At 69.5% G+C, this 57,115-nt stretch carries 47 protein-coding genes, 1 pseudogene and 1 riboswitch (2 of these 49 only partly in view); of the genes and pseudogenes, 14 read left to right on the top strand and 34 right to left on the bottom strand.

Translation table 11 applies throughout. The features are described from left to right. From IEX13_RS01015 to IEX13_RS00975, 9 genes are all read right to left on the bottom strand, one after another. Positions 1-634: the 5' portion of a M61 metallopeptidase family protein gene (locus IEX13_RS01015; RefSeq protein WP_188660154.1), read on the bottom strand. The gene continues 611 nt to the left of window position 1, outside the view; only the first 634 of its 1,245 coding nucleotides appear in the window; the start codon lies at positions 632-634; its stop codon lies off the left edge, out of view. Between the two features lie 37 nt (positions 635-671). Next, the gene (locus IEX13_RS01010; protein WP_188660152.1) at positions 672-1,586 is read right to left on the bottom strand and encodes a TrmH family RNA methyltransferase; all 915 of its coding nucleotides are present in this window, start codon (positions 1,584-1,586) and stop codon (positions 672-674) included. A gap of 47 nt (positions 1,587-1,633) precedes the next feature. Continuing rightward, positions 1,634-4,756 (bottom strand): efflux RND transporter permease subunit, encoded by a 3,123-nt coding sequence (locus tag IEX13_RS01005; protein WP_188660149.1) that lies wholly within the window; start codon positions 4,754-4,756, stop codon positions 1,634-1,636. Next, positions 4,753-5,802: an efflux RND transporter periplasmic adaptor subunit gene (locus tag IEX13_RS01000; protein WP_188660147.1), complete on the bottom strand. Its 1,050-nt coding sequence runs from the start codon at positions 5,800-5,802 to the stop codon at positions 4,753-4,755. Before IEX13_RS01000 ends, IEX13_RS01005 begins: the two co-directional genes overlap by 4 nt. Before the next feature lie 161 nt (positions 5,803-5,963). Continuing rightward, positions 5,964-6,971 carry a class I fructose-bisphosphate aldolase gene (locus IEX13_RS00995; RefSeq protein ID WP_188660144.1) on the bottom strand — a complete coding sequence of 336 codons (1,008 nt, stop codon included), beginning with the start codon at positions 6,969-6,971 and terminating at the stop codon, positions 5,964-5,966. Positions 6,972-7,026: 55 nt separating this feature from the next. Continuing rightward, entirely contained in the window at positions 7,027-8,493 is a 1,467-nt protein-coding gene (pyk, locus tag IEX13_RS00990) for a pyruvate kinase (protein WP_188660140.1), read from the bottom strand. Next, positions 8,490-10,733, bottom strand: a complete 2,244-nt coding sequence (locus tag IEX13_RS00985; RefSeq protein ID WP_188660137.1) for a tetratricopeptide repeat protein — start codon at positions 10,731-10,733, stop codon at positions 8,490-8,492. The genes pyk and IEX13_RS00985 overlap by 4 nt, the downstream gene beginning before the upstream one ends. Next, on the bottom strand, positions 10,733-12,766 hold the full coding sequence (locus IEX13_RS00980; protein ID WP_188660136.1) for a DUF3857 domain-containing transglutaminase family protein: 2,034 nt from the start codon (positions 12,764-12,766) through the stop codon (positions 10,733-10,735). The genes IEX13_RS00985 and IEX13_RS00980 overlap by 1 nt, the downstream gene beginning before the upstream one ends. Before the next feature lie 46 nt (positions 12,767-12,812). Next, entirely contained in the window at positions 12,813-13,988 is a 1,176-nt protein-coding gene (locus IEX13_RS00975; protein WP_188660132.1) for a phosphoglycerate kinase, read from the bottom strand. A gap of 90 nt (positions 13,989-14,078) precedes the next feature. Here IEX13_RS00975 and IEX13_RS00970 point away from each other — a divergent pair, with 90 nt between their 5' ends. Both IEX13_RS00970 and IEX13_RS00965 read left to right on the top strand, forming a co-directional pair. After that, positions 14,079-14,636, top strand: a complete 558-nt coding sequence (locus IEX13_RS00970; protein ID WP_188660129.1) for a GNAT family N-acetyltransferase — start codon at positions 14,079-14,081, stop codon at positions 14,634-14,636. Further along, on the top strand, positions 14,633-15,604 hold the full coding sequence (locus tag IEX13_RS00965) for an L-threonylcarbamoyladenylate synthase (protein ID WP_188660126.1): 972 nt from the start codon (positions 14,633-14,635) through the stop codon (positions 15,602-15,604). The genes IEX13_RS00970 and IEX13_RS00965 overlap by 4 nt, the downstream gene beginning before the upstream one ends. A 68-nt stretch (positions 15,605-15,672) precedes the next feature. Here the strand turns inward: IEX13_RS00965 and gap are convergent, their stop codons facing one another. Next, the gene (gene gap, locus IEX13_RS00960) at positions 15,673-16,686 is read right to left on the bottom strand and encodes a type I glyceraldehyde-3-phosphate dehydrogenase (RefSeq protein ID WP_188660123.1); all 1,014 of its coding nucleotides are present in this window, start codon (positions 16,684-16,686) and stop codon (positions 15,673-15,675) included. Between the two features lie 186 nt (positions 16,687-16,872). Between gap and IEX13_RS00955 the strand changes: the two genes are divergently transcribed. Together IEX13_RS00955 and IEX13_RS00950 are read left to right on the top strand one after the other, a co-directional pair. Beyond that, on the top strand, positions 16,873-17,493 hold the full coding sequence (locus tag IEX13_RS00955) for an OmpW/AlkL family protein (RefSeq protein ID WP_188660121.1): 621 nt from the start codon (positions 16,873-16,875) through the stop codon (positions 17,491-17,493). Positions 17,494-17,540: 47 nt separating this feature from the next. Then, positions 17,541-18,356 carry a S1/P1 nuclease gene (locus IEX13_RS00950; RefSeq protein ID WP_188660117.1) on the top strand — a complete coding sequence of 272 codons (816 nt, stop codon included), beginning with the start codon at positions 17,541-17,543 and terminating at the stop codon, positions 18,354-18,356. A 4-nt stretch (positions 18,357-18,360) separates the two neighbouring features. On the opposite strand, the gene IEX13_RS00945 is transcribed toward IEX13_RS00950, so the two are convergent. Further along, on the bottom strand, positions 18,361-20,115 hold the full coding sequence (locus tag IEX13_RS00945; RefSeq protein ID WP_188660113.1) for a TonB family protein: 1,755 nt from the start codon (positions 20,113-20,115) through the stop codon (positions 18,361-18,363). Beyond that, positions 20,105-20,473 carry a BlaI/MecI/CopY family transcriptional regulator gene (locus IEX13_RS00940; protein ID WP_188662929.1) on the bottom strand — a complete coding sequence of 123 codons (369 nt, stop codon included), beginning with the start codon at positions 20,471-20,473 and terminating at the stop codon, positions 20,105-20,107. Before IEX13_RS00940 ends, IEX13_RS00945 begins: the two co-directional genes overlap by 11 nt. A 107-nt stretch (positions 20,474-20,580) precedes the next feature. On the opposite strand from IEX13_RS00940, the gene IEX13_RS00935 reads away from it, so the two are divergent. Beyond that, a complete protein-coding gene (locus IEX13_RS00935) occupies positions 20,581-22,566 on the top strand; it encodes an acetyl-CoA hydrolase/transferase C-terminal domain-containing protein (RefSeq protein ID WP_188660110.1) in 1,986 nt (661 codons plus the stop codon). A gap of 29 nt (positions 22,567-22,595) precedes the next feature. After that, positions 22,596-23,462, top strand: a complete 867-nt coding sequence (locus IEX13_RS00930; RefSeq protein ID WP_188660107.1) for an MBL fold metallo-hydrolase — start codon at positions 22,596-22,598, stop codon at positions 23,460-23,462. Between the two features lie 10 nt (positions 23,463-23,472). Here the strand turns inward: IEX13_RS00930 and trxC are convergent, their stop codons facing one another. The 5 genes from trxC to IEX13_RS00905 are packed head-to-tail and all read right to left on the bottom strand — an operon-like array spanning position 23,473 to position 29,726. After that, complete coding sequence (gene trxC, locus IEX13_RS00925) at positions 23,473-23,913, bottom strand: thioredoxin TrxC (RefSeq protein WP_188660104.1); 441 nt, start codon at positions 23,911-23,913, stop codon at positions 23,473-23,475. Further along, complete coding sequence (locus IEX13_RS00920) at positions 23,910-27,146, bottom strand: efflux RND transporter permease subunit (RefSeq protein ID WP_188660101.1); 3,237 nt, start codon at positions 27,144-27,146, stop codon at positions 23,910-23,912. The genes trxC and IEX13_RS00920 overlap by 4 nt, the downstream gene beginning before the upstream one ends. Beyond that, positions 27,139-28,212, bottom strand: a complete 1,074-nt coding sequence (locus IEX13_RS00915) for an efflux RND transporter periplasmic adaptor subunit (RefSeq protein WP_188660099.1) — start codon at positions 28,210-28,212, stop codon at positions 27,139-27,141. The genes IEX13_RS00920 and IEX13_RS00915 overlap by 8 nt, the downstream gene beginning before the upstream one ends. 8 nt (positions 28,213-28,220) lie before the next feature. Then, complete coding sequence (locus tag IEX13_RS00910; protein WP_188660095.1) at positions 28,221-28,424, bottom strand: YgaP family membrane protein; 204 nt, start codon at positions 28,422-28,424, stop codon at positions 28,221-28,223. A gap of 30 nt (positions 28,425-28,454) precedes the next feature. Continuing rightward, a complete protein-coding gene (locus IEX13_RS00905) occupies positions 28,455-29,726 on the bottom strand; it encodes an NAD(P)/FAD-dependent oxidoreductase (protein WP_188660092.1) in 1,272 nt (423 codons plus the stop codon). Positions 29,727-29,822: 96 nt separating this feature from the next. Here IEX13_RS00905 and IEX13_RS00900 point away from each other — a divergent pair, with 96 nt between their 5' ends. Then, on the top strand, positions 29,823-30,170 hold the full coding sequence (locus IEX13_RS00900; protein WP_229668408.1) for an ArsR/SmtB family transcription factor: 348 nt from the start codon (positions 29,823-29,825) through the stop codon (positions 30,168-30,170). Between the two features lie 26 nt (positions 30,171-30,196). On the opposite strand, the gene tkt is transcribed toward IEX13_RS00900, so the two are convergent. The 8 genes and pseudogenes from tkt to IEX13_RS00860 form a co-directional block, all read right to left on the bottom strand. Continuing rightward, on the bottom strand, positions 30,197-32,200 hold the full coding sequence (gene tkt, locus IEX13_RS00895; RefSeq protein WP_188660089.1) for a transketolase: 2,004 nt from the start codon (positions 32,198-32,200) through the stop codon (positions 30,197-30,199). A 99-nt stretch (positions 32,201-32,299) separates the two neighbouring features. Further along, complete coding sequence (locus tag IEX13_RS00890) at positions 32,300-33,583, bottom strand: dicarboxylate/amino acid:cation symporter (RefSeq protein ID WP_188660087.1); 1,284 nt, start codon at positions 33,581-33,583, stop codon at positions 32,300-32,302. A gap of 50 nt (positions 33,584-33,633) precedes the next feature. After that, positions 33,634-34,815: an EAL domain-containing protein gene (locus tag IEX13_RS00885; RefSeq protein ID WP_188660084.1), complete on the bottom strand. Its 1,182-nt coding sequence runs from the start codon at positions 34,813-34,815 to the stop codon at positions 33,634-33,636. A gap of 72 nt (positions 34,816-34,887) precedes the next feature. Beyond that, entirely contained in the window at positions 34,888-37,041 is a 2,154-nt protein-coding gene (locus tag IEX13_RS00880; RefSeq protein WP_229668407.1) for a type IV pilus secretin PilQ, read from the bottom strand. A gap of 15 nt (positions 37,042-37,056) precedes the next feature. After that, positions 37,057-37,569, bottom strand: coding sequence for a pilus assembly protein PilP (locus IEX13_RS00875; RefSeq protein ID WP_188660081.1), 513 nt, complete (start codon positions 37,567-37,569; stop codon positions 37,057-37,059). Between the two features lie 11 nt (positions 37,570-37,580). Continuing rightward, positions 37,581-38,213 (bottom strand): type IV pilus inner membrane component PilO, encoded by a 633-nt coding sequence (locus tag IEX13_RS00870; protein ID WP_188660078.1) that lies wholly within the window; start codon positions 38,211-38,213, stop codon positions 37,581-37,583. A 2-nt stretch (positions 38,214-38,215) separates the two neighbouring features. After that, positions 38,216-38,809 (bottom strand): annotated as a pseudogene (locus tag IEX13_RS00865) (PilN domain-containing protein); the annotation flags it as partial. Beyond that, positions 38,809-39,867 (bottom strand): pilus assembly protein PilM, encoded by a 1,059-nt coding sequence (locus tag IEX13_RS00860; protein WP_188660072.1) that lies wholly within the window; start codon positions 39,865-39,867, stop codon positions 38,809-38,811. The gene IEX13_RS00860 and the pseudogene IEX13_RS00865, both read right to left, overlap by 1 nt. 245 nt (positions 39,868-40,112) lie before the next feature. Between IEX13_RS00860 and IEX13_RS00855 the strand changes: the two genes are divergently transcribed. After that, positions 40,113-42,578: a penicillin-binding protein 1A gene (locus tag IEX13_RS00855; protein ID WP_188660069.1), complete on the top strand. Its 2,466-nt coding sequence runs from the start codon at positions 40,113-40,115 to the stop codon at positions 42,576-42,578. Then, the gene (locus IEX13_RS00850) at positions 42,553-43,185 is read left to right on the top strand and encodes a hypothetical protein (RefSeq protein WP_188660066.1); all 633 of its coding nucleotides are present in this window, start codon (positions 42,553-42,555) and stop codon (positions 43,183-43,185) included. The genes IEX13_RS00855 and IEX13_RS00850 overlap by 26 nt, the downstream gene beginning before the upstream one ends. Before the next feature lie 53 nt (positions 43,186-43,238). Here IEX13_RS00850 and IEX13_RS00845 read toward each other — a convergent pair whose 3' ends face one another. The 9 genes from IEX13_RS00845 to IEX13_RS00805 all read right to left on the bottom strand — a co-directional run bounded on the left by IEX13_RS00845 (position 43,239) and on the right by IEX13_RS00805 (position 52,844). After that, positions 43,239-44,528, bottom strand: coding sequence for a citrate synthase (locus IEX13_RS00845; RefSeq protein WP_188660062.1), 1,290 nt, complete (start codon positions 44,526-44,528; stop codon positions 43,239-43,241). A 237-nt stretch (positions 44,529-44,765) separates the two neighbouring features. Next, positions 44,766-45,008, bottom strand: a complete 243-nt coding sequence (locus IEX13_RS00840) for a type B 50S ribosomal protein L31 (RefSeq protein WP_188660059.1) — start codon at positions 45,006-45,008, stop codon at positions 44,766-44,768. Between the two features lie 88 nt (positions 45,009-45,096). Then, a complete protein-coding gene (locus IEX13_RS00835; RefSeq protein ID WP_188660056.1) occupies positions 45,097-46,029 on the bottom strand; it encodes a nucleoside hydrolase in 933 nt (310 codons plus the stop codon). Between the two features lie 40 nt (positions 46,030-46,069). After that, a complete protein-coding gene (gene recG / locus IEX13_RS00830) occupies positions 46,070-48,193 on the bottom strand; it encodes an ATP-dependent DNA helicase RecG (RefSeq protein ID WP_188660053.1) in 2,124 nt (707 codons plus the stop codon). A 3-nt stretch (positions 48,194-48,196) separates the two neighbouring features. Continuing rightward, a complete protein-coding gene (locus tag IEX13_RS00825) occupies positions 48,197-48,580 on the bottom strand; it encodes a RidA family protein (RefSeq protein WP_188660050.1) in 384 nt (127 codons plus the stop codon). Positions 48,581-48,647: 67 nt separating this feature from the next. Next, positions 48,648-50,822: a RelA/SpoT family protein gene (locus IEX13_RS00820; protein ID WP_188660046.1), complete on the bottom strand. Its 2,175-nt coding sequence runs from the start codon at positions 50,820-50,822 to the stop codon at positions 48,648-48,650. Between the two features lie 109 nt (positions 50,823-50,931). Further along, positions 50,932-51,234 carry a DNA-directed RNA polymerase subunit omega gene (gene rpoZ, locus IEX13_RS00815; RefSeq protein WP_034225393.1) on the bottom strand — a complete coding sequence of 101 codons (303 nt, stop codon included), beginning with the start codon at positions 51,232-51,234 and terminating at the stop codon, positions 50,932-50,934. Between the two features lie 129 nt (positions 51,235-51,363). Then, the gene (gene gmk / locus IEX13_RS00810; protein ID WP_188660043.1) at positions 51,364-51,984 is read right to left on the bottom strand and encodes a guanylate kinase; all 621 of its coding nucleotides are present in this window, start codon (positions 51,982-51,984) and stop codon (positions 51,364-51,366) included. Next, positions 51,981-52,844 (bottom strand): YicC/YloC family endoribonuclease, encoded by an 864-nt coding sequence (locus tag IEX13_RS00805; RefSeq protein ID WP_188660040.1) that lies wholly within the window; start codon positions 52,842-52,844, stop codon positions 51,981-51,983. The genes gmk and IEX13_RS00805 overlap by 4 nt, the downstream gene beginning before the upstream one ends. Before the next feature lie 68 nt (positions 52,845-52,912). On the opposite strand from IEX13_RS00805, the gene rph reads away from it, so the two are divergent. From rph to IEX13_RS00780, 5 genes are all read left to right on the top strand, one after another. Next, complete coding sequence (gene rph / locus IEX13_RS00800; protein WP_188660037.1) at positions 52,913-53,641, top strand: ribonuclease PH; 729 nt, start codon at positions 52,913-52,915, stop codon at positions 53,639-53,641. Beyond that, entirely contained in the window at positions 53,638-54,231 is a 594-nt protein-coding gene (gene rdgB, locus IEX13_RS00795; RefSeq protein ID WP_188660034.1) for an RdgB/HAM1 family non-canonical purine NTP pyrophosphatase, read from the top strand. The genes rph and rdgB overlap by 4 nt, the downstream gene beginning before the upstream one ends. A gap of 4 nt (positions 54,232-54,235) precedes the next feature. After that, positions 54,236-55,390, top strand: coding sequence for a radical SAM family heme chaperone HemW (hemW, locus tag IEX13_RS00790; RefSeq protein ID WP_229668406.1), 1,155 nt, complete (start codon positions 54,236-54,238; stop codon positions 55,388-55,390). A 46-nt stretch (positions 55,391-55,436) separates the two neighbouring features. Further along, positions 55,437-55,622: a CPXCG motif-containing cysteine-rich protein gene (locus tag IEX13_RS00785; protein ID WP_188660029.1), complete on the top strand. Its 186-nt coding sequence runs from the start codon at positions 55,437-55,439 to the stop codon at positions 55,620-55,622. 13 nt (positions 55,623-55,635) lie between these two features. Beyond that, positions 55,636-55,819, top strand: a riboswitch (cobalamin riboswitch). A 130-nt stretch (positions 55,820-55,949) separates the two neighbouring features. Beyond that, positions 55,950-57,115, top strand: the 5' portion of a protein-coding gene (locus IEX13_RS00780; RefSeq protein WP_188660026.1) for a TonB-dependent receptor domain-containing protein. 649 nt of this gene lie beyond the right edge of the window; the window shows 1,166 of its 1,815 coding nt (coding positions 1-1,166); the start codon lies at positions 55,950-55,952; its stop codon lies off the right edge, out of view.

Here is a 57,115-nt window from a genome sequence, read left to right as displayed (position 1 = left end):
TGGGGCCGGCGACGCTTATCTCGATGTTCTCGAACTGTTCGCGCCGGGTGCCGACATCACCGGCGATGATCCAGCCGGTCGGGCGGTCGAAGCTGCGCTCGGGATTGACCACCACGTAGGACTTGCGGTCGCGGCTGAGCTTGAAGGGGGTGTCCACGTTGGACCAGCCCTTGGGCAGCTGGAAACGAAGGCGGGCGCGTGAATCGGCGCCCTTGGTCGCCAGTACCGTCGCCGGCGGCACCAGGTCGTCGCCGCGCAGGATGACCCAGTCGACGGTCATGCGGGCGTCGTAGCCGTCGTTGCGGCGCTTGTGGTTGACCGTGTGCAGGAAGCGCAGCCGGGCCGGCTCGCCGCGCGGCGGCACCCAGGTCACCAGGTCGCCCTTGCGCGTGACCTCGCCGTCGCCACGCACGTTGGAGTAGCGGTCTTCCGGCATGCGCAGGCGCAGGCGCCGGACTTCGCCGGTGCCCGGGGTAAGCCGGATGCTGACGTCAGCCTGGCCCTTGTCGGGCAGGAAGCGCACCAGGTAGTCCACGCCGTATTCGGTGCGTTCGGCCAGGGCCAGCGCCGGAAGCAACAGCAGGACCAGCGCCAGGCCGCGCAGCAGGTTGGGGTGACGGTTTGAGATGTTCATTCCCCCGATTATGCCGTCGCCGGACTGAATTCCCGGTTCATGCCCGCTGCTGGCGCCACCATTCGGCCAGGAACACGCTGGTCGCCGACGCCACGTTGAGGCTTTCCACCGCGCCGGTTCCCGGGATGGCCAGCCGCAGGGCCGCCGCATCCGCAAGCAAGGGGTCGACGCCGCTTTGTTCGGCGCCCATCACCAGCAGCAGGCGCTGCGGCAGGGCGGCGGCATGCAAGGCTTCCCCGCCGCGGACCACGGTGGCGGCGGCGACGAAGCCCGCCGAGGTGAGCTGGGCCAGGCTGTTGTCTGCGCGTCCCAGCCGCACCAGCGGCACGACTTCGGCGCCACCTTCGGCCACGCGCGCGGCGGCCCCGGACAGCGCCAGCGGGGAATCCTTGGGCAGCAGCAGGCCGGCGACGCCGAAATGCGCCGCCGAGCGCAGGATGGCGCCCAGGTTGTGCGGGTTGCCGACGCCGTCGAGCCACAGCGCCACCTGCGGACCGGGCGGCAGTTCGCGCAGCCAGCCCGACAGCGACAACTCCGGTGCGGGCATGGCGCCGAAGACCACGCCTTCGTGGTGGCTGCTGGCCGCCAGCTTCTGCAGGTCGTCGTCGCCGACCACGGTGTAGCCGATGCGGTGCTTCACGCAATGCGCCAGCACGTCCTTGAGTTTCGGGATGCGAGATTCGAGCAGCCAGACCTTGCGCAGGTCGCCCGGACGGCGGGCGAACATGGCCAGGCAGGCATTGAGGCCGTACAGGCGCTGTTCGCGCGGGCCGCGGGGAGTGGCCGGCTCGGCGGACTCGGGGCGCGGCGCCGGGCGTGGCGCGGACGGGCGCGCGCCCGATGGCGCCGACGGGGTCGCTTCGCGGTCACGCTGGCGTTCGCGCTTGTCGCGCCGCTGGCTCGGCGGGCCGCGGTAGGGACCGCTGCCGCCCGGGGGTCGGTTGTCGTTCATGGCGCCAGTCTAACGGACGGCCCGGGGCAAGGGCCGTCCGGGCGGACTCAGGCGTGGCCGCCGACCGGCGGGGTTTCCCGCTCCAGTTCCTCCAGCCTGCGCGCCACCGCTTCCGGCGAACGCGTGTGCGGAGCCAGCAGGGCGTAGAAGGCCGGCACCACGAACAGCGACAGCAGGGTCGAGAACGCCACGCCCGAGATGATGACGATGCCGATGGTCGCGCGACTGGCCGAACCCGGGCCGCCGAAGGCGACCAGGGGCACGGCGCCCATCATCGTGGCGATCGAGGTCATCAGGATCGGCCGCATGCGCACCGCCGCCGCTTCGACGATGGCCTCGCGCACGGCCAGGCCGTCGTCGCGCAGCTGGTTGGCGAACTCGACGATCAGGATGCCATTCTTGGCCGCCAGGCCGACCAGCATGACGATGCCGATCTGGCTGAACAGGTTCAGCGAGCTGCCGAAGACCCACAGCCCCAGCAGCGCGCCCAGCACCGCCAGCGGCACGGTCAGCATGATCACCACCGGGTGCAGGAAACTTTCGAACTGCGCGGCCAGCACCAGGTAGACCACCAGCAGCGCCATGGCAAAGGTGAAGATGACCGCGCCGCCGGCGCGCTGGTATTCGCGCGATTCGCCCTTGTAGTCGAGCTGGGCGCGTTCGGGCAGCTCTTCGTCGGCGGTCTTGCGCACCCAGTCCAGGGCTTCGCCCAGGGTGTAGCCCGGGGCCAGACCGGCGGACAGGCTGATCGCGCGCAGGCGGTTGAAGCGGTTGAACTCGCCCGGCTCGGCCAGCTCGGTCAGGCTGACCAGGTTCGACAGCGGCACCAGTTCGCCGCTGCGGCTCGAGCGAACGTAAAGATTGTCCAGGTCGGCCGGCGAGGCCCGGTCCTCGCGCCGGGCCTGCAGGATGACGTCGTATTCTTCGCCGTCCTCCACGTAGGTGGTGACCCGGCGCGAACCCATCATGGTTTCCAGCGTGCGGCCGATTTCCTGCACCGACACGCCCAGGTCGGCGGCGCGGGCGCGGTCGATCTCGACGCGCAGCTGCGGCTGGGTTTCCTTGTAGTCCGAATCGGCGCCGTACAGGCCCGGGTTCTGTTCCATGCGCGCCAGCATGCGGTCACGCCACTCGGCCAGTTCCACGTAGTCCGGGCCGCCCAGCACCACCTGCAGCGGCTGACCGCCGCTGCGCACCAGGCCGGTGCGCACCTGGGGACGGGCGACGACGCCGGGCAGTTGGGCCAGTTCACCGCGCACCTGCTCGACCAGCGCGCTGGTTTCAACGTCGCGCTCGTCCCAGGGCTTGAGCAGCACGATCGCGCGGCCGGTGTGCATGGTGCCGCCCGCGCCCCAGCCGCCGGGCACGGCGGTGTTCACGCGGTCGATCGGCTGGCCTTCACCCGTGTACTTGAACAGGATTTCTTCCAGGCCCTGCATCTGTTTAACCGTGTAGTCGTAGCCCGCGCCCTCGGGGCCCGAAACGCTGACGAAAAACGCGCCGCGGTCTTCAGGCGGCGACAGCTCCGCCGGGATCACCTGCACCAGGAAAGCCGAAAGGCCCAGGGTGCCCAGCAGCGCCACCCCGAACAGCAGCGGCTTGCCGACCGTGCGTTCGACCGCGCGCCGGTAGGTCCGGCCCAGGTCGTCCAGGTGGCCCTGGATCCAGCGGTTCAGGCCCCTGGGTTTGGAATGCGGTCGCACCAGCAGCGAGCACATCATCGGCGTCAGCGTCAGCGCCACGAAGGCTGAAATGATCACCGCGCCGGCCAGCGCCACCGACAGTTCGCGGAACAGGCGGCCGGTGTTGCCTTCCATGAAACCGATCGGCAGGAACACCGCCGCCAGCACCGCCGTGGTGGCGATGACGGCGAAGGCCACCTGCTGGGTGCCCCGGCGCGCCGCCACCAGCGGCGGTTCGCCCAGGTCGGCGCGGCGCTGCACGTTTTCCAGCACCACGATGGCGTCGTCCACCACCAGCCCGATGCACAGCACCAGGGCCAGCAGGGTCAGCAGGTTGATCGAGAACCCGAAGGCCCACAGCGCGATGAAGGCCGCCACCAGGCACACCGGCACCGTGACCGCCGGAATGATGGCCGCGCGCACGCTGCCCAGGAACAGGTAGATCACCACCAGCACCAGCGCGATCGCCTCGAACAGCGTCCAATAGACGCGGTTCACCGCGGCGTCGATGAAGATGGTGCTGTCGAAGGCGACGAAGATGTCGGTGCCTTCGGGCAGCGTGTCCTGGATGGCCGGCAGCGCCGCCTTGACCTCGCGGGCCACGTCGAGGCTGTTGGCGGTGGAAGTCTTGATGACGCCCAGGCCGACGTTGGGCTGGCCGTTGCCGCGGAAATAGGCGCGGCGCTCGGACGAGGCGCGCTCGACCCTGGCGACGTCGCCCAGGCGCACCAGGTAGCCGTCCTCGCCCTTGGCCAGGGTGAGCCTGGCGAAGTCCTGGGGCTCTTCGTAGCCGCGCATCACGCGCAGGGTGAAGTCGCGGTCCTGCGATTCGATGCTGCCGGCGGGAAGCTCGACGTTTTCACGGCGCAGCGCGCTTTCGACATCGTTGACGGTCAGGCCGCGCGCGGCCAGCGCCTCGCGGTCGAGCCAGATGCGCATCGAATAACGCTGGCGGCCGCCCACGCGCACCTGGGCGACGCCGTCGATGCTCGACAGCCGGTCGACCACGTAGCGTTCGGCGTAGTCGCTGAGCTCGAGCGTGTCGAGCTTCTCGGAGTTCATGTTCAGCCACAGGATGACGTCGGCGTCGGCCTCGACCTTCTCGATTTCCGGCGGGTCGGCTTCGGGCGGCAGGCGGTCGCCGACCCGGCTGATGGCGTCGCGCACGTCGTTGGCGGCGGCCTCGATGTCGCGGTTGAGCGAAAACTCCAGGGTGACGTCGGCCTCGCCGTTGCGGCTGCGCGACTCGATGGTCTCGATGCCCTCGATGCCCGACACGGCGTCTTCCAGGATCTGGGTGATGCGGGTCTCGACCACCGCCGCCGATGCGCCCGGATAGCCCACCTCCACCGAAACGATCGGCGGGTCGATGTTGGGCAGCTCGCGCAGGGTCAGGCGGGTGAAGGCGATCAGGCCCAGCACCACCAGCAGCAGGCTCATCACGGTCGCGAAGACCGGCCGCCTGATCGAGATGTCGGAAAGGATCATGGCGCCGCGGCCACGTCGGTGATCGCGCTGCCGTTGCGCAGCTTGACGGTGCCGTCAACGACGATGCGGTCGCCGGCCGACAGGCCGTCGAGCACTTCGACCTCGCCGCGGCGGCGCTGGCCAAGCGTCACGTCCACCTGTTCGACGGTGTTGTCCTCGCGGACCCGGAACACGTGGGCCGTGCGCGAGACCTGGATGACGGCGATCTCGGGCACCACCAGCGCCTGCCGTTCGGGCTGGAAGACCTCGACGGTGAGCAGCATGCCCGGCCGCAGCAGGCGGTCGGGGTTGGGCAGGTTGGCGCGCACCGTCACCGCGCGCGAGACCGGGTCCACCCGCGAATCGATCGTGGCCACTTCGCCGGTGAAGTCCTGGCCCGGGTAGGCGACGCTGGTGGCGCGGATCGCCTGTCCCGGCACCAGCGCCGAAAGGAAGGCTTCGGGCACCGAAAAGTCGAGCTTGATCACCGACACGTCGTCGAGGCTGGCGATCGTGGTGCCCGGCGTCACCAGGGTGCCGGGGCTGACCTGGCGGAAACCCAGCACGCCGGCGAAGGGCGCGGTGATGACCCGGTCGGCCAGGCGGGCGCGGGTGGCGTCGAGCCGGGCACGCGTGGCTTCCATGGTGGCGCGCTGGGCGTCGAGCTGGCCGGCGGGGATCAGCTTCTGGGCGGCCAGCTGCTGCTGGCGCTGGAACTGCTGCTGCGCCTCCCGGTAGGAAGCCGCCGCCTCGGCCAGCCCGGCAAGTTCGACGCGGCCCGACAGGTCCACCAGCACATCGCCGGCCTCGACCAGGTCACCGTCCTCGAAGTTCACCCGCACCACGGTTTCGGTCACCTTGGCGGTGACCATCAGCGATTCGTTGGCGCGCGCGGTGCCCAGGGCCTGGATGGTGTCGCGCCAGGGTTTGGCCTGCACCACCATCGTGGTCACGGTGGCCGGCGCCGGGGCGCGCCCGCCCTGCTCCTGCTTGCCGCAGGCGGCCAGCAGGACCAGCAGCGGCAGGGAAACAAAAAGGGTGCGCAGGAAAGAGCGGCCAAACCTCATGGCGGGGCGGTGTCCTTGGGTGAAGGCTGGATTGTACGGTCGCGGCGCCAGCCCCGCGTGCAGGCGGCGCGATGATGCCGGAAACGTAAACGCCGGCACGGGGCCGGCGTTTACACGACATCGGGAGCAGGCGACCCGGAGGTCGCCGCCAGCGGGAAGGATCAGCCCTTCTTCCACTGCCCCATCGCGGCCAGGCCGTTGTCGCGGGCACGGGCGAAGACGGTGTCCTGGGCGGACTTGACGTTGCCGGCCATGTCCTTGGACCACAGCTTGAGCGCGGCCGACTGCATGGCGCGGCCATAGCTGAAGCTCAGCGGCCAGGGCTTGGCGCCCATCTGGTTCATGGCGTTGAGGTGGGCGGTGGCGTGCTCGTCGCTCTGGCCGCCCGACAGGAAGACGATGCCCGGCAGGGTCGCCGGCACCGCCGACTTCAGGCAGCGCAGGGTCAGCTCGGCGACTTCCTCGATGCCGGCCTGTTCCGGGCAGTCCTTGCCCGACACGACCATGCTGGCCTTGAGGATGGTGCCTTCGAGCAGGATGTTGTGCTCGTAAAGCGCGCCGAACAGCGAGCGCAAGGTGACCTCGGTGATTTCGTAGCAGGTGTCGATGTCGTGGTCGCCGTCCATCAGCACCTCGGGCTCGACCATCGGCACGATGCCGGCTTCCTGGCACAGCGCGGCGTAGCGGGCCAGCGCGTGGCAGTTGGCGTCGATGCAGGTGCCCGAGGGCATGTCTTCGCCGATGGTGATGACGGCGCGCCACTTGGCGAAACGCGCACCCAGCCTGCCGTATTCCTTCAGGCGGTCGCGCAGGCCGTCCAGGCCTTCGGTGACCAGTTCGCCCGGGAAGCCGGCCAGCGGCTTGGCACCCATGTCCACCTTGATGCCCGGCAGGATGCCGGCGTCCATCATGACCTTGGTGAAGGGCACGCCGGCCTTGGTGGACTGGCGCAGGGTCTCGTCGTACAGGATGGCGCCGGAGATGTAGTCGCCCAGCTTGGGCGTGGTGAGCAGCATCTCGCGGTAGGCGCGGCGGTTTTCTTCCGTGCACTCGATGCCGACGCCGTCGAAACGCTTCTTGATGGTGGCGGTGGACTCATCGATGGCGATGATGCCCTTGCCCGGGGCCACCATGGCCTGGGCGGTTTCGGCGAGCTGGTCGATACTCATGACAGGAATCCGGGTTGGTGGAAAGCCGCTGATTATACCCGGATTTTGACCGGGCTCAGAGCTCGCCCAGGCCCTCGGCGGCCCCGCCCGGGCCCACCTTGAGCAGGCGCAGTGTATTGGTGGCGCCGTGCAGTTCCATGTGGTCGCCGCTGGTGATGATGACGCGGTCGCCCTCGGCCAGCAGGCCCAGGTCGAACAGGTGCCGCAGGGCGCCCCGGGCGGCCTCGCGGGTGCCCAGGCCGGCGCTGTCGAAGTTGACCGGGAAGACGTCGCGCACCAGGGCCATGCGCCGGCGGGCGCCGTCGTGGCGCGACAGGCCGTAGATCGGCACCTTGGACCGGAATCGGGACAGGAAGCGGGCCGTGCCGCCGGATTCGGTGAGCGCGACGATGGCGCGCACGTCGATGTGTTCGGCCAGGAACATGCTGGCCATGGCGATGGCCTGGTCGGCACGCTGCAGGCCGCGCGGCGCCTTTTCGAAGTCGGTGTCGTGGTCGAACTGGCGTTCGGCGCCCAGGCAGATGCGGGTCATCGCCTCGACGGCCTTCACCGGGTAGCTGCCCGAGGCGGTTTCGGCGCTGAGCATGACCGCATCGGTGCCATCGATGACCGAGTTGGCCACGTCCAGCACTTCGGCCCGGGTGGGGATCGGGTTGTCCACCATGGACTGCAGCATCTGGGTCGCGGTGATGACGGTGCGGTTGAGCTCGAGCGCGGTGCGGATGATCTTCTTCTGCAGGCCGGGCAGCTCGGCATCGCCGATCTCCACGCCCAGGTCGCCGCGCGCCACCATCACCACGTCCGAGGCGCGGGTGATCTCGACCAGGTTGTCGATCGCCTCGGCGCGTTCGATCTTGGCGACCATGAAGGCGTCGGAACCGGCCGCCAGGGCCAGGGCGCGGGCCTCGTCCATGTCGGCGGCCGAGCGGCAGAAGGACACGGCCAGGAAGTCCACGCCCAGCCCGGCGGCGATGGTGATGTGCTGCTTGTCCTGGTCGGTGAGCGCGCCCAGCGACAGGCCACCGCCCAGGCGGTTGAGCCCCTTGCGATCCGACAGCGTGCCGTCGGTGAGCACGCGGGTGCGGATGCGGTCGCCTTCGATCGCCAGCACTTCGACGGCCATCAGGCCGTCGTCGAGCAACAGGGTGTCGCCGGCCGCGACGTCATCGACCAGGCCCAGGTAGCTCACGCCGACCTGGCTGGCGTCACCCGGCGGTGCGTCGGCGCGGCACAGCAGGCTGAATTCATCGCCGGCCACCAGCGACACCTTGCCGCCGGCGAATTTTTCGATGCGGATCTTCGGGCCCTGCAGGTCGGCCAGGATGCCGACCTCGCGGCCTTGTTCCGCCGCTTCCTTGCGCACCGCGGCCACCCGCGCGGCGTGCTGTTCGGGCGTGCCGTGGGAGAAGTTCAGGCGCACCACGTTGACGCCGGCTCGCACCAGGCCGGCAAGCACGCCCGGGGCGTCGGTGGCCGGACCCAGGGTGGCGAGGATCTTGGTGCGGCGAAGCACGGGACTCACGGCGTGTCGCCTTCTTCTTCCAGCTCGAGGTAGGGCTTGCCGGCGCGGAAGTCGGCCAGGCGTCCGCGCATCTCCGCGTTTTCATCGCCGTCCTCGGCCTCGGCGGCGGTCACCGCCTGCTGCTGGAGCGCCACGGCGGCCTCGAAGTTGCCGTTGGCCGCCTCGCAGGCGGCGATGGTGTCCACCTGTCCGGGCGGAAGCGACCCCGGGTCGCCCAGGCGCCGGGCGACGGCCAGGCCTTCGACGGGGTCGCGCAGCGTGTCGTCGGGCGCGGTGCACAGGACCCAGGCGAAATTGTTCAGGCCCCACTCGCCGGGCGCGTCGAGGATCTCGCGCCAAAGCGCCAGCGCCTCGCGCTTGGCTTCCGGGCCGCGCGGGTCCTGGTAGTAGTACCAGGTCGCCAGGATGTCACCGGCATCGGCATGGCCGTCCTTGCGGGCGCGCTGCAGCCAGCGAACGCCCTGGGCGCGATCGAAGCTGCCCAAATCGCCCTCCAGCCAGGCCATGCCCAGTTGCACCTGGGATTCGGTGTCGCCCTTTTCCGCGTCGACCTCGAGCAGGCGCCTGGCTTCGACCGCGTCCTTCTCGACGCCTTCGCCTTTGGCCAGCAAGCCGGCCAGCATGCGCCGCGCGTCGGGGTTGTCGGCTTCGTCCGACTGCTGGCGCAGGATGGACAGCCCCCGCTCCGGGCCGTCGTCCAGTCCTTCGTGGCCTTCGAGATAAAGGCGGCCCAGCTCGGCCGCGGCCATCGTGTCGTTCCACAGGGCCCCTGCGCGGAACCACTCCAGGGCTTCGACCCAGTCTTCGCGGGCCTCGGCGCGGTAGCCCAGCAGGCGCAGCACGTCGTCGTCGCCGCCTTCGCCGGACTGCAGCCACCAGTGTTCGGCTTTCGCCATGTCGGTCGGCAGGCCCCTGCCGTTGGCGTAGCGGTCGCCGAGCAGGGCCTGGGCGTCGGTGTCGCCGGCCTGGGCGGCGCGCTCGAGCCAGGTCACGGCCAGGGCGTCGTCCTCGCCGTAGTGGTGGTGGGTCGCCAGCAGGCCCATGGCGGTCACGCTGCCTTTCGCCGCCGATGCCTCCAGGGCCTGCAGATGCGCCGGCTCAAGCCTCTCCGCGCCGCCCGCGTAGTGGGAGATCGCCGCCAGCACGGCCGGCAACGGGTGGCCGGCGGCCTGCGCCGCGTCCAGCCGCTGCTGCACGGGCGCCGGGATTTCCCAGCTGTCCAGGACACCGGCCCGGATGCGCACGTAGTCCACGACCGCGTGGCCCTGGCCTCCCATCCTGGCATTGGCCTTGTCGAGCAGGGCCATCGCCGCCGTCATGTCCTTCCCGACGCCGAAACCCAGCTCGTAGGCCAGGGCGAGTTTTATCGTCGGCAGTGCGTGACCCTCCTCGACATGCGGCAGCAGCGCGTCCAGGAGACCTTCGGCACACCCCTCGAAAGGTGATGTCCGGCAGGTTTCGAACCAGAACAGGGTGGAATGGAATCCGCCGCGCGCCGCCATCGGGCGCAGCCGTGCCACGCGTTCGGCCGGGTCGGACAAGGCCTTGGCCTCGCGGGTGGTGATGACGTCGTTGGCCGCCAGCGAGTTGCCGTTGGCCAGCATCGTGATCAGGCTGCTCACGTACTGGTCGCGATGGTGGGGATAAACCGGCCGCGAAAGGTCCCGGTCGATCTGGACGACGGTGTCGGCGAAGTCGAAGTCCAGGTGGCGCTCGATGCCGGCCTCCGGATCCCAGGCCACCACGCGGATGCGCAGGAACCGCAGCAGCGGGCGCACGTACATCACTTCGCTGTGCAGCTCCAGGCCCATCGCCTGCAGGATCGTGTAGATGTCCCGGCCGGCGACCACCCGCATCGGCCGCGCCCCCCAGTCCCCCCAGGGCGGCGCCGCGTCGAGCGTGTGCCGGGCGATGCTTCCGAAGCGGGCCAGGTGATGTTCGGCCGCCGCCTCGTCGCCCGTGGCCTGCGCGCACTGGTAAGCCAGGTAGTGGACGGACGCGCTGACGGGCACGGCCGCGACCGCCGCGGCAATGTCGTCCGCCCGGTCGCGGCAGGCCTGCGGCTCGACCTGGCCATGCAGGGGGAAGTCGGTCACCGTTTCGAAATGCGGATAGACCTCGGTGTCCACCGCTTCGGCCAGGAAGCGACGCCATTCGGCGTCCAGGCCGGCGTCTGCGCCGGCGGCCGCGGCAGGCAGGAGCAGCAGGAGCGGAAGCAGCAGGCAGCGCCGGATCGTCATCATTCTTCCTTGTCTTCGAGGGCGCCCCGCAGCAAGGCCTTGAGCCTGCGGTCGCGGTTACTGTCGCGTAGTTCGGTCGGCGCGCCAAGCTGCAGCTTCAGGCCCATGGCCTCGCGCATTTCGCGCAGCCCGCGCACGTACTCGGACGCCTGGCCGGCAGGCACGTGGTCGCTGGCGAGCTGCAGTTCGTGCACCAGGCGGGCGCGGCGATTGTCCAGGTCCAGCTGCCGCGTGTACGACGTCGGGCCACCCTGGATGGCCTTCTTCCCGGGCAGGTTTTCCAGCACCCAGCCCTCCGGCAGGTCCACCAGGATCTCGTGGCGCAGCGTGGCCGGCCGCGGAAGGCCGATGGGCGCGTCGCGCTCGACCCGGTCGGGCAGGGACGTCCCGCTGGTGAGTCCCTCGGCGTAGGCGGCGAGCGTGCGGGTACGGCCGCTGGGCTCAAGCGGGTCCTCGAGGCGGTAGCGCTCGTGCACGACCAGGATGTTCTCCGCCTCGTCTTCGGTCACCGACAACGGGTCGACCACGGTGAGCTCGCCGAAGCGCTTGCGGTGATAGTCGATGGAGTTGCGGGCCACCTGTTCGGGGCGGCGGGCCTGCAGGCTACGGCGCACGTCGTCGGCCCGGTCGCCGCGGTAGGTGGTTTGCACGCGCAGTTCCACGGCCTTGCCGTCCTGGTCGGGCACGAAGTGTTCGACCACGACCACTTCATTGCGCACGCCCTCGGGCGCCTGCACCGGCACCAGCGCGTCGGCGCCGGCCACGACCGGCAGGGCCAGGCCGTAGTCGTGAAGATCGCGGCCGCCGATGTCGCCGCGCTGGCCGGTCAGGGTGGGGTCGAGCCAGTAGGACTTGCCCTCGTGGCGAAGGCGCACGATCACGTGGTTGAAGGCCGAGGCGGCCGGCAGCTCGTCCGCCAGCGCACGGCCCAGCCGGGTCGACACCAGGGCCGGCTCCGCCTCCAGGCCCATCCGCCTGAGCATCTGCACCAGCAGGTAGGTCTTGTCCTTGCAGTCGCCGTAGCGTCGCGCCCAGACCACGTCCGGCGGCTGGGGACGGTGGGTGTTGTCGCCCATCTCGATGCCGAAGTAGCGCACGTCCTCCTGCATCAGCTGCAGCGCGGCCCCGGCGCGCGCCAGCGGCGGCAGCGACTGCCAGGCCGCCAGCCGCTGCTCCAGCTCGGCAGGCAGCGCGGGGCTGTTCGGGTACAGCGGCAGGGCCCATGCCACCACGTCTGCCCAGGACCGTTCCCGGGCAAGCTGCAGGCGCGGGTAGGGATTGAACCAGGACGGGATGTCGCCCGGGTTGAGGACCGCCGGGATGTTGCGGTACTCGAAGGAGACGACCTGCGAGCCGCCGTCGCGCCCACGCTTGAGCGGGCGCGGCTCGCCCCGCCAGCGCAGGGCGACCTCGGCGTCGCGGTCAAACACCGCCCGGCCGGCCCGCACCAGGCTCGGCGCGTTCCAGGCCAGCGTGAATCCTTCCGCCAGGCTGCCCGCCATGACCGGATTGCTGCCTTCCACGGTGTAGGTGACCCGGACCACGTCGCCGACCTGCACGTCCTCGAGCACCAGCAGCGCGGCGATGGTGCCGTCGGCCAGGTCCTGTTCGAAGCGCTTCTCGCGGCGCACCAGGGAAACCTTCGCGGGGTCGAGGCGGTCGAGCCAGCGGCCGTCGCGCCGCAGCGCCACCCGGTGCAGCACCAGGCGCTGGAAGTCCGGGCTGAAGTTCACGTCCAGCCGCGCCGCCTCCCCGACCAGTTCGGTGGACAGCGGCTGGTAGGCCAGGTCTTCGTAAAGGGCGTAGCGGCCGTCGCGCAGGTCGACCTGGTGGTCGACCAGCCAGGTCCGCCAGGGCTCCTCGTCGGGCGCATCGGGCCAGGCCTCCGGCACGTCGCGCGCCTGCACGAATCCGGGGGCCGGCCCGGTATGGAACCGGAATTCACCGCGTTGGTGTTCGGTCGTCCCGGACCCTTGCGTGGACCACGCCGGCGCGGAAGCCAGCAGCAACAGGGCAATCAACAGTGCGCGCATCCACGGCTCCTCAGGGCTTCGAACGGCGGCACCGTGCCCCGCGGGATCAGCCCGCGCGGGCCTTTAGCGCCGCCACCGCCGGCAGCTCCTTGCCCTCGCAGAACTCGAGGAAGGCGCCGCCGCCAGTCGAAATGTAACTGATGCCGGCTTCAACGCCGTACTTGTCCACCGCCGCCAGGGTGTCGCCGCCGCCGGCGATCGAAAAAGCGTCCGAATCGGCGATGGCGTGGGCCAGGACTTCGGTGCCCTTGCCGAAGGCGTCGAACTCGAACACGCCGACCGGGCCGTTCCAGATGACGCTGCCGGCCCTGGCGATCATGGCGGCGTAGCGCGCGGCGGTGTCCGGGCCGATGTCCAGGATCATGTCGTCCGGGCCGACCTCGGCCACCGGCTTCACCGTCGCCGGCGCGTCGGCGGCGAAGGCCGGCGCCACCACCACGTCGGTCGGCACCGGGATGTCGGCGCCGCGGGCCTTGGCATCGGCCATGATCTGGCGCGCGGTGTCGAGCAGGTCGGCTTCGCACAGCGACTTGCCGACCGGGTGGCCCACCGCGGCGATGAAGGTGTTGGCGATGCCGCCACCGACGATCAGCTGGTCCACCTTCGACACCAGGGCGCCGAGCAGTTCGAGCTTGGTGCTGACCTTGGAGCCGGCGACGATCGCCACCAGCGGTCGCGCCGGCGCCAGCAGGGCCTTGGCCAGGGCGTCGAGCTCGGCCATCAGCAGCGGGCCGCCGCAGGCGACCTTGGCGAAGCGGATGGCGCCGTGGGTGGAGGCCTGGGCGCGGTGGGCGGTACCGAAAGCATCCATGACGTAGACGTCGCACAGCGCGGCGTACTTTTTCGACAGCGCTTCGTCGTCGGCCTTCTCGCCGACGTTCATGCGACAGTTTTCCAGCAGCACCAGCTGGCCGGGTTCGACCTGCACGCCGTCGGTCCAGTCCTTCACCAGCGGGACCTCGCGGCCCAGCAGTTCGCCCAGGCGGGCGGCGACCGGGGCCAGCGAATCCTCCTGCGTCCACACGCCTTCCTTCGGGCGGCCCAGGTGCGAGGTGACCATCACCGCAGCGCCCTTCTCCAGCGCCAGCTTCATCGTCGGCAGGGCGGCGGTGATGCGCTGTTCGGAGGTGATGCGGCCGTCCTTGACCGGCACGTTGAGGTCCTCGCGGATCAGCACGCGCTTGCCGGCCAGGTCGAGGTCGGCCATGCGGAGGATGGACATGGGGATGGCTCCGGATACGGGGGAAGCGGCCATTTTCCCCCGCGCCGGCCGGTGCCGGCAAACACCGGGACCGCGTGGGACAATGCCGGCATGGATGATTGCACCGACCTGCCCGTGATCGAAGGCCAGCGGGTCCGCCTGCGGCCGCTGCGCCGCACGGACGCCGCGGCGCTGTTCACACTCTACGCCGACCCCGAAGTCTGCCGCTACTGGAGCTTCGCGCCCTGGACCGACCTGGCCCAGGCCGAGGCCTGGCTGGACGAGCGCATGGGCTGGAAGCCGCCGGCCACCTTCGGCTGGGCGCTGGCGGGCCGCGACGACGATGCGTTCGTGGGTACGGTCAGCCTTTTTTCGCTCAGCGGCCCCAATCGCCGGGCCGAGCTGGGTTATTCGCTGCTGCCGTCCCGGCAGGGCCAGGGCCTGGCGCGCGAGGGCGTGGGCCTGGCGCTGGCCCATGCCTTCGGGCCGCTGGACCTCGAGCGCGTGGAAGCCGACGTGGACCCACGCAACGGGCCGTCCTGGCGCCTGCTCGAACACTTCGGCTTCCACCGCGAGGGCCTGCTGCGCCATCGCTGGCGGGTCGGCGGTGAATTCGCCGATTCCTGGATCTATGGCCTGCTGCGCGACGACTACCGGAGGACGGCATGAACCAGGCCCTGCAAGCCGCGCTGGCCGCCCTGCGCCGGGGCGAAGCCATCGGCCTGCCCACCGAAACCGTGTACGGCCTGGCTGCGGACGCCGGCAACCCCGCGGCCGTGCGCCGCATCTTCGCCCTCAAGGGCAGGCCGGCCGACCATCCGCTGATCGTGCACGTGGGCGGCGTCGAGGCGCTGGATCATTGGGCGAGCGACATTCCCGCGGCGGCCCGGCAGCTGGCCGCGGCCTTCTGGCCCGGCCCGCTGACCCTGGTGCTGCGCAAGCAGGCCCGGGTGCCCGACGAGGTGACCGGCGGCCAGGACACCGTCGGCCTGCGCTGCCCCGACCATCCGGTGGCCCTGGCCCTGCTGCGCGAGTTCGGCGGCGGCCTGGCGGCGCCGTCGGCCAACCGCTTCGGCCACGTCAGCCCGACCACGGCCGCGCATGTGCGCGCCGAGTTCGGCGACGCCGTACCGGAAGTGCTTGACGGTGGCGACTGCACGATCGGCATCGAAAGCACCATTGTCGATTTCACCGGCGAAACGCCGCGCATCCTGCGCCCGGGCATGCTGGGCCGCGACGCCATCGAGGCGGTCATCGGCCCGGTGCATGAAGGCGCGACCGCAGCCAGTCCGCGCGCCTCGGGCATGCTCGAAGCCCACTACGCGCCGCGCACGCCGCTGCTTTTGCTGCCGCGCGCGGCGCTGGCAAGGGAAGCATCCGAGCAACAGGCCCTGGGCAAGGCGGTGCAGGTACTGGCCTTGGGCGAACTGCCCGGCGGTGTCCCCGGCCTGGCGCTGGCGGCCGAGCCGGCGAGCTACGCCCACGACCTCTACGCCGCCCTGCGCGAACTCGACGGCCGCGGCGCCAACCTGCTGCTGGCCGAACGGCCGCCGGAAGGCGACGCCTGGCTGGCCATCCACGACCGCCTGCGCCGCAGCGCCGCCGGCGCCGGCGGCTACGCCGGGGACCCGACATAAAAAATGGGGTCAGAGAACATTGGCGTTTGAAACGCCAATGTTCTCTGACCCCATTTTCTGGTTGCCGGTTACTTGGCGGCCATCAGGGCCAGGGTGGTGTCGAGCATGCGGTTGGAGAAGCCCCACTCGTTGTCGTACCACGAGCACACCTTCACCAGCGTGCCGCCCATGACCTGGGTCAGGGTGCTGTCGTAGACCGAGCTGTGCGGGTTGTGGTTGAAGTCGATCGACACCAGCGGCTTGGTGTTGAAGCCCAGGATGCCCTTGAGCGGACCTTCCGAAGCGGCCTTGAGGACCGAATCGATTTCTTCCTTGCTGGTCTCGCGCGCGGCCACGAACGACAGGTCGACGACCGAGACATTGATGGTCGGCACGCGCATCGAGAAGCCCGTGAGCTTGCCGTTGAGTTCCGGCAGCACCAGGCCGACCGCGGCGGCGGCGCCGGTCTTGGTCGGGATCTGGCTCTGGGTGGCCGAACGGGCGCGGCGCAGGTCCTTGTGGAAGACGTCGGTGAGGACCTGGTCGTTGGTGTAGGCATGGATGGTGGTCATCAGGCCGTGCACCATGCCGATCTTCTCGTGCAGCACCATCGCCAGCGGCGCCAGGCAGTTGGTGGTGCACGAGGCATTGGAAATGACCGTGTCGCTGGCCTTGAGCGCGCCCTCGTTGACGCCGAAGACGATGGTGTTGTCCACGTCCTTGTCGCCCGGGGCCGAAATGATGACCTTCTTGGCGCCGGCGGTGATGTGCGCCGAAGCCTTCGCCTTCGACGTGAACAGGCCGGTGCACTCGAGCACCACGTCCACGCCCAGCTCGCCCCAGGGCAGCTTGGCCGGGTCGCGTTCGGCGCAGACCTTGATGCGGTCGCCGTTGACCACCAGGTCGCCGCCTTCCACCGTCACCGTGCCCGGGAACTTGCCGTGGGCGGTGTCGTACTGGGTCAGGTGGGCATTGGTTTCGGCGTCGCCCAGGTCGTTGATCGCCACGATGGTGATTTCGTTGGTGCGGTTGGCTTCGTACAGCGCCCGCAGGATGTTGCGACCGATGCGGCCGTAGCCGTTGATGGCGACCTTGATGGACATGGTTTCTCCTGGACCGGCCCGGCCGGCGAAAGGTGGGTGTAAACCCCGGATTCTACCAAGCACGGCCGTCCCGGCCCAAACCCGGGGAAAACCCGGCGGCCCGGGCCCTGCTTTGACTTCCCTCAAGGTCCCCGGTGCCCCCGGGGAGGAAACTGGCGCCAGTTGATTCCCCACTGGAGCTAGACCATGCGACTTTCCCACAGCACCCCGATCGCCCTTGCCCTGGCCCTGGCGTTCTCCGCCCCGGCCCTGGCCCAGCAGGCCGGCGACTGGACCGTTTCCGTCGGCGCCCACGTCGTGGCCCCGAAATCCAACAACGGCGCCCTGGCCGGCGGCGCGCTGGCGGCCGACGTCGGCGACGACTGGCGCCCGACCATCACCGCCGAATACTTCTTCAGCCCGAACTGGGGCCTGGAGGTTCTGGCCTCCCTGCCCTTCGAGCACGACATCGAGCTCAACGGCGTCAAGGCCGGCTCGACCAAGCACCTGCCGCCGACCTTCACCCTGCAGTACCACTTCCGGAACGACTCGATCGTCACTCCGTTCGTGGGCGCCGGCGTGAACTACACCCGCTTCTTCGATGAAGAAACCACCGGCCCGCTGGCCGGCACCGACCTGTCGCTGAGGCCTTCCTGGGGCCTGGCCGCGCACGCCGGCGTGGATTTCGCCATCGGCACCGGCAAGTGGCTGCGCGTGGATGCCCGCTACCTGGACATCGACACCACCGTGAAGGTGAACGGCACCCGCGTGGGCACCGTCAACATCGACCCGATGGTTTACGGCGCGGCCTTCGTCTGGGCCTTCTGAAGGCCGTGACGGGCAGATTCATGGCCGCTGGCGTAAAGTCCGCGGCCATGAAGCCGACCCTGATCACCCTCGCGCTGGCGCTGGCGCTGGCCGCGCCCCCTGCCCTGGCCTGGAGCCGGCAGGGCCACCAGCTGGTGGGCGAACTGGCCGAACGCGAACTCTCGCCCGCCGCCCTTGCCCAGGTGCAGGACCTGCTGGCCGACGAGCCGAACCCCAGCCTGGCCGGTGTCTCGACCTGGGCCGACGAAATCCGCGCCGCCGAATCCGAACTCGGCAAGCTCAGCCAGCGCTGGCACTACGTCAACATCCCGGGCGATGACTGCGACTACGACGCCGCCCGCGACTGCCCGGACGGCGAATGCGTGATCGGCGCGATCAATGCCCAGGCCAGCGTGCTGGGCGACGCTTCCCGGCCGCGCCAGGAACGCATCGACGCGCTGAAGTTCCTGGTCCACTTCGTCGGGGATGCACACCAGCCCATGCACGCGGGTTACCCGCACGACCGCGGCGGCAACAGGCACCAGCTCAACTACACCGGCAAGGGTTCTCCCGAAGGCGAAGGCACCAACCTGCACGGCGTCTGGGACTACTGGATCGTGCAGGGCGCCGGCATGGACACCGCGGACTATGCCGACCATCTGCAAACCTTGGCGCTGCCTTCCGATCCCGCCGCCGGCCTCGACAACCCCGCGCAGGCCTGGACCCTGGAGTCCTGCCGGCTGATCAAGGCCGAAAGCCTGTACCCGCCCGGCCGCAGGATCACCGACGCCTACCTCGACCAGCATCGCCCCGTCGCCGAAGCGCGCCTGCGGCTGGCCGGGGCGCGCCTGGCGGCGCTGCTGGAAAAAACGCTGGTGCCCTGATCGTTCAGGCCTCGTCGCCGGCCGGCGCCAGGCCGGACGCCTCGAACCGCACCGGCACCTTCACCCAGCCCGGCACGGCCTTGCCGTCCTTGGTGCTGGGCTGGAACTTCCACTGGGCCGCTGCTTCCAGCGCATTGCGCGTGAACCGGGATGCTTCCGGCACCGTGCTCTCGCCGGCGACATACTGGATTTCACGCGGCTGGCCATCCGTGCCGACGAGCACCTTGAGCATCACCAGCCCACCCTCACCCGCGGCGGCAGCGCCCGCCGGGTAACGCGGCTTCTGCAGCGAGCCGCCCTGGAGCTTCTCGAAGCTCACCTGGTCGCCGGCGACGTGCAGAATCAACCCGGATTCCTCCGCGATCAGCTCCAGGGCGGTGACGGCGGGAATGTCGTCGAACCTGAAACTGATCACTCTGTCCGCGGGCAGGACCTCGGGGTTGGCCAGGCGCAGGCCGGACCCGGCGGCAATTTCAGTCGCGGCGTCCCGGACGGAAACCAGGTCGCCCTGGGTGCTGACGTTCGCCGTCGCGCGGCGGGCCACCTGGAGGTCCATCGCGATCCCCTTGAAACCGGCGCCGGGATCACCTTCGCCGATCCGGATGGCCGCGCCCGTTTCGGGCCTGAACACCAGGACGGGCTGGCCCTGGATGACGCCATCGCGGCTGATATCGGCATTGGCCTGGATCGTGCCGTCGTCCAGCGGCTTCAGGGTCAGGCTGATTTCCCAGGCATGGCCGTCCTGATCGTACGAGAAGGTTCGGGCCTGGCCGGCGCTGACGTTGACGGAATCAACCTTCTCGCCGCGGCCGTCGAAACTGACCTTCAGGGTGACGGCCAGGTCGCCTTCACCGGCCACCGCGGCGCTGGCGATACGCGCGGGCTGGGCGGCCCAGGCGGTCCAGCCGCCACCGGCGGTGAGCAGGGCGACCAGGACGAGGCCGGCGATCCAGCGCTTTTTGCTGGGCAGGGGATGTTTGAGCATGGCGATTCGCTCCTTCAGGGGATGGGACCCGAACCCGTGGCAGCCCACGGGCAAGGGGTGGTCGGCAAGTTCCGACTTGAGCAGGGCGTCGCCGTAGGTGCGGCGGCGATGGGGAAAGCGCGCGAGCACCACGGCATCGCAGGCCAGTTCCTGGTCGTAGCGGAACCGGCGCGCGGCCACGTGCACGATCGGGTTGAACCAGAACACGCAGCCAAGAACGGAGGCCATGGCATTGGCCCACAGGTCGCCGCGGCCCTGGTGCACGCGCTCGTGGCAAAGCACCAGCTGCTGCTGGCCCGGTTCGTAGCGTTGTTCGAAATCCGCGGGCAACACGATTCGGGCCCGCCAGCCGACCACGGCCGGCAGGCCCTGGGATACGTCGCTTTGATACAGGCCGTCCGGGCGCCGTTGCAGCCTGCCCAGGCCGGCAAGGAACCGCCGCTGTTGGCGCAACAGCCGCGCCGCCGCAGCGAGCGTGCCCAGGGCCCACAGCGCCACCAGCCAGGGCCCGGGGTCGAGGCTGTCCCTCGCCACGATGGCCGGGCCAGTCCCCTGCGCGACCGCAATGCTCGTCGTTGGAACGCTCACCACGGGCACGATCGCCGCCGGAATGGCCACGGCCACCAACGCTGCCGGCACCAGCAGCCACGCCGCGTAAACCGCACCCACCCCGAACCAGGCGCGCAACGGGCGGCGCAGCAGCAGGACCAGCGCGATCGCAGCCGTGCCGGCGATCGTGGCCTCGGTCAGCAGCATCAGCAGGTCACGGCTCATCTTCGATGTCCTCCAGCAGCTGGCGCAATTCGGCCAGGTCCTTCTTGCTCAAGCGGCCCCGTTCGGTGAACTGGGCGACCATCGGCGCAACCCGGCCGCCGAACAGCCGGTCGACCAGGCCTTGGCTTTCCTGGGCCAGCCACTGCTCCCGGCTCAATACCGGCGAGTAGAGGAAACGCCGGCCGTCGCGCTCGGCGCTGATCGCGCCCTTCTTGAGCAAGCGGTTGAGCAGGGTTTTCACCGTGGGTTCCTGCCAGCCCTGGCCGGCGGCCACGGCGGCAAACACGTCTTCGGCCGCCAGGGGGCTGGACCGCCACAGGGCCTGCATGACCACGGATTCGGCGTCGCTGATCTGCATTTCGATTACGTCCGTAAACTTTTCCATAGATTACGCCCGTAATCACTACTGTCAAGGGGGGTCGGGCCGGGGTGCGATACTGGCCCCCGCCGCTTTCCGGAACCCCCATGAGCCAACGCCCGAGCGCCCCGCCCGACCCCACCCTGGATGCCGCCGTCGACCACCTGCTCGCCCACGCGGGTGGCCAGCTGGTGCTGGCGGCGCCGCTGGGGCTGGGCAAGCCGCATCGGCTCCTGAACGCGATCACCCGGCGGGTGGCCGCGGATCCCTCGCTGTCCCTGCACCTGCTGACCGCGCTGTCGCTGACGCCGCCCGCGGCGGGCAAGGGCCTGCAGGCGCGTTTCCTGGCGCCCTTCCTGGCGCGGCAGTTCGGTGCCGACTTCCCCGTGCTCGACTATGCGGTGGCCATGCGCCGCGATGCGCTGCCGGCCAATATCCGGGTCGAGGAGTTCTACATGCAGTCGGGCGCGCTGCTCGGCTCGGCCTGCGCCCAGCGCGACTACGTCAGCCTCAACTACACCCACGTCGCCCGCGCCGTGGCGGCGCGCGGCGCCAATGCCCTGGTGCAGAAGGTCGCGCGCGAACCCGGCGGCAGCCGCCTGAGCCTGAGCTGCAATCCCGACCTCACCTTCGACCTGCTCGATGAATGCCTGCGCCTGGGCAAGCCGCGGCCGATGCTGGTGGCCGAAGTGGACCCGAACCTGCCCTGGCTCGACGGCCCCTGCGCGGTGCCCGCGGAATTCTTCGACCTCGTGGTCGAACACCCTTCGCCCGCACCGCGCCTGTTCGCCCTTCCTCGCGAACCGGTCGGCGACGCCGACCACGCCATCGGCCTGTACGCCAGCACCCTGGTGCGCGACGGCGGCACCCTGCAGATCGGCATCGGTTCGCTGGCCGATGCCTTGTGCCATGCGCTGGTGCTGCGCCATACCCGCAATGCCGATTACCTGGTCGCGCTCGAGGCGCTTTCGCCCGGGCTGGCGCAATCGCCGCTGGTGCGCGACGTCGGCGGCACCGCACCCTTCGAAGAAGGCCTGTACGGCGCCAGCGAGATGGTCAACGACGGCTTCCGCGCCCTCGCCCAGGCCGGCGTGCTCAAGCGACGCGTGCTCGACGACGTCGGCGCCATGGCGCGCATCAACCGCGGGCAGGCCACGGCGCACGACCAGGAACGCCTCGCCCGAGACGGCCGCTGGCTCGATGGCGCCTTCTATCTGGGCTCGCACGCGCTCTACGACTGGCTGCGCGACATGCCCGCCGACCAGGCGCGCGGCATCGGCATGACCCGCGTTTCGCACATCAACCAGCTCTACGGCGGCAATGAGGCGCTCGAGCGCGAACAGCGCCGCGACGCGCGCTTCTTCAACACCTGCATGATGATGACGGCCCTGGGCGCGGCGGTGTCCGACGCACTCGAGGACGGCCGCGTGGTGTCGGGCGTCGGCGGGCAGTACAACTTCGTCGCCATGGCGCATGCGCTCGACGACGCGCGTTCGGCCCTGCTGCTGCGCGCACGCCGCGGCCACGGCCGCCACGCCACCGCCAACGTGCGCTGGAACTACGGCCACGTCACCATCCCGCGACACCTGCGCGACATCGTCATCACCGAACACGGCATCGCCGACCTGCGTGGACGCAGCGACGGCGAGTGCGTGCTGGCCATGGCCGCGATCGCCCATGCCGACGACCAGGCACCGCTGCTTGAATCGGCCCGCAAGGTCGGCAAGCTCGACGCCGCATTCGTCCCGCCCGCGGCCTGGGGCGGGAACACCCGCGCCTCCCTGTCGGCGCGGCTGGGACCGCTGAGGCGGGCCGGCGTGCTTCCCGACTACCCGATGGGCAGTGACTTCAGCCCCGAAGAACAGCGGCTCGCGGCCGCCCTGGCCTGGCTTTCTTCACGCACAGGATCCCTCGCAGGCCGGGTGGCACTGATCGTGTCGGCCCTTTTCGGCGCGCGGGCAAACGACGAACCGGCGCTGGCCCGCATGGGCCTGCAGTCTCCCAGGGCACCGGGCGAACACCTGCAGGCGCGCCTGTTGCGGCATGCGCTGGCGAAAACCCGCGTTCATCCGGCGGCGCCCGCGCCGCAATAGACTGGCAGAAATCCCACGGGAGGCGCGCGATGCGCAAAGCCACGGTCAAGCCGCATTACCACGATCAAACCGGCACCTGGAGTTACCTGGTCAGCGACACGGAAACCGGCCGCGCCGCCCTGGTCGACCCGGTGCTCGACTTCGACCCCAAGGCCGGGCGCACCTGCACCACCAGCGCCGAAAAACTGCTGGCCTCGGTGCGCGAAGCCGGCGTGCAGGTGGACTGGATCCTGGAAACCCACGCCCACGCCGACCACCTCAGCGCCGGGCACTGGTTCAAGGAAAAGCTCCCCGGTGCGAAGCTGGCCATCGGCCAGGGCATCCGCACCGTGCAGAAGACCTTCCGCCCCATCTTCAACCTGGGCGACCACTTCCCGGTGGACGGCTCGCAGTTCGACCACCTGTTCGCGGACGACGAAGTATTCTCCATCGGCAAGGTCGGCGCGCGCGTAATTCCCGTGCCGGGGCACACCAACGATTCGGTGGCCTACCTGGTCGGCGACGCGCTGTTCACCGGCGATTCGCTTTTCATGCCCGACGGCGGCACGGCGCGCTGCGATTTCCCCGGCGGCGACGCGGCCACGCTCTACCACTCGATCCACCGGCTGTTTTCCCTGCCCGACGACACCCGCGTCTTCGTCTGCCACGACTACGGCCCCGGCGGCCGCGAGCCGCGCTGCGAAACCACCATCGGCGAACAGAAGCGTTCGAACATCCACGTGCGCATCGGCACCGACGAAGACCAGTTCGTGCGCATGCGCACCGAACGCGACGCCAGCCTGGACATGCCCACGCTGATCCTGCCCTCGGTGCAGGTGAACATCCGCGCCGGCGAACTGCCCGAGCCGGAAGCCAACGGCGTGCGCTACCTCAAGCTGCCGATCGACCAGCTGTAGCCGCGCGCGATCAATCCGCCAGGTGCTGGCGGGTCCAGCGCACGATGTTGTTGGCGTCCATGGCGCCGGACTGGCGGGCCAGTTCGCGGCCATGCCGGAAAAGGACCAGCGTCGGGATGCTGCGGATGCCGTGGCGCTGGGCCAGGGTGGGCGCCACCTGGGTGTCGACCTTGGCCAGGCGCACCTGCGGTTCGAGCTGGGCGGCGGCGCGTTCGAAATGCGGGGCCATCATCTGGCACGGCCCACACCAGGGCGCCCAGAAATCCACCAGCAGCGGCAGTTCGCTGCGTTCGGCATGGTTGGCGAAGTCGTCCACGCCCAGCACCAGCGGATGGCCCGTGAACAGCGGCTGGTGGCAGTGGCCGCAGCCTGGGCCCTCGCCGAGGCGGGACACCGGCACGCGGTTCATGCCGTTGCAGTGCGGGCAGGCCAGGGTGACGGGATGGCTCATGGCGACTCACCCGAGATGTTTGCACGTCGGGCACGCGCGCTGAGCAGCGCGTAGTACAGCAGCGGGATCACCACCAGCGTCAGCACGGTCGAAACCAGGATGCCGAAGATCAGGGCAATGGCCAGGCCGTTGAAGATCGGGTCATCGAGGATGAAGAAGGCGCCGGCCATGGCCGCCAGGCCGGTCAGCGCGATCGGCTGTGCGCGCACCGCGCAGGCCTCGACCACGGCATCGGCCAGGGCGTGGCCTTCGGCGAGGGACTGGTTGATGAAATCCACCAGCAGGATCGAGTTGCGCACGATGATGCCTGCCAGCGCGATCATGCCGATCATGCTGGTGGCGGTGAACTGCGCGCCCAGCAGCGCGTGGCCCGGCATCACGCCGATCACGGTCAGCGGAATCGGCGCCATGATCACCAGCGGCACCAGGTAGTCGCGGAACTGCGCCACCACCAGCAGGTAGATCAGCAGCAGGCCGACCGAATAGGCCAGGCCCATGTCGCGGAAGGTTTCATAGGTGATCTGCCATTCGCCGTCCCACTTGATCGAAAAACCCAGCGAGTCGGTGGGGGCGGACAGGAAACGCTGCTCGACCGGCGTGTCCGCCAGCGGCTTGTCGCCGACCTGCCCGACCAGGTCGAACATGCCGTAGAGCGGGCTGTCGATGCTGCTGGCCTCGTCGCCGGTGACATAAACCACGGGCAGCAGGTCCTTGCGATAGATCACCGGCTCCCAGGGCAGGCGCTGCACCGTCACCAGCTCCGACAGCGGCACCAGGCGGCCATCGCCGGCGCGCACGCGCAGGGTCAGCAGCTGTTCCAGGCTGGCCTGGTCGCCGGCAGGCAGGCGCAGGCGCACCGGCACCGGATACTTCGAGGCGCCGTCGCGCAGGTACGTTGCGTCACGACCGGACACGCCCAGCTGCAGCGCCTGCGCGATGGCCGCCTGGCTGACGCCCAGCCGCGCGGCGCGGTCGCGGTCGACCAGCACCAGTTCGCGTTCGGCCTGGGCCTCGACGGTGCTGTCGACGTCGACGATGCCGTCGGTGGCGATGAAGCGCGCCTGCAGGTCGCGGGCAATGGCGCGGGCGCGGGTGGCGTCGGGGCCGTAGATTTCGGCCACCAGCGGTGCCATCACCGGCGGGCCCGGCGGCACTTCCACCACTTTCACGGAAGCGCCGTAACGCTTGCCGATATCCGCCAGCACCGGCCGCACCGCCAGCGCGATGTCGTGGCTCTGGCGGTCGCGTTCGTGCTTGCCGACCAGGTTCACCTGCAGGTCGCCGACGTTGGCGCCCTCGCGCAGGTAGTACTGGCGCACCAGGCCGTTGAAGTTCACCGGCGCCGAGGTGCCGGCGTAACCCTGGATGTCCAGGACTTCGGGGACTTCGTTCAGCGCCTGCGCCATGTCCAGCAGCAGGGCGTTGGTGCGCTCGAGCGGCGTGCCTTCGGGCAGGTCCACGACCACCTGGAATTCGGACTTGTTGTCGAAGGGCAGCATCTTCAGGACCACCAGCTGCACCACCGCCAGGCCGGCGGCGGCCAGCACCGCCACGCCGATGCCGGCGAACAGCATGCGGCGGCGGCCCCTGCCGCGTTCACTGTGCAGGAAGGGCCGAATGACACGTTCGAACAGCCCGCGCACCCGCTTCGAGAGCGCGGTTTCATGGCCGCCGCCTTCGCTGTGCACGTGGCGCGAGAGCAGCTTGAGCGACAGCCAGGGCGTGACCGTCAGCGCGATCGCCAGCGACAGCAGCATGCCCACCGAGGCGTTGATCGGGATCGGCCGCATGTACGGGCCCATCAGGCCCGAAACAAAGGCCATGGGCAGCAGCGCGGCGATGACGGTGAAGGTGGCCAGGATGGTCGGGCTGCCGACTTCGTCCACCGCCGGCGGGATGGCTTCGAGCAGCGTCTTGCCGCCCAGGCGCATGTGCCGGTGGATGTTCTCGACGATGACGATGGCGTCGTCCACCAGGATGCCGATCGAGAAGATCAGCGCGAACAGCGACACCCGGTTGATGGTGAACCCCATCGCCCAGGACGCGAACAGGGTGAGCGCCAGGGTCAGGATGACCGCGCTGCCGACCACGATGGCCTCGCGCCAGCCCAGCGCGAACAGCACCAGCAGCACCACCGCGCCGGTGGCGAACACCAGCTTCTGGATAAGCTTCATCGCCTTGTCGTTGGCGGTGTAGCCGTAGTCGCGGGTCACGGTGGCGTGGATGCCCTCGGGGATCACCGAGGCTTCCAGGACCTTGAGGCGGTCGGTGACCGCGCGGGTGATGTCCGCGGCGTTGGCGCCGGGCTTCTTGGCAATGGCGATCGTCACCGCCGGGGCGATGACCCCGTCGGGGCGAAGCTTGTCCTGCGGCGCCGTGTACCAGGCGTACTGGCTGGGCAGGTCGGCACCGCGCCGGATGCCGGCGACGTCGGACAGGTACAGCGGCCGGCCGTCGCGCAAGCCGATGACCAGTCCGGCGACCTGCTGGGCGTCGGCCAGGTAGCGGCCCGCGGTCATCGGCAGCACGCCGTCGGCGGTCACCCGGTCGCCGGCCTGGCTGACCACGTTGGCGGCCGAGAGTGCGCCGGCCAGGTCGTCGGCGGTCATGCCGTAGGAGGCCAGGCGGGTGGCGTCGAGTTCAACCACCACCAAACGCTGCGGCGCACCGATGGTGTAGACGTCGCGGGTGCCCGGCACGCGCTTGATTTCGGACTCGAGCGTGTGCGCCACTTCGGCCAGCTCGACGCCGCCGCGGGCGGCATCGTCGGTCCACAGCGTCACCGCCATCACCGGCACGTCGTCGATGCCCATCGGCCGCACCAGCGGCTGGCCGACACCCAGGCCGGGCGGCGCCCAGTCGGCGTTCGAATAGACCTGGTTGTACAGGCGGACCAGCGCGTCCTGGCGCGGCACGCCGACCGCGAATTCCACGGTGATCAGGGCCGAACCGGCGCGGCTGACCGAGTACACGTGCTTGACGCCGTCGATCTCGGACAGCACCTGTTCCAGCGGCACGCTGACCAGGTTCTCGACATCGGCAGCCGGCGCGCCCGCGAAGGGCACGATGATGTTGGCCATGGTCACGTCGATCTGCGGCTCTTCCTCGCGCGGCGTGATCAGGGTGGCGAACAGGCCCAGCAGCAAGCCAGCCACCGCCAGCACCGGCGTCAGCGGATTGGACTGGAAGGCCCGGGCCAGGCGCCCGGACAGGCCGAAGCGCGGCTCAGTCATTGCCGGGCTCCCGGCCCGCGTTCGCCAGGTGCGCCAGCGCGTCCAGCGGGTCGGCGGCGATGCGCTCGCCCTCGGCGAGGCCGGCCAGCACTTCGACTTCGTCGTCGCGGCGATGGCCCAGGCGGACCTGGCGCAGCCCCACGCGGTTGTCGGCGCCGACCACGTACACCGCGGTCACTTCGCCGCGGGTCACCAGGGCGGTGGTCGGAATCCACAGGTGCCGGGCTTCGCCGGTCTTGAAGGCGACCTTGACGGTCATGCCCGGCTGCAGCCCGGTTTCAGCCTCGGGCAGTTCGACCCGCACCTTGAAACTGTGGGTGCCCGGGTCGGCGTAGGGGAAAACGATGAGCTGGTCGGCTTCCAGGCGGCCGCCGCCGGGCAGCACCACGGTGGCGGTGCCGTGTTCGCGCAGGGCGGCGACGTCACTCTGCGGCACTTCCACGTTCACGCGCAGCTGCTGCAGCGACAGGCCCGACACCAGCGGCTGGCCCGGCTGCACCGACTCGCCGACCTCGACGTGGCGTTGCGTCAGGATGCCCGAGTAAGGCGCCCGGATGACGGTGTAATCCACCTGTTCGCCGGCCTCGCTGACGCCGGCGCGGGCCGATTCCAGGGCGGCGCGCGCGGCATCGCGGCGGGCGCGGGCCTGGTCGAGCGTGGCCCGGGCCAGCAGTTGTTTGGCCACCAGCTCCTCGGTGCGGCGGAACGCCGCCTCGGCTTCGGTGTAGTTGGCCTGGGCCGCGCTGAGCGAGGCCGATGCCTGCCGTTGGGCAGACACCTGCTCGACGTCGGTGAAACGCACCACGACCTGCCCCGCCTCGACGTAGTCGTTCACGTCGAACGGCAGCTCAAGCACGCGGCCGCGCGTCTGCGCGGACAGCGTGGCCTGGTTGACGGCCTCGACCACGCCGTCCCAGCTGCGCTCGCGCGCCGAGGTGCGCGGGGCGACCGTGATCGTCTCGAAGCCCACGGGCGGGGCGGCAGCGGGCACGTTCGGCTCGCTGCCGCAGGCCGCCAGGAAAAGGGCGGCGAGCGCTGTGGTGGCCAGGGCGCGGGGCATGGACATCGTCTACCTCACTTGAAGGCGCAGCCGGCGTTGAAACCGAGCTTGCGGAAGATCATGGCCGCCGGGCAGAAGCCGGTGAAGGACGCCTGCAGCATGTTCAGGCCAATGAAGGCCGTGAACAACAGCCACCAGGGCGAAACGAAGTACACGAGGGCGGCGCTGATCAGGATCATCACGCCGGCAAAGGCCATCACGGCACGGTCGAGGTTCATGGGATTCTCCGGGTTCGGGTTTTGGGGGGACTACTTCAGGCGCTCGATGCCCAGGGCCTTGAGCACGTACTTCTCGTACAGCGGTTCGGTGTTGCCGGACTTCATCTTCGAGAGGAAGTACTTCTCGAAGGCGATCTTGGCCACGTGCACCCATTTGCCGACCTTGGCCCAGGTGACGTTGCGCGGCGGGTTCTGCGGCAGCGCCACGAAGGCCGCGCCGGTGTCGCCCATGTCGGCCAGGCAGATGGCGTTCCAGGTGGCCTTGTGGTCGGCGGGCTTGCCGGCCAGGTCGGCGGCGATGTTCTGCGCGATGGCGGTCACCATGGACTCGATCATGAAGCCGGTCTTGGGCGCACCAGTGGGCACCGGGGTCACTTCGACCGGCGGGATGGCGACGCACACGCCGGCCGAGAAAACGTTCAGGTAGACCGGGTTGCGCTGGTGCGCGTCGATCTGGACGAAACCGCGCGGATTGCACATTTCCTTCGCCGAGCGCACTGCATCGACGCCGGTGAAGGCCGGCAGCACCATCGAATACTTGAACGGCAGTTCGTGCGTGGCCAGCGGCTGGCCGCGCGCGTCCATTTCCTCGGCGTGCAGCACGCCGTCTTCGACGCGGGTGATTTTTGCGTTGGTGATCCACTTGATGTGGCGCTGGCGCAGCTCGGACTCGAGCAGGCCCTTGGAATCGCCGACGCCGCCCAGGCCCATGTGGCCGATGTAGGGCTCGGGGCTGACATAGGTCATCGGCACCTGGTCGCGCAGCTTGCGCTTGCGCAGGTCGGCGTCGAGGATCATCGCGAACTCGTAGGCCGGGCCAAAGCAGCTGGCGCCGGCCGCCGCGCCGATGACGATCGGGCCCGGCGACTTCAGGAATTCCTGGTAGGCCTCCCAGGCGGCAAACGCGTGCGGCGTGGTGCAGACCGACTGCGTGAACCCGCCGTCCGGGCCCAGGCCGGGCACTTCGTCGAAGGCCAGGCGCGGCCCGGTGGTGACCACCAGGTAGTCGTAGGCCAGTTCGCGGCCGTCTCGCAGGCGCAGCTTGTTCTCGGCCGGCAGCACTTCGGCGGCGCCGGCCGGTTCGAAGCCGATGTCTTTCTTCGCCAGGTAGGGGCGCACCCCGATCTGGATATCCTTGGGCTTGCGCCAGCCCACCGCCACCCAGGGGTTGGACGGGGTGAAGCTGAAATGATCGCCCTCGCCCACCACGGTGATCGGATGGTCCTTGCCCAGCAGGGCCCGGAGCTCGTAGGCGACGCTCATGCCGCCGATGCCGGCGCCGAGGACAACGATACTGGCCATGCTCTACTCCCGGGCCGGTCTATCCGGCGGTGCTAATTTAGTAGAATCTTAATTAGTAATGTGGCATGCTGTCAACACCCCCGCACAGGCAGACCCATGACCGCTTCCACCCGCCAGCCCACCCCCGACCCCGCCATCAATTCGGCCGAACTGATGGAATCGGCGTCGGAAGCCGCCGCCGAGCTGCTCAAGGCCATGGCCAACCCGCAGCGCCTGCGGGTGCTGTGCCTGCTGGTGGAGAGGGAAATGTCGGTGGGCGAGATAAACGCCCTGGTGCCGCTGAGCCAGTCGGCGCTGTCACAGCACCTGGCGGTGCTGCGCGAAAAGAACCTGGTGGCGACCCGGCGCGAGGCGCAGACGGTCTTCTACTCGGTGGCCGACGGCACGGTGCACGACGTCATCGAAGTGCTGCACCGGAACCTTTGCGGCCCGGCGCAAGACTAGGGGGCGCGGGGCCCCGGATCATGGCCTCAGGCGAGCGACGTCGCCGCGTCAACCACCGCATCGACGGTGATGCCGAAGTGCGGGAACAGCTTGTCGGCCGGCGCCGAGGCGCCGAACTGGTCGATACCGACCACGGCGCCGTCCAGGCCGACGAACTGGCGCCAGTAGCCGGTGACGCCGGCTTCCACGGCCACCCGCTTGCGGCACCAGCCCGGCAGCACGCCTTCGCGCCACTCGATCGGCTGGCGTGCGAACACCTCGGCGCAGGGCATGGACACGACCCGGGCCTTGACGCCCTTGTCGGCCAGGCGGCGCATGGCCTCCATGGCCAGCTCCACTTCCGAACCGGTGGCGACCAGGATCAGGTCGAAGCTGCCTTCGCCCGGATCCGACAGCACGTAGCCGCCGCGGGCGATGTCGGCCAGCTGCTGCCGGGTGCGCGGCTGGTGCGCCAGGTTCTGGCGGCTGAACACCAGGCAGCTGGGGCCGTCGGTGCGTTCGATCGCCGCCTGCCAGGACACGGCTGACTCGACCGCGTCGCAGGGACGCCAGACGTCGTTGTTGGGGATGTAGCGCAGCGCCGCCAGGTGCTCGACCGGCTGGTGGGTCGGGCCGTCTTCGCCCAGGCCGATCGAATCGTGGGTGAACACGTGGATGGCGCGGGTGGGGATGAGCGCCGACATGCGCAGGGCGTTGCGCGAGTAGTCGGAAAAAACCAGGAAGGTGGCGTCGTAGGGAATGAAGCCGCCGTGCAGGGCCAGGCCGTTGCTGATGGCGGACATGCCGAACTCGCGCACGCCGTAATGGATGTAGTTGGCGCTGGGGTCGCCGCTGGTGACCGACTTGCTGCCCTTCCACAGGGTCAGGTTCGAATGCGCCAGGTCGGCCGAACCGCCGATCAGTTCCGGCAGCAGCGGGCCGAAGGCGTCGAGCGCCATCTGCGATGCCTTGCGCGAGGCCACCACCGGGCCGTCTTGCTGCAGCTTGGCGATATAGGCCTGGGCGGCGTCGGCGAAATCCTCGGGCAGCTCACCGTGCGAGCGGCGCACGAGTTCGGCGGCCAGCTCCGGGTAGGCCTTGGCGTAAGCGTCGAAGCGCTGGTTCCACTGTTCTTCGCGCACCAGGCCGCTGTTGCCGGCGCGCCAGCCGTCGCGGATCCCGGCCGGGATTTCAAACGGCGCGTGTGGCCAGCCCAGGGCTTCGCGGGTGGCGGCCACTTCGTCCTTGCCCAGCGGCGCGCCATGGCTCGATTCCTTGCCCGCCTTGCCGGGGGAGCCGAAGCCAATGGTAGTGCGGCAGCAGATCAGGGTCGGCTTGCCGGTTTCAGCCTGGGCGGTGCGGATGGCCTGGGCGATTTCCTGCGGATCGTGGCCGTCCACCTTGCGGATGACCTGCCAGCCATAGGCCTCGAAGCGGGCGGCGGTGTCGTCGGTGAACCAGCCCGAGGTGTCGCCGTCGATGGAGATGCGGTTGTCGTCCCAGAGCGCGATCAGCTTGCCCAGGCCCCAGGTGCCGGCCAGCGAGGCCACTTCGTGCGAGATGCCTTCCATCAGGCAGCCGTCGCCCAGGAACACCCAGGTGTGGTGGTCGACGATGTCGAATTCCGGGCGGTTGAAGCGCTGCGCCAGCAGCTGCTCGGCCAGCGCCATGCCCACGGCGTTGGCCAGGCCCTGGCCGAGCGGCCCGGTGGTGGTCTCGACGCCGGGCGTATGGCCGAATTCCGGGTGGCCGGCGGTCTTGCTGTGCAGCTGGCGGAAATTGCGCAGCTCCTCGATCGGCAGGTCGTAGCCCGACAGGTGCAGCAGGCCGTAGACCAGCATCGAACCGTGGCCGTTGGACAGCACGAAGCGGTCGCGGTTGAACCACTTGGGGTTGTTCGGGTTGTGGCTGAGGAAGTCGTTCCACAGCACTTCGGCGATGTCGGCCATGCCCATCGGCATGCCGGGATGGCCGGACTTGGCGGCCTCGACGGCATCGATGGCGAGGAAACGCAGGGCGTTGGCGAGGTCGCGGCGGGAAGGCGTGGTCATCGGGGCGTCCAGGGCGTGGGGCCCGGGGCCGGGCCAACGGGGCGCTATTGTCGCCGACCCGGCCGCCGATGTCGCGCTTGAACCGGCCCCGCCGGGGTGCTAGCCGGCCGCCGCGGGTTCGGGCGGGGATTCGCGCACGCCTTCCTCGCTGCGGCCGATGACCACCGAGCCGACCATGTCGCCGCCCACGTTCACCACCGTGCGGCACATGTCCAGCAGGCGGTCGACGCCCAGGATCAGGCCGATGCCCTCGGGCGGGATGCCGAACATGGCCAGGATCATCGCGATCACCGGCAGCGAGCCGCCGGGCACGCCGGCGGCGCCGATCGAACCGAGCATGCACAGCACCAGGATCATGGCCTGCTGGAACAGGCTCAGGTCCACGCCGAAGAACTGGGCCAGGAAGAGCACCGTGATGCCTTCGAACAGGGCCGTGCCATTCATGTTCGCGGTGGCGCCAAGGGTGCAGACGAAGCGCGCGACCCGGCGCGGCACCCCCAGGGCTTCTTCGGTCACCTTCAGGGTGGTCGGCAGGGTGGCGCTGGACGACGACGTCGAAAACGCCGTCAGCAGCGCCGGCTGCGCGCCCCGGAAGAAGGCCACCGGCGACATGCCGCCGAAGACGCGCAGCAGGATCGGGAAGACGATGAAGAAGTGGATCGCCAGCGCGGCCAGCACGGTGCCGACGAATCGCGCCAGCTGGACCAGCACGTCGAAACCCAGCTTGGCGGTGATAGAGAACAACAGCGCCGCCACGGCCCAGGGCGCCAGCCGGATGACCCAGTCGATCAGCTTCAGGCAGATGTCGTAGACACCCTGCACCGCCGATACGAAGGAGCGGGTGCCGTCGCTGCGGATGACGGTGGCGGCGATGCCGAACATCAGCGCGAAGAACATGACCGCGATCAGGTCGCCGTTGGCCGCGGCGGCCACGGGGTTGCGCGGCACGATGTTCAGCAGCACCTGGAGGCCCGAAACCTGCTCGCGGCCGGCGGCGATCTGCGTTGCGCGCTCGCCCGCACCTGCCATGATTTCCGCGCCCAGCTCCGGCGGGATGCCCTGGCCTGGGCGGATCAGGTTCACCATCACCAAGCCGATGGTCACCGCGATGGTGGTGACGGCCAGGATCCACACCAGGGTCTTGCCGCCGATGCGCCCCAACGACTGCGGGTCGCCGATTTCCACCACGCCCAGCACCAGCGCGGAAAACACCAACGGGATGACCAGCATGAACAGCAGGCGCAGGAAAACCTGGCCGACCGGGTCGGCGACATAGGTCGTCACCAGGTCGAGCCAGCCGGCGTCGGCGGCGAATAGATTGGCGGCAAGGCCCAGCACGGTGCCGGCGATGAAGCCGACCAGCATGCGGGTGTGCAGTGACATCGGGGGCATTCCTGGCGCTCCGTGCGGCCTGGGTCTGGACGAAGCTTACCTCAGCCGCCGAAGGGACCCGGTGGCGATTCGGCAAGGATGTCCGTCAACGTGCGCGGCCTGCCAATCAGATAGCCCTGCGCGTAGTGGCAGCCCAGCCTCCGCAGCGCCTGCAGTTGGGCCGACGTCTCGACGCCCTCGACCACGATCTCCGCCTGCAGTGCCCTGCCCAGCTGCACGACCGCCTCGACCACCGCCATGGCCCGCGGGTCGCCGAGCATGTGCCGGGAAAAGGCCTGGTCGACCTTGAGCACGTCGAACTCAAGCCGATGCAGGTGCGCGAGGTGGGAATAGCCGGTGCCGAAATCGTCCAGCGCCACCTTGATGCCGTGGTTGTGGCACAGCGAGATCACCTGGCCGACCAGGTCGTAGTCGAGCACCTGGCTTTCGGTGATCTCGAGCTTGATGCTGCCGCGCGGCAGGCTGGCCGCGTCGGCCCGGGCGACGATGCGTTCGACCAGGCCGGGGTGGGAAAGCTGGCGCGCCGATACGTTCACGGCGACGAAAGGATGGCCGTGGCCGGCTTCAACCAGCCGCGCCACCGATTCGCAGGCGGCGTCCATCACATACTCACCGACGGGAACGATCAGCGAAGTTTCTTCGGCCAGGGCCACGAACTCGACGGGCGAAATCGGGCCACGTTCGGGATGGTGCCAGCGCACCAGCGCTTCGTAACCGGCAATGCGGCCGCGGTCGACGTCGAGCAGGGGCTGCAGGCTCAGTTCCAGACCCCGCGCGGCCAGGGCCTCGCGCAGCTGCGACTCGAGCCGGATCTTGTTGACGCCCAGGCGCTCGGAGGTGGTCATGGGCACCGGGGCGGTATCCGGACCCCGGCCCTGCAGCGCCGAGAGCGCGCCGCGATAGCGCTTTAGCTGCCCTTCGAGAAGGGAGCGCACGATCGGGTCCGTGCCGGCCAGGCGCTCGGCGATCTGGCTGCGGTCTATCGGGAACAGCACCGTGTCGCTGATGGCGATTGCCGTGGCGGTGCGCGGGGAGTCGTCGATGACGGCCATCTCGCCGACCAGGTCGCCGGGACCCAGCAGGCTCAGCACCACGTCCTTGCCGCGCTGCCTGGCCCGTACTTCGATGCCGCCGGTTTCGATCAGGTAGGCGGTGTCGGGTGGGTCCCCTTCCCGGAAGAGGACCTCGCCGGCCTGCAGCGTGGTTCGCAGCGACGGATTCATGGGCTCAGGATGCCAGAAACAAACAGGGCCGCTTGCGCGGCCCTGTCCGTGGGTTCAGCCACCCGGGTTCGGTCAGGAACCCCGGTGCGCCACCTGCAGGATGCGCGGGGTGACGAAGATCAGCAGCTCGGCCTTCTGAATGCCGCGGCTCTTGTTCTTGAACAGGTTGCCCAGCACCGGCAGGTCGCCGAGGAAGGGAACCTTGCGCAGGTCCTCGCGGTTGCTGAACTCGTACACGCCGCCCACGACCACGGTCTGGCCGTTGTCGATCAGCACCGCGGTGCTGACCTCGCGACGGGCGATCTGCGGCACGAAGCCACCGGACGGGTTGGCGACAAGCTCGCTGACCTCGTCCTTCTTCACGGCCAGGTTCAGGTAGACGCGGCCGTCCTGGGTGATGGTCGGGGTGACCTTGAGCTCAAGCAGCACTTCCTTGAACTCGACGGTCGCCTGGGCGACGGCACCCGGCGTGGCGGCCGGCTGGATCGTCAGGTAGGCCACTTCGTCACCCTGGCGGATGATGGCCTCACGCTGGTTGGCGGTGATGACGCGCGGGTTGGAAACCACTTCGCCGCGGCCTTCTTCCTCGAGCGCCGACAGTTCCAGGTCCAGGGCGATGTCCTGGCGCAGGATGCTGAGGTTGAGGATGCCGGCCGCCGGGTTCACCGGCAGGTCGACGATGAAGCCGGAGTCCGTGGTGGTCTCGTTGCTGTTGGGCAGCACGCCGGTCCGGTCCTGGACGCCGAACATCACGCCCAGTTCGCGGGCGAAGACTTCGGTGGCGACCACGATGCGGGCCTCGATCAGCACCTGGTCGACCGGGCGGTCGAGGGTGGCGAGCATGTTCTTGATCTCGTCCACCTTGCTCTGGATGTCGATGACCAGCAGGGTGTTGGTGCGCGAGTCGAAGCTGACGCTGCCGCGCGGCGACAGGAAGCCACCGCCGGCGCGCGTTTCACCGCCGCCACCGCCGGTGGTCTGGGCCTGCTTGCTCTCGTCGGTCAGCAGGCCAGCGATGTCCTCGGCAATGCCGTAGTTCACCGGGATGTATTCGGTGACCAGCGGCTCACGGTCCTCGTTGGCGATGCGGGCATCGGCAACCGCCTTCTCGAAGTCGGCGATTTCCTTCTGCGGCGCGACCCAGATGACGTTGCCGTCACGACGCTTGTCGAGCTGCTTGGCGCGCAGCACGATGTCCATGGCCTGGTCCCAGGGCACGTTCATCAGGCGCAGGGTCACGTTGCCCTGCACGGTGTCGGCCGCGACCACGTTCAGGCCGGACTCCTCGGCGATGAGCTGCAGCACCGTACGGACCGGCACGTCCTGGAAATTGAAGGTCACCGGACGGCCGGCGTAGCGCTTGGCTTCCGGTTCACCGGCAACCGCACCGGCCGCACGGCCGGGCGCCCCGGCGACGATCGTGCCGGCGGCGCCACGCTTGGGCGTGACCTCGACGACGTATTCGTTGCCGGTCTGGTAGGCCATGGAGTCGACGGCGCCGTTGGTGTGGATCACCAGGCGGGTGCTGCCGGCATTGGCATTGGGCTCGAGGCTCTGCACCGGGGTGGCGAAGTCGGTCACGTCCAGCCGGCGGCGCAGGGCCTCCGGGATGCTGGCGTTGGCGACGTCGACGACCAGGCGGTTGCCTTCGTTGCGCATGTCGGCGGCGGCACCGTCTCCGTTGAACTTGAGGATGACCCGGCCGGAGCCGTTCTCACCGCGTCGGAAGTCGATGTTGGCCACTTCCAGGGCGGTCGCCACCTTCTTGGTCGGGTCAGGGCCGGTCGCCAGGCTGTTGGGCTGGGCACCGCCGTCCACCGTCAGCACCAGCAGGTTGCCGGCGGCGCGGGTGGTGTAGCCGGCCGGGCGGAACAGGTCCACCACGACGCGGGTCCGGCCGCCTGCCTCGACGGCGGACACGGCCGACGTGGCGCCGCTGCCGATCACGATGCGGCGCTGGTCCAGGCCATTGCTGGTCCCGGGCAGGTCCATCGCGATTCGCGGGGGCGTGTCGGTGGTGAAAGCCTGCACGTCACCAACGGGTTCGGAGAACTCCAGGGTGATGTCCACCTTGCCTCCGGGTGCCGAGGCATAGCGGACGTCCTGCAGGACGTTTGCTGCCAGCGCGGAAAGCGACGTCGCCATGCCGACGGCGAGCGCTCCCATGGCCAGCACCCAGCGTCGCTTGGTGCCCATCCCCTCGCCGATCGTTTTATTCGCGGTCATCGTGCATTCCCCCAATCAATTGTCTTCAAGGGCGATACGGGCCTGGCGTTCCAGCCAGTCTCCCGCCCCATCCGGTACGAGTTCGACAATCTCGATGCGGTCTTCATAAACCGCGGTGATACGACCGTCGTTGAGACCCAGGTAGTTGCCGGCCCGCACGCGATGCGTGACGCGGTCCGGTCCCATCACCAGCCCGACCACGTCGGCACCACCACCGATCGTGCCGACCATGTCCAGGCTATCGAGCGGGAAGGCCTCGAGGACCTCCTTGCGCCGATTCGGGTCTGGCCGCAGTGCGTTGCTGCTGTCGCGGTCCGCACTGGGCTGGGCGAACGGGTCGCGCATGTCCTGCGCGGCATATTCAAAGGTTTCGAACTGCTTCATCACCGGCAGCGGGTCCAGCGGCGGCGCCGGGCGTGCCTTGACCTCGGCCACCCAGGCCTCGAGGTCACGCTTGCCACGGGTGCAGGCCGACAGGGACAGCGCGATGGCCGCGATAAGCAGCCCGCTCATGGCTTTACGGGTCATGGACGGGGCCATCACTTGGAGCCTCCCGCGGTATTGGAATCCCCGGCTTCCTCTTCTTCATCGAGGTACCGGTAGGTCTTGACCGTGCCCGAAAGCACCAGGATGCCGTCCGAGCCGTCACGTGGCTGCAGCGAGATGTCGTGCATGGTCATGATGACCACGCGCGGCAGCGAAGCCACGCCGCTGACGAAGGCGCCGAACTGGTGGTAGGAGCCCACCATGCGCAGCTGGATCGGCTTTTCGGCATAGAACTCGCGCTGGCTTTCGGCGCCGGGCTGGAACAGCTCGTTGTTGATGCCTGCCGCGAGCGCGGTCTGCGAAATGTCGACGATCAGGTCGGGCATCTCGTTCTTGCTCGGCAGCTGCCGCAGCATCTGCTGCAGCATCACTTCCATCTGGGCCAGCTGCTGCTTGAGCGGCTCGAGGTTCGCGGCGCGTCCCTGCTTGCCCTGGAACTCTTCACGCAGCTGGATTTCGGTGGACTCTTCCGCCTGCAGCATCAGGCGCCTGTCGCTGACGAACAGATACCAGCCCAGGCCGATGATCAGCGCGATAAGCAGAACGCAGGCGCCCACCTTGACCTGGATCGGCCAGGCCCCGGAGTTGTTGAAATCGAGGTTGCGAAGGTCGATGTTGTTGCTCACTGGGCACCTCCCGCGACAGCGTTGCTTTCGGCCGGCATGTCGTCGGTGTCCTGCTTGGGCGTCACCAGCTGCACCTTCAGCGAGAAGGCATTGGGCAGGCCCCTGTCGTCACCCTTGGCCTCGATGATCGTGAGGTCCGGGTTGGCCATCCAGCCAGACTCTTCCAGGTTGCGCATGTAGGAGCTGACCCGGGCGTTGGACTGGGCCGAACCTTCCAGCGTGAGCTGCTGGCCGGCCTGCTTGATCGAGTTCAGGCGCACGCCCTCGGGGATGGTGCGCACCAGCTGGTCGAACAGGTGCACCATCTGCGAGCGGCTGGCCTGCAGTTCCTCGATCACCTGCTTGCGGGCAAGCAGGTTGGCCTTCTTCTTGTCCAGGGCCTCGATTTCCGTGATCTGCTGGTCCACCAGCACGATCTGGTCGCGCAGGTACTGGTTGCGCCCCTGCTGGCCTTCGATCTGGCCGTTGTAGTAGACGACGATCAGGAAGCTGATCAGGAGGCCAGCCGCGGCCGAAAGGCCCAGCATGGTCATGAATTCCTTCTGGCGCTGCTTGCGTCGCTCGGCGCGCCAGGGAAGCAGATTGATTCTGGCCATCAGTCGAAGCTCCTCAGGGCCAGGCCGCAGGCAATCATCAGCGCCGGGGCGTCCTGCGCCAGGGAATGTGCCTGGACGCGGGGGCCGAGCGCCATGTTGGCGAGCGGGTTAGCGATGACGGTCGGGACGCCCAGCTGTTCCTCGACCAGGTTGGCGATGCCGGCGATCGAGGCGCAGCCGCCGGCCAGGACCACCTGGTCGACGCGGTTGAAGTCGCTGCCGGCGTAGAAGAACTGCAGCAGGCGGCTGACCTGCTGGACCAGTGCTTCCTTGAACGGTTCGAGCACTTCGACCTCGTAGCTTTCCGGCAGGCCGCCCTGGCGCTTGGCCAGGCCCGCCTCGTCGTAGCTCAGGCCGTAGCGGCGCATCACTTCGTCGGTGAGCTGCTTGCCGCCGAAGACCTGCTCTCGGGTGTAGATGCTGCGCTGGGCGCGCAGCACGTTGAGCGTGGTCATGGTGGCGCCGATGTCGACCAGGGCCACGATCGCGTCCTTGGGCACCGACAGCTGGTCGGCGACCAGCTTGAAGGCGTTCTCCATGGCGAAGGCCTCGACGTCGACGACCTTGGCGCTGAGCCCGCCGAGCTCGAGCGCCGACTGGCGCAGCTCCACGTTCTCGGTGCGCGAGGCCGCCAGCATCACCTGCACCATTTCGGGGTTGTTCGGCACGGGGCCGATAACCTCGAAGTCGAGGCTGACTTCCTCGATGGGGAACGGGATGTAGTTGGAGGCTTCGAGCTGCACCTGGTCCTCGAGGGCGTCCTCGTCCAGGTCGCCCTGGATCGGGATGATCTTGGTGATCACCGAGGAACCCGAAACCGCGGCCGCGGCGTGCCGGGCCTTGGTGCCGGACCGGGCCACCGCACGCTTGATCGCCTCGCCGACGGCCTCGACCTCGACGATGTTCTTCTCGACCACAGCGTTGGGTGGCAGCGGTTCCACCGCGTAATGCTCAACGCGGTACCGCCCGCCGGACTCGGTGAGCTGAAGTAGCTTGACGGCAGTGGAACTGATGTCCAGGCCGACCAGCGGTGTCTTGGCATTTCCGAAAAGACCCACGGTTTCTCCCCTTCCGACGGGCGCTTACACACGAATGGTGCGCCATTACATTAAATAACGAAAAATTCCCAAATGGCAATGCCCCCCCTGCCCGGATCTCCCCGAAGGCCCAGTTGACCGGCCCTGGCTTCCCCTACAAGACGCATTCCGGGTCCGATTCCGGCCGTCCCCAAACGACACGGCCGGACCCTGCCTCGTTCTATACTCCCCGACCCACGCCGCTGTAAACCTCGGAGGGGCCCTGGATGGCCCGATTCAAACGCCTGCTACGGCGGGCATTGATCCTTTTCACCGGCCTTGCCGTGCTTGGCCTGGCTACCCTGGGCATCCTGTATTGGCTGATCGCGCCGCGCCTGCCGGACGTGCAGGAACTGCGCAATGTCCAGCTCCAGGTGCCGCTTTCGATCTACACCCGCGACGGCCGCCTGATCTCGGTCATCGGTGAGACTCGCCGCTTCCCGGTGGACATCGAGGACGTTCCCGAGCAGGTCAAACAGACCTTCATCGCCATCGAGGATGCCCGGTATTACGAGCATCCGGGCGTTGATTGGCGCGGCATTGCGCGCGCCGTCTGGCTGATCGCCACCACCGACGACAAACGCGTCCCGGGCGGCAGCACCATCACCCAGCAGGTCGCGAGGCAGTTCTTCCTGAGCACGGAATACTCCTACACGCGCAAGCTCACCGAGATCTTCCTGGCCCTGAAAATGGAGCGGGAACTGAGCAAGGACGAGATCCTCGAGCTCTATCTCAACAAGAGTTTCTTCGGCAATCGCGCCTACGGCATCGCCGCCGCCGCCGAGTTCTACTACGGCAAGACGCTCGACCAGCTGACCCTGGCCGAAGCAGCCACGCTGGCCTCGATCCCGAAATTTCCGTCCTCGGGCAACCCGATCATCAACCCCGAACGTGCCCTCGTGCGCAGGAACTACGTGCTCCAGCGCATGCGCGAGGAAGGCATGATCGACGAGGCCACGGAGCTGGCTGCACGCGCCGAACCCATGCACGCCAGCCCGCACGAGCCCAAGATCGAGGTCGAGGCGCCCTACGTCGCCGAGATGGTGCGCGCGGAAATGGAGCAGCGCTACGGCGCCGAAGCCACCACCAGCGGACTGAGCGTCTTCACCACGCTCGAATCGGACGACCAGCTGGCCGCCGTGCGCTCGCTGCAGGCCGGCCTGCTCGAATACGACCGGCGCCACGGCTACCGCGGCGCCGAGGCCCAGCTCGACATCGGCGACGGTGAATCGGCGCAGGACCTGCGCGACCGCCTGCGTCCCTACCCCACCCTGGGCGGCCTGCAGGCCGTGCTGGTGACCGGTTTCGAGGGCGATGCCGCCAACGTGCTCACCAATTCGGGCACCTCGCTCACCCTCAGCGCCGAAGCCACCCGCTGGACCCGCAAGACCCCGGCCCAGTTGTTCAAGCGCGGCGACGTCATCCGGCTGACGCTCGACCCCGAAACAGCCGAACTGCGCCTGGCCCAGCTGCCCCAGGCGCAGGCCGCGCTGGTGTCGCTGCAGCCCGAAGACGGCGCCGTGCGCGCCCTGGTCGGCGGCTTCAGCTTCGGCCTGAACAAGTTCAACCGCGCCACCCAGGCCCAGCGCCTGCCCGGCTCGAGCTTCAAGCCCTTCGTGTACGCGGCCTCGTTCGAACGCGGCTTCTCGCCGGCGAGCATCGTGCTCGATGCGCCGGTGGTGTTCCGCGACCGCGCCGGCAACGTCTGGCGCCCGCAGAACGACGCCGGCAACTTCGCCGGCCCGATGCGCCTGCGCGAAGCGATGGTGCAGTCGCGCAACCTGGTGTCGGTGCGCCTGCTCGACGCCATCGGCGTGGATTTCGCCAGCCGGTACATCACCCAGTTCGGATTCAGCCAGGAAAGCCTGCCGCCGAACCTGTCGATGTCCCTTGGCACGTCCTCGCTGACGCCGCTGTCGATCGCCCGCGGATACACGGTCTTCGTCAACGGCGGCCACCTGGTCGATCCGTGGTACATCGAACGCGTTCTCGACCGCGATGGCCGCGTGCTCAGTGAACACGTGCCGCTGCGTGCCTGCCTGCGCTGCCCCGGACGGGCAAGCGGCAGCCCCGCCGGCGAACGCGACACCACCGTGGTGGATGGCTTCAACCTCGGCGCGGCCACGCCGCCCCCGGCAGCGCCCGACGCTGAAACCGGGGCCGAAGAAGCCGCGCCCGAGGTGCCCGAAGGCCCCATTTCCCTGGCTCCGCGCGCCATCGACGCCCGCACCGCCTTCATGATCCAGTCGATGCTGCGCGACGTCGTGCAGCGCGGCACCGGCCGCGCGGCCACCGCGATCGGCCGCCCGGACATCGGCGGCAAGACCGGTTCCACCAACGATTACCGCGATGCCTGGTTCTCGGGCTTCGGCGGCGACCTGGTCACCACGGTCTGGGTCGGCAAGGACGATTTTTCGACCCTGGGCCGCGGCGAATACGGCGGCAAGGCCGCGCTGCCGATCTGGATCAACTACATGGACGCCGCGCTCAAGGACGTGCCGCTTTACGAGCCCGAACCGCCCACCGGGCTGGTCACCGCCTCGGTGGACGCCAGTTCGGGGCGCCTGGTGCCGGACGGCACGCCGGGCAGCGTGCGCGACTACTTCAAGCGCGAGGACTACGACCGCATCACCGCCCAGGGTTTCGACGTGGAGCCGGTGCTGAGCAATGAAGAGGCGTTCGACATCTTCTGACCCCGGGGCGGCGCGGGTGCGCCGCCAGCGGGTCGCCGCCGAAGCCGCGCGCCTGCTGGCCCAGGGCGGCGGCGACATGGCCACGGCGCGGCGCAAGGCGGCCGAGCGCCTGGGCCTGCGCGACCCGGCCTTCCTGCCCGACGCCGACGAGATCCGCGAAGCCCTGCAGGCCCATCACCGGCTGTTCTCCCCGGGGCACCTGGACCCCGGCCGGCTGCGGCGCCAGCGCGAAGCCGCCCTGGCGGCGATGGACCATTTCGCGGACTTCGAACCCCGCCTCGCCGGCCCGGTGCTCGACGGCAGCGCCGGCCCCGGCGACGCCGTGGTGCTGCACCTGCATGCCGAGGATCCCGACGCGGTGGCCCGCCTGCTGGCCGACCGCGGCGTGCCGGCGCGGCAGCAGCGCCGCCGCATCCATCCCGCCACCGGCGGCGCCACGGATGTGCCGTGCTGGGAACTGGTGGCCGACGACCAGGCCTTCGAACTGTGGGTCCTGCCGCCCTCCGCGGCCCGGCAGGCGCCGCGCGACCCGCTGGGAGGGGGCGCCCTGCCCCGCGCCTCGCTGGCGGCCGTGGCGCGGCTCCTGGACGGTCCGGCGAAACCCTGAAACGCGAACGCCCCGCACGGGGCGGGGCGTCCGGGATACACAGCGTGCGCGGATCAGCGCTTGGCCAGCTCCACGTAGTCGCGGTTGGCGGCACCGGTGTAGATCTGGCGCGGGCGGCCGATCTTGGCTTCCGGGTCGGTCTGCTGCTCGAGCCAGTGCGACACCCAGCCGGCGGTGCGGGCGATGGCGAACATCACCGTGAACATCTCGGTCGGGATGCCCAGCGCCTTGTAGATGATGCCGGAGTAGAAGTCGACGTTCGGGTAGAGCTTGCGCTGCACGAAGTAGTCGTCCTTGAGCGCGGCTTCCTCCAGGCGCATGGCCACTTCGAGCAGCGGATCGTCCACGCCCAGTTCGTCGAGCACCTGGTGGCACATTTCGCGGATGATCGTCGCGCGCGGGTCGAAGTTCTTGTACACGCGGTGGCCGAAGCCCATCAGGCGGAAGCCGGAGTTCTTGTCCTTGGCACGGTCGACGGCCTTGGCGACGTCCTCGGGACGGCCGATCTCGTCGAGCATCTTGAGCACGGCTTCGTTGGCGCCGCCGTGGGCCGGGCCCCAGAGCGCCGCCACGCCGGCGGCGACGCAGGCGTAGGGGTTGGCGCCGGTGGAGCCGACCAGGCGCACGGTCGAGGTCGAGGCGTTCTGTTCGTGGTCGGCGTGCAGGATGAACAGCAGGTCCAGCGCCCGGGCGGCGACCGGCTTGAGTTCGAGCGGGCCCGACGGGACCTCGAACATCATGTGCAGGAAGCGGTCGACGTATTCGAGGTTGTTGCGCGGGTAGCGGATCGGCCAGCCGATGGAATGGCGGTAGCAGGCGGCGGCGATCGTCGGCACCTTGGCCAGCAGGCGGATGGCGGCCAGGCGGCGCTGTTCCGGGTCCTCGAGGTCGAGGTCGTCGTGGTAGAAGGCGGCCAGCGAACCGACCATGCCGCAGAGCATGGCCATCGGGTGGGCGTCGTGGCGGAAGCCGTGCAGGAAGCTCTTGAAGGCCTCGTGCATCATCGTGTGATGGGTGACTTCGTGCTCGAACCTGGCGAACTGCGCCTTGTCGGGCAGGTCGCCGTTCATCAGCAGGTAGCTGGTTTCCAGGAAGGACGAATGCTTGGCGAGCTGTTCGATCGGATAGCCGCGGTAGAGCAGCACGCCCTCGTCGCCGTCGATGTAGGTCACCGCGCTGCGGCAGCTGGCCGTGGCCACGAAGCCGGGATCGTAGGTGAACATCCCGGTTTCCTTCGGCAACCGCGTGATGTCGACGCAGGGGGCGCCGAGGGTGCCTTGGTGGACGGGAAGCTCGACGTTCTTGCCGGCGGCGTTGAGCACGACGCTCTTGTTGTCGGACACGGGCAGACTCCTTTCAGGGATGTGCGGGCCGCAATCCATGAAGGTGCTGGCGCGGCGCCCGCTACAGGAACTCGAAGATGCCGCCGGGGCGGTCACCATTCGCATAAGTATCTCACGGCCCGACGGCGAAGTCAGTGACGCAGGGCGGGTTCGGGGCCCCGGGACTGCAACGCAAAAGGCCACCCGCGAGGGTGGCCTTTCGGGGGCTCGGGTCGCCGGGCGACCCAGGCCGGGCGCTTACTTGGCGTAGCGCTTGCGGAAGCGGTCGACGCGGCCGCCCGTGTCCATCACCTTCTGCTTGCCGGTGTAGAACGGGTGCGAGGCCGAGCTGATGTCGATCTTGATCAGCGGGTATTCGTTGCCGTCCTCCCACTTCACCACTTCCTTGCTGGAAAGGGTGCTACGGGTAAGGAACGCGAAGTCGGAGGACAGGTCCTGGAAGACGACTTCTTTGTAGGTCGGATGGATGTCGGCCTTCATGGCTGGTGCTCCGCCGGTTATTCGTGGGGAAAGACCGGAATTATAAGCCGGATTCCGAGTCCGGGGCAAGCACCCCCTGGCCCCGGTCTCAGGCCCCCAGTGCGGCCCGGACCTGGGCTTCGAACGAGGCCTGGTCGTAGGCCAGCACGATGCGGGCATTGGCCGGCTTGCCGGTGCGCTGCTGCCAGTCCACCAGGGTGGCGCCCCGGCTCAGCCGGCCCTCGAGCTCGACCGCCAGGTGGCGATCCTCGGCCTGCACGATGCCGTCCGGGCGAAGGGCCGCGGCCATGGCCAGCGCATCGGCGCTGTGCCAGCGATCGCCGCGGCGCTCCAGCGACCAGCGCCGGGTGAAGCGGGAAATGGCCTCGTAGAACGTGGCCCGGCCGTCGCCGGCCGCCGCCCAGGCCTCGAAATCGGCGTGCCGCAGGCCGTGCCGCAGCACCGCTTCCCAGTCCACCACCTCGGCCTTGGGGAAGGCACGGAAGACCACGTCGGCGGCCTCGGGGTCGAAAGCGATGTTGAACTCGGCCGGGATCGAGGTATTGCCCTGCCCGGTGACCGCGCCGCCCATCACCACCAGCCGGCCGATGCGCGCGGGCAGCTCCGGGTCCAGGCGCAGGGCCAGGGCCAGGTTGGTCAGCGGGCCCAGGGTGACCAGCAGCAGCCGGCCCTCGTGTTCGCGCGCCAGCCGCAGGATCGCCAGCGCGCCGTGTTCGGACTCGGCGGCGCGCGCGGCCGGCGTGTAGCCGGTGTCGCCGAAGCCGTCCTGGCCGTGCACGTAGGCGGCGTCTTCGGCCGGGTGCACCAGCGGCACCGGGCAACCCGGGAACACCGGCACGTCCACGCCCGCGACCTCGCACAGCTTCAGCGCGTTGGCGACCGTATGCGCCAGGCCGACGTTGCCGGCGGTGATGGTCAGGCCCAGCAGTCGGTGTCGCGTGTCGGCAAAGGCCATCAGCAGGGCCAGGGCATCGTCCACGCCCGGGTCGGTGTCGATCAGCAGCGGAATGCGTTCGTCCATCGGGGGATTATCCCCGAATCACCGGACCGCCGCCCCGGGCTCAGGCACCGGCGAAACGTGCCGCGCCGCCAACCCAGCGCGCGACCACGCGCCCGGCCAGGTCCGGTGCCGTCGCCAGCAATTCTTCGGCGGCGCGGTGTACCTCCGGCAGCAAGTCGGCGTCACGCACCAGCTCGGCCACGCGGAAGCTGGCCAGGCCGGTCTGGCGCGTGCCCAGCAGTTCGCCGGGGCCGCGCAGCTCCAGGTCCTTTTCGGCGATCAGGAAGCCGTCGGTGCTCGAACGCATCACTTCCAGCCGTTCGCGCGCCAGCGCCGACAGCGGCGGCTTGTACATCAGCACGCAGCTCGAAGCCGCGGCCCCACGCCCGACCCGCCCGCGCAACTGGTGGAGTTGGGCCAGGCCCAGGCGCTCGGCGTTTTCGATAAGCATCAGGCTGGCATTGGGAACGTCCACGCCGACCTCGATGACCGTGGTCGCCACCAGCAGGTGCAGGTCGCCGGCCTTGAACCGGGCCATGACGGCCTGCTTTTCGGCCGGCTTCATGCGCCCGTGCAGCAGGCCCAGGCGCAGTTCGGGCAAGGCCGCGCCCAGCTGTTCGAAGGTGGACTGCGCGGCCTGGGCCTCGACCTCCTCGCTGTCTTCGATCAGGGTGCAGACCCAGTAGGCCTGGCGGCCTTCGGCACAGGCGGCGCGAATGCGCTCGACCACTTCGGCGCGGCGCTCGCCGCTGACCGCGACCGTGGTCACCGGCGTGCGGCCCGGCGGCATCTGGTCGATCACCGACACGTCGAGGTCGGCGTAGGCCGACATCGCCAGGGTGCGCGGGATCGGCGTGGCGGTCATCACCAGCTGGTGTGGCACCTGGCTGCCGGACAGCCCCTTGTCGCGCAGCGCCAGGCGCTGGTGCACGCCGAACCGGTGCTGTTCGTCCACGATCGCCAGCGCCAGCGCGGCGAAGACGACGCTTTCCTGCATCAGCGCATGCGTGCCCACCACGACCTGGGCGCGGCCGCTGGCGATTTCCCCGAGCGCCGCGGCGCGGGCCTTGCCGGTGACCTTGCCGGCCAGCCAGGCCACGCGCAGGCCCAGCGGTTCAAGCCAGGCGCGGAAGTTGCCCAGGTGCTGTTCGGCCAGCAGTTCGGTCGGCGCCATCAGCGCCACCTGGCGGCCCGCCTCGACGGCGTTGGCGGCGGCCAAGGCCGCGACCACGGTCTTGCCGCTGCCGACATCGCCCTGCACGAGGCGCAGCATGGGCTCGGGCCGCGCCATGTCCTTGCTGACCTCGTCCAGTACGCGCTGCTGCGCGCCCGTCAGCTGGAAGGCCAGCCGCTGGCGCAGGGCCCTGGCCAGCTTGCCCGGGGGCCGCACCGGCATCGCGCCGTGGGCGCGCAGGGCGATGCGTTGGCGGCGCAGGCTCAGGTGGTGGGCCAGCAGCTCTTCCAGCGCCAGCCGCCGCTGGGCCGGGTGGCGGCCGGCGGCGAACAGCGCCAGGTCGGCATCGGGCGGCGGCCGGTGCGCGGTCAGCAGGGCTTCGCGAAGGGTCGGCAGATCCAGGCGTTCGCGCATGCCGGCGGGCAGGAGTTCCAGTTCGGCGGCCTCGGGCAGGCGCTTTAGCGCCTCGCCAACGAGCCGCGCCACCGACAGCGGCCCCAGGCCTTCGATCGCCGGGTACACCGGATCCAGGGAATCGCGTGGATTGGCGTCGGCCTCGTCGGCCAGCAGGCGGTAGCTGGGGTGCACCATTTCCAGCCCGTGCTGGCCAGGCCGGACGTCGCCGTAACACAGGATCCGCCGCCCCGGCAGGAACTGCGCGACCTGCGCCTTGCCGAAATGGAAGAAGCGCAGAACCAGCGTGCCGTGCGAGTCGTCGCCGATCGCCACCCGCAGCATGGGCCGGTAGCGGAAACTGCGCTCCACCGCTTCCACGCGCGCCAGCACCTGCGCCGGCTGGCCGGGCCGCAGCGTGGCGATGGCTTCGATGCGGGTGCGGTCCTCGTAGCGCAGCGGCAGGTGCAGCCACAGGTCCTGCAGGGTTTCGAGCCCGCGCGCGGCGAGCTTTTCCGCCACCTTGGGCCCGACCCCGGGCAGCGTGGATACCGGCTGCGCGCCCGCGGGCCCGAGGCGGGTCTTGTCGGTGTCGCCGCGGCGCGGCGCGCGCTTCATGCCTCAGCCGGCGACCAGCACGGCGTCCACCTCGACCCGCGCCCCCTTGGGCAGCCCGGCGACCTGGATGGTCGAACGCGCGGGGTACGGGGCCTGGAAGTAGTCGGCCATCACCGCGTTGACCGCGGCGAAATCCGACAGGTCGGTGAGGTAGATGCCGATGCGGGCGACGTCGTCGAGGCTGCCGCCCGCCGCTTCGCAGACCGCCTTGAGGTTGTCGAAGACGCGCCGGGTTTCGGTGCCGATGTCGGCCTGCACCAGCTCGCCCGTGGCCGGGTCGAGCGGGATCTGCCCGGACAGGTACACCGTACCGCCGGCGCGCACGGCCTGCGAATACGGGCCGATGGCGGCGGGGGCTAGTTCGGTGGCGATGGCGTGGCGGGGCATGGCGGACCTCGGTGCGGGGCGTGGACGACCATTGTATGAGCGGCCCTCGGCCACCCGCCAGCCGCACTCAGAGGCGCTGCACCGCATGCACCACGCCCAGGCGGCGGATGCGCCGGATGACGTCGGCCAGGTGCTTGCGGTGGCGAACTTCGATCGAGAACTCCATCACCGACACCGTCAGGTCGCGCTCGCGGTATTCGACCGCGTCGATATTGGAGTTGCTTTCGGCCACCGCGGCCGCGACCTGGGCCAGCACGCCGGGCTTGTTCTCGACGTCGATGCGCAGGATCACCCGGAAATCGCCGACCACGCTGCGGTCCCAGGCCATGGGCACGCAGCGTTCGGGGAACTTGCGGTATTCGACCACGTTCGGGCAATCCATCCGGTGCACCACCACGCCTTTGCCGGCGCTCAGGTAACCCATGATCTCGTCGCCCGGGATCGGATGGCAGCAGGCGGCGAAGCTGAGCACGCCGCGTTCGTTGCCGGTGATCATGATGCGTTCGGTCGGCGCCACGGGGAGTTCGGCGTCGGTCAGCGGCAGGTCGTCCTGGCCGTTGACCATCATGCGCGCGACCTGCGCCGGCATGCGGTTGCCCAGGGCGATGTCGGCCAGCAGTTCTTCCAGGCGGCGATAGCGCAGGTCGGCCAGCAGTTGTTCGATGCGGTCGGGCGGCACGCGGTCGAGCGAACTTTCCATGGCCTCGAGCGCACGGTCGAGCATGCGGTGGCCCAGGTCCACCGCGTCTTCGTGCTCAAGCCGCTTGAGGAAGTGCCGGATCGCGGTGCGGGCCTTGCTCGAGACCACGTATTCAAGCCACTGCGGGCCCGGCGAGGCCGAAGGCGCGGTGATGATCTCGACGCTCTGGCCGCTGGCGAGCTTGGTGCGCAGCGGCACCAGCTTCCTGTCCACGCGGGCGGCGACGGCATGGTTGCCGACGTCGGTGTGCACGGCGTAGGCGAAATCGAGCGCGGTGGCGTTGCGCGGCAACGCCATGATGTCGCCCTGCGGCGTGAACAGGTACACCTCGTCCGGGAACAGGTCCACCTTGACGTTGTCCAGGAACTCCAGCGACGAACCCGCCGTCTGCTGGGTGTCCATCAGGTCGCGGATCCAGTCCTGGGCGCGCGTCTGCGCGGCGCTGCTGCCGCTGCCGGCGTTCTTGTAAAGCCAGTGGGCGGCGACGCCGCGCTCGGCCACCTGGTCCATTTCCTCGGTGCGGATCTGCACTTCCACCGGCGCCCCGTAGGGACCGAACAGCACGGTGTGCAGGCTCTGGTAGCCGTTGGCCTTGGGAATGGCGATGAAGTCGCGGAAGCGTCCTTCGAGCGGCTTGTACACCGAATGCACCGCGCCCAGCGCGTGGTAGCACTGCATCACCTCCGGCACCACGATGCGGAAGCCAAAGACGTCGAGCACCTGGTCGAGGCTTTTGTGCTCCTGCTTCATCTTGGTGTAGATGCTCCAGGGCGACTTGATCCGGCTCACCAGCGAATGCGGCAGCTGTTCCTGGGCCAGGCGCTGGGCCAGCTGGGCCTCGACGGTGGCCAGGGCCTCCCGGCGCATCACCGGCTGGGACGCCACGCGCCTGGAAATGACCGCATGCCGCTTGGGGTAGAGGGCCCGGAAGCCCAGGTCCTGCAGTTCGGCCTTGAACTTGTTCATGCCCAGGCGCTGGGCGATGGGCGCGTAGATCTCGAGCGTTTCGCGGGCGATGCGGCGGCGCGATTCGGCGGCCATCGCATCGAGCGTGCGCATGTTGTGCAGGCGGTCGGCCAGCTTGATCAGGATGACGCGCAGGTCGCGCGCCATCGCCAGCATCATCTTGCGGAAGCTCTCCGCCGCAGCCTCTTGGCGGTCCTGGAACTGCAGTTTGTCGAGCTTGGTGACCCCGTCCACCAGTTCGGCCACCGTGGGGCTGAACTCGCGCTCGATCTCGCTGCGCGGCAGCGGTGTGTCTTCCAGGGCGTCGTGCAGGATGGCAGCGCACAGGGTTTCGGCGTCCAGCCGCAGCTCCGCCAGCAGCGACGCCACCGCCACCGGGTGGGTGATGTAGGCCTCGCCGGATTTGCGCAGCTGGCCCTCGTGGGCGCGGGCGCCGACCTCGTAGGCCCGCCGCACCTGCCTGACCTGGTCGATCGGCAGGTACTCGGCCAGGCGGCGCTCAAGCGCTTCCACCGCGTCCGGACAGGGGTCCGGGCAGGGGGCATCCGCCAGTCTTGGCTTGGAAAACGAGGACATGTCCGCAGCCTACGCGGGCGCGGGAAAGGCATCAATGCCGGGGGCTGCAGCCCTCGCCGGGGATTCAGGCGAGGTCTTCACACAGGGCCGGCGAGGCCGACCCGTCCGATCAGAGGTCGTCGCCGCCCTTGCCCAGGTCGTCGTCCACGACTTCGGCGGCGGCCCATTCCAGGGCCTCGCGTTCGGCGCGCTCGCGCTCGGCGCGCTCGACGTCGTCGATCATGGCCTGGTCGACCTTGCGGGCGGCGATTTCACGCAGCGCCAGCACGGTGGGCTTGTCGTCGTTTTCGCTGTTGTCCAGCGCCGGCTCCACGCCCTTGGCCAGCTGGCGGGCGCGCTTGGACGCCATCAGCACCAGCTCGAAGCGGTTGTCCACGACGGACAGGCAATCTTCCACGGTAATGCGGGCCATGGGATCTCCTCGACCGCGGCACCCGGCCAGGGCACCACGGAAAATCAATAAGTTACGCGAACCGGGTATTCTACGCCCGGGCCGCTTTGCGTGCAATCCAGGCGGTCCCAGCCCGCCCGGAGGCCGTGTTCAGGCCAGCAGGTCGCGGATCAGGTCGGCGTGGCGCCGGGCCTGCACCGGCCGGCGCAGGCGGTGGGCGACGAAGATGGCCCGGAGCTCGGCGGCGGCGGCATCGAAGTGTTCATTGACGATGACGTAGTCGAACTCGTCGTAGTGGCTCATTTCCTCGCGGGCCGCGGCCAGCCGGCGGGCGATGGTTTCCTCGCTGTCCTGGCCGCGGTTGCGCATGCGGGTCTGCAGGGCATCGCGGGACGGCGGCAGGATGAACACGCTGACGCAGTCGGGCACCTGTTCGCGGACCTGGCGGGCGCCCTGCCAGTCGATCTCCAGCAGCACGTCCTTGCCGGCGGCCAGCTGGGGTTCGACCGACTGCCGGGCCGTGCCCTTGTAGTCGCCATGCACCTGCGCGTGTTCGAAGAAGTCGCCGGCGGCGACCATGCGCACGAACTCTTCCTTGCTGACGAAGTGGTAGTGCTGGGCGTGGCGCTCGCCCGGCCGCGGCGCGCGCGAGGTGAAGGAAATCGACAGCGCGATGCCCGGCTCCTTGGCCAGCACGGCGTTGACCAGGCTCGACTTGCCGGCCCCCGAGGGCGCGGCGACGATGAAGAGCGTGCCCCGGGTGGTGTTCATTCGAGGTTCTGCACCTGTTCGCGGAGCTGTTCGATCAGCACCTTCAGCTCGACCGCCGCCTGGGTGGTCCGGCTGTCCACGGACTTCGAACCCAGGGTGTTGGCCTCGCGGTTGAACTCCTGCATCAGGAAGTCCAGGCGGCGGCCGACGGCTTCGGGCAGGCCCAGCACGCGGCGGGCTTCGGCGACGTGGCTGGCGAGGCGGTCGAGTTCTTCGTCCACGTCGATCTTCTGCAGGTTCAGCACCACTTCCTGTTCCAGCCGGCCCGGGTCGAGCGGCAGCTTGAGGTCGGCCAGCCTGCCGTCGAGCTTGGCGCGCAGCGCGGCGCGGATCTCCGGCAGCCAGTCGCGGACCTGGCCGGTGATGCGTTCGATGCCGTCGATGCGTTCGCGCATCACCGCCGCCAGCTTGGCGCCCTCGCGCTCGCGGGCGGCGACGAATTCGGCCAGGGTCTCGTCCAGCAGGGCCAGGGCATCGGCCTGCAGGCCGGCCTGGTCCAGGGCTTCTTCCTCGACCACGCCCGGGTAGCGAAGCAGCTCGGTGAACTCGGTGCGCAGCCCCGGGAAGCGGGTTTGCGCGCCCTGGGCGGCTTCGGCCAGTTGGTCGAGCAGGGCCTGGTTGAGCTTGAGTTCGGCGCGGCTGCCGGCGACGGGGCGAAAACGCAGCACCATGTCGACCTTGCCGCGCGAGACCTTCTGGGCCACCCGTTCACGCAGCGCCGGCTCGATCGCCCGCAGTTCCTCGGGCGCGCGCACCGCCAGTTCGTGGAAACGGTGGTTGACGGAGCGCAGCTCGCAGGCCAGCTGGCCACCGGTGGCGGCGCGCTCGCAGGCGGCGAAGGCGGTCATGCTGCGGATCATGGGCATCGGGCCGTGGGAAACAGCCCGAATGGTAATCTAGCCGGCCAAAGATTGCCGGATGTCGCCCGATGACCGTTTCAAACCGCCCCAGCGGCCGCGCCCACGATGAACTCCGCGCCATCGGCATCGAACGCAACTACACCCGGCACGCCGAAGGTTCGGTCCTGGTCAGCTTCGGCGACACCCGCGTGCTGTGCACCGCCAGCGTCGAACCGCGCGTGCCGGGCTTCCTGCGCGGCAAGGGCGAAGGCTGGGTCACCGCCGAATACGGCATGCTTCCGCGCGCCACCAATACCCGCAACGACCGCGAGGCCGCACGTGGCAAGCAGGGCGGCCGCACGCTGGAAATCCAGCGCCTGGTCGGCCGCAGCCTGCGCGCCTGCGTGGACCGCCGCGCCCTGGGCGAACGCACCATCACCCTGGACTGCGACGTGCTGCAGGCCGACGGCGGCACCCGCTGCGCGGCCATCACCGGCGCCTACGTGGCGCTGTGCGACGCGGTCGGCTGGCTCAAGGCCCGTGGCGACATCACCCGCGACCCGGTCATCGGCGCGGTCGCCGCGGTGTCGGTCGGCATCTGGCAGGGCACGCCGGTGCTGGACCTCGACTACCGCGAGGACAGCGGCTGCGACACCGACATGAACGTCGTCATGAACGACGGCGGCGGCTTCATCGAAGTCCAGGGCACCGCCGAAGGCCACGCCTTCCGCCGCGACGAACTCGATGCCCTGCTGGCCCTGGCCGAACAGGGCGTGTCGGAGCTGGTCGCCCTGCAGCGGGCTGCGCTGGCCTCGTGAAGCAGCTCGTCCTCGCGACGTCCAACAAGGGCAAGCTGGCGGAACTCAAGCCACTGCTGGCCGAGTTCGGTTATGCGCTGGTGACCCAGGGTGAGCTGGGCGTCAGCGATGCCGTCGAGGACGGCCGCAGCTTCATCGAAAACGCGATCATCAAGGCCCGGCATGCCAGCGCCGCCACAGGCCTGCCGGCGCTGGCCGACGATTCGGGCGTGGTCGTGCCGGCGCTGGGCGGCGAACCGGGCATCTACAGCGCGCGTTACGCCGGCAGCCACGGCGATTCGGCGGCCAACATCGCCAAATTGCTAGAGGCCATGCGAACCCTGCCCGACAGCCAGCGCACGGCGCACTTCACCTGCGTGCTGGTGCTGCTGCGCCACGCCGACGACCCGGAACCGCTGGTCGCCGAAGGCCGCTGGTTCGGCCAGGTGCTGCATTCGCCGCGCGGGGAAAAGGGCTTCGGTTACGACCCGGTTTTCCTCGACCCCCGCCACGGGCTGACGGCGGCCGAGCTCGATGCCGCCACCAAGAACCAGGCCAGCCACCGCGGCCAGGCCATCGCCCGCCTGCGCGCCCTGCTCGCCCGGGCCTGAGCCGATGCTGGTGCCGCCGCCGCTGTCGCTGTACATCCACATCCCCTGGTGCGTGAAGAAGTGCCCTTACTGCGACTTCAACTCGCACGGAAAGACCGGCGAGCTGCCGGTCCGGGACTACGTCGCCGCGCTGGTGCGCGACCTCGAACAGGACCTGTCCCTGGTCTGGGGCCGCCCCGTGCACAGCGTGTTTTTCGGCGGCGGCACGCCCAGCCTGTTTTCGCCCGAGGCGATCGGCGACATCCTCGATGCCTGCAGCGCCCGCCTGCGTTTTGCGCCCGGCACCGAGATCACCATGGAATGCAACCCGGGCACCGCCGAATTCGGCCGCTTCGAGGGCTACCGCGCCGCCGGCGTGAACCGGGTGAGCTTCGGCATCCAGAGTTTCGACGACGGCTGCCTGGCGCGCCTGGGCCGCATCCACGACAGCGCCGAGGCCGAGCGCGCGGTGAAGCTGGCCCAGGACGCCGGCCTGGACAACCTCAACCTCGACCTGATGTACGCGCTGCCCGGCCAGGACCTGGCCATGGCCCTGCACGACGTCGAACGCGCGATCGCCCTGCAGCCGGCGCACCTGTCGCATTACCAGCTCACGATGGAACCCAACACCGCCTTCGCCGCCCGTCCGCCCGAAGGCCTGCCGGACCAGGACAGCGCCTGGGACATCCAGGAACGCTGCATCGAGGCGATGGCCGCCGCCGGTTACGCCCAGTACGAAGTCAGCGCCTATGCCCGGCCCGGCCGGCAGTGCGCGCACAACCTCAACTACTGGCGCTTCGGCGACTACCTGGGCATCGGCGCCGGCGCCCACGGCAAGATCAGCCTGGGCGCCACCGGCGAGATCCGCCGCCGCTGGAAGCCCAAGAACCCGCGCGACTACATGGCCCGTGCCGGCACGCCGGCCGGCATCGGCGGCGACGACCCGATCGCGCCGGCGAACCGGCCCTTCGACTACATGCTCAATGCCCTGCGCCTGGTCGAAGGCTTCGACCTGGCCGACTTCGAGTCGCGCACCGGCCTGGGCCGCGACCAGATAGCCGCCGAGCTTGAACAGGCCCGCCGGCGCAGCTGGCTGGACAACACGGGCAGCCACTGGCGGCCCACCGACCTGGGCCAGCGCTTCACCAACGACGTCATCGGCCTGTTCCTGAAGGGCTGAGCCGCCGCTCACGCCCCGCTAAGGCCCGGCGCGGCAGGCTGGCGCCATGCTCGACACCATCGTGCTCACCTGCCCCCACTGCGGGGAACGTTTCGAAACCCTGGCCGACCCCTCGGCCGGCGACGCCGAATACGTCGAAGACTGCTTCGTCTGCTGCCGGCCCATCACCGTGCGCCTGCACGTGGGCGGCGACGGCCGGCTTGATGGTTTCGACGCCGACCGCGACGACTGACCCGGTCTTGATCTAGAATTCACGCGCCCCTGGTGCTCGGGAAGCCGGTCGAAATCCGGCGCTGCCCCCGCAACGGTAGGCCAGTCAAACCTTCCAGCAAGCCACTGTGCCCCCGGGCATGGGAAGGCGGAAGGTCCGGCGCGACGCCCGTCGCGCCACTGGCAAGCCCGGAGACCGGCCTGGGGTTGGCCGCCGGCTTGCCCGGTGGCCATCACGGCGCGTCGCGGTGGGCGACGGGGCGACGCCATGGCCCCGCCCTGTGCGTTCTCCCTCCTTCCCCGCGTGCGCCACGACCCGCGGGTGTGCGCCACAGGAGGTTCCACCACCATGTTTTTCCCTTGCCAACGCCGCGCGCTGTGCGCGGCCATCGTTCTTTCGCTTTCCACCCCGGCCCTGGCCCAGGACGCGCGCACGCTCGACGCGGTGCAGGTCACCGCCAACCGCGTCCAACGCCCGGTCAGCGAAACCCTGGCCTCGGTCACCGTGATCACGCGCGAGCAGATCGAAACCAGCCAGGCGCCTTCGCTGATCGACCTCCTCGGCCGCCAGGTCGGCGTCGACATCGCCCGCACCGGCGGCCCCGGCAGCGCCAGCACCGTTTTCCTGCGCGGCGGCAATGCCCCGCATACCCTGGTGCTGGTGGACGGCGTGCGCGTTTCGTCCACCGGCCAGGGCGTCTTCGACTTCGCCCACCTGCCGCTGGAACAGATCGAACGCATCGAAATCGTGCGTGGCCCGCGTGCGGCGATCTGGGGCTCGGACGCCGTCGCCGGCGTCATCCACGTCTTCACCCGCGACCCGTCGGCGGCCTCGGCGCGCGTTTTCGCCGGCAGCTACGGTCGCGTCGGCGCCAGCGCCGGCACCGGCGCCGGCACCGACGACCGTGGATTCGGCGTCACCGCCGGCTGGCAGCGCCTGCGTGGCTTTTCGGCCACCAATGCCGACAGCTGGGGCCATGATCCCGACGACGACGGCTACCGAAACTTCAACCTGGGCCTGCGCGGACGGACCTCGCTGGGCAGCCAGCGCCTGGCCTTGAGCGCCATCGCCACCGACGCCGACGTCGAGTTCGACCAGGGCGACACGCGGGCCCGCAACCGCTCCGCCGGCCTGAGCCTGGGCGGCGAGCTGGGCGCGAACTGGACCCACCAACTGGCCCTGGGCCATGCCCGCGAGGACCTGGACACGGTGTCGGGCTTCTCGAACGCCTTCCGCAGCCGCCGCACCAGCCTGGACTGGGTGAACAGCCTGGCGCTGGGACCCTCGGGCACGCTGAACCTGGGCGTGAACTGGCAGGACGAAGAGGGCATCTCCTCCAACGCCTTCGCTGGCGAGACTTTTTCTCGCAGCCGCAGCAGCCGCGCCGCGTTCGCCGGCTATGGCGGACGCTGGGGCCGGCAGCTGCTCGACCTCTCGCTGCGCCGGGACCACAGCAACCAGTTCGGCGGTGCCACCACGGCCAACGCGGCCTGGGGCTGGAACCTCAGCCCCGA

This window comes from Arenimonas soli (assembly GCF_014643775.1).
GTDB classification, from domain to species: Bacteria; Pseudomonadota; Gammaproteobacteria; order Xanthomonadales; family Xanthomonadaceae; genus Arenimonas; species Arenimonas soli.
The sequence above is the reverse complement of the archived record's forward strand: the minus strand, read 5'-3'. Positions and strand labels throughout refer to the sequence as shown.

Coding starts and splice junctions, on each gene's coding strand:
- IEX13_RS01010 (WP_188660152.1), bottom strand. CDS start 1,586: ATGAACGACAACCGACCCCCGGGCGGCAGCGGTCCCTACCGCGGCCCG.
- IEX13_RS01005 (WP_188660149.1), bottom strand. CDS start 4,756: ATGATCCTTTCCGACATCTCGATCAGGCGGCCGGTCTTCGCGACCGTG.
- IEX13_RS01000 (WP_188660147.1), bottom strand. CDS start 5,802: ATGAGGTTTGGCCGCTCTTTCCTGCGCACCCTTTTTGTTTCCCTGCCG.
- IEX13_RS00995 (WP_188660144.1), bottom strand. CDS start 6,971: ATGAGTATCGACCAGCTCGCCGAAACCGCCCAGGCCATGGTGGCCCCG.
- IEX13_RS00985 (WP_188660137.1), bottom strand. CDS start 10,733: ATGACGATCCGGCGCTGCCTGCTGCTTCCGCTCCTGCTGCTCCTGCCT.
- IEX13_RS00980 (WP_188660136.1), bottom strand. CDS start 12,766: ATGCGCGCACTGTTGATTGCCCTGTTGCTGCTGGCTTCCGCGCCGGCG.
- IEX13_RS00975 (WP_188660132.1), bottom strand. CDS start 13,988: ATGTCCATCCTCCGCATGGCCGACCTCGACCTGGCCGGCAAGCGCGTG.
- IEX13_RS00970 (WP_188660129.1), top strand. CDS start 14,079: ATGGATGATTGCACCGACCTGCCCGTGATCGAAGGCCAGCGGGTCCGC.
- IEX13_RS00965 (WP_188660126.1), top strand. CDS start 14,633: ATGAACCAGGCCCTGCAAGCCGCGCTGGCCGCCCTGCGCCGGGGCGAA.
- gap (WP_188660123.1), bottom strand. CDS start 16,686: ATGTCCATCAAGGTCGCCATCAACGGCTACGGCCGCATCGGTCGCAAC.
- IEX13_RS00955 (WP_188660121.1), top strand. CDS start 16,873: ATGCGACTTTCCCACAGCACCCCGATCGCCCTTGCCCTGGCCCTGGCG.
- IEX13_RS00950 (WP_188660117.1), top strand. CDS start 17,541: ATGAAGCCGACCCTGATCACCCTCGCGCTGGCGCTGGCGCTGGCCGCG.
- IEX13_RS00945 (WP_188660113.1), bottom strand. CDS start 20,115: ATGAGCCGTGACCTGCTGATGCTGCTGACCGAGGCCACGATCGCCGGC.
- IEX13_RS00940 (WP_188662929.1), bottom strand. CDS start 20,473: ATGCAGATCAGCGACGCCGAATCCGTGGTCATGCAGGCCCTGTGGCGG.
- IEX13_RS00935 (WP_188660110.1), top strand. CDS start 20,581: ATGAGCCAACGCCCGAGCGCCCCGCCCGACCCCACCCTGGATGCCGCC.
- IEX13_RS00930 (WP_188660107.1), top strand. CDS start 22,596: ATGCGCAAAGCCACGGTCAAGCCGCATTACCACGATCAAACCGGCACC.
- trxC (WP_188660104.1), bottom strand. CDS start 23,913: ATGAGCCATCCCGTCACCCTGGCCTGCCCGCACTGCAACGGCATGAAC.
- IEX13_RS00920 (WP_188660101.1), bottom strand. CDS start 27,146: ATGACTGAGCCGCGCTTCGGCCTGTCCGGGCGCCTGGCCCGGGCCTTC.
- IEX13_RS00915 (WP_188660099.1), bottom strand. CDS start 28,212: ATGTCCATGCCCCGCGCCCTGGCCACCACAGCGCTCGCCGCCCTTTTC.
- IEX13_RS00910 (WP_188660095.1), bottom strand. CDS start 28,424: ATGAACCTCGACCGTGCCGTGATGGCCTTTGCCGGCGTGATGATCCTG.
- IEX13_RS00905 (WP_188660092.1), bottom strand. CDS start 29,726: ATGGCCAGTATCGTTGTCCTCGGCGCCGGCATCGGCGGCATGAGCGTC.
- IEX13_RS00900 (WP_229668408.1), top strand. CDS start 29,823: ATGACCGCTTCCACCCGCCAGCCCACCCCCGACCCCGCCATCAATTCG.
- tkt (WP_188660089.1), bottom strand. CDS start 32,200: ATGACCACGCCTTCCCGCCGCGACCTCGCCAACGCCCTGCGTTTCCTC.
- IEX13_RS00890 (WP_188660087.1), bottom strand. CDS start 33,583: ATGTCACTGCACACCCGCATGCTGGTCGGCTTCATCGCCGGCACCGTG.
- IEX13_RS00885 (WP_188660084.1), bottom strand. CDS start 34,815: ATGAATCCGTCGCTGCGAACCACGCTGCAGGCCGGCGAGGTCCTCTTC.
- IEX13_RS00880 (WP_229668407.1), bottom strand. CDS start 37,041: ATGACCGCGAATAAAACGATCGGCGAGGGGATGGGCACCAAGCGACGC.
- IEX13_RS00875 (WP_188660081.1), bottom strand. CDS start 37,569: ATGACCCGTAAAGCCATGAGCGGGCTGCTTATCGCGGCCATCGCGCTG.
- IEX13_RS00855 (WP_188660069.1), top strand. CDS start 40,113: ATGGCCCGATTCAAACGCCTGCTACGGCGGGCATTGATCCTTTTCACC.
- IEX13_RS00850 (WP_188660066.1), top strand. CDS start 42,553: ATGAAGAGGCGTTCGACATCTTCTGACCCCGGGGCGGCGCGGGTGCGC.
- IEX13_RS00840 (WP_188660059.1), bottom strand. CDS start 45,008: ATGAAGGCCGACATCCATCCGACCTACAAAGAAGTCGTCTTCCAGGAC.
- IEX13_RS00835 (WP_188660056.1), bottom strand. CDS start 46,029: ATGGACGAACGCATTCCGCTGCTGATCGACACCGACCCGGGCGTGGAC.
- recG (WP_188660053.1), bottom strand. CDS start 48,193: ATGAAGCGCGCGCCGCGCCGCGGCGACACCGACAAGACCCGCCTCGGG.
- IEX13_RS00825 (WP_188660050.1), bottom strand. CDS start 48,580: ATGCCCCGCCACGCCATCGCCACCGAACTAGCCCCCGCCGCCATCGGC.
- IEX13_RS00820 (WP_188660046.1), bottom strand. CDS start 50,822: ATGTCCTCGTTTTCCAAGCCAAGACTGGCGGATGCCCCCTGCCCGGAC.
- rpoZ (WP_034225393.1), bottom strand. CDS start 51,234: ATGGCCCGCATTACCGTGGAAGATTGCCTGTCCGTCGTGGACAACCGC.
- gmk (WP_188660043.1), bottom strand. CDS start 51,984: ATGAACACCACCCGGGGCACGCTCTTCATCGTCGCCGCGCCCTCGGGG.
- IEX13_RS00805 (WP_188660040.1), bottom strand. CDS start 52,844: ATGATCCGCAGCATGACCGCCTTCGCCGCCTGCGAGCGCGCCGCCACC.
- rph (WP_188660037.1), top strand. CDS start 52,913: ATGACCGTTTCAAACCGCCCCAGCGGCCGCGCCCACGATGAACTCCGC.
- hemW (WP_229668406.1), top strand. CDS start 54,236: ATGCTGGTGCCGCCGCCGCTGTCGCTGTACATCCACATCCCCTGGTGC.
- IEX13_RS00785 (WP_188660029.1), top strand. CDS start 55,437: ATGCTCGACACCATCGTGCTCACCTGCCCCCACTGCGGGGAACGTTTC.